Genomic DNA, 55,194 nt, shown 5'->3' on the forward strand with positions numbered 1-55,194 from the left:
TTCGGCAACAGCGTTCGCCGCACTAGCTTCGGTCCCTATCCCAGAGCGGTTGCGGGCTTCACCCGCTCCCGTCTCGGGAAAGGCCAGCTCAAGCTGGATTTTCCGCCGCATGGCCAATGCGAGAACTCCGTCCTACTCGTCCTTCCAACCGTTCGGGCCTTCGCCGCCGAGCTAGCCCGGCGGCTACTATGCCCTCTGCTGACTTCTGCGCCGCGATCGGCGCGCCTCACGGCGGGCCCAGTCCGGATTTCCGGACACTGCGCAGATCTCCCGAGGTAAGAGCGACCGCCTTCCCCGCATCCCCGCCGGATTTACCACCCCAGCCCTTGATGACCATGGACTTCGCGGTCATGTGCCCGCTCGTCCGGCCGGGTAGGCCTCATCTCCGGTTCTTGTCCATCGGGTCGCGGCTTTGCTCCACGCTTCCTTCAGACCTCGCCTCGCGACGACGCCCTTGCGCTTCGCTATCCCTTCGCCGCCATCAGACTGGGAAGAGGACTTACACCTCCAAGCTGTCACTCATGCTCGGCACACACAAAAACGGCCCCTTCCGAGGCCGTCTTGCTTGGTGCGGTTGTTCCGCTGGGAGTAGTTTTCCCTCAGGTGAGCGGCGACAGCTGGATCTCGACGCGACGGTTCTGCGCACGGCCAGCGGCCGTCGCGTTCGATGCAACTGGGCGCGTCTTGCCGAAGCCGGTGACGGCGAAGCGGCGGGAATCGACACCCTGGCCCGACAGGTAATTGGCGACGGCCAGCGCACGACGCTGCGACAGGTCGAAATTGTGCTCGTCGCCGCCGGTCGAGTCGGTGTGACCGAAGACGTCGACGGTGGTCTGGCGGAACTTGTTCAGCACCAGCGCCACCGAGTTCAGCACCGGGTAGAAGCCCGGCTTCACCGCATCCTGATCGACGTTGAAAGTGATGTCGGACGGCATGTTGAGGATGATCTGGTCGCCGCTGCGGGTGACGCTTACGCCGGTGCCTTGCAGCTGGCGTCGCAGCTCCGCCTCGTTCTGGTCCATCGTCGCGCCAATCGCGCCGCCGGCAAGCGCGCCGATACCCGCGCCGATCAGCGCGTTGCGGCGGTCATTGCCGCCGGCCAGCAGACCGAGGCTGGCGCCAGCCAGGGCGCCGAGGCCGGCGCCGGCCGCGGTGTTGGAGATCTTCTGGTCGCCGGTATACGGATCGGTGGTAGTGCAGGCGCTAACGAGCACAGCCGTCGCCACGACGACGAGCACGGTCTTCTTCATAAGATGGTCCCTCTCCAAATCGCGGCCATTGCGGCCGCGCCAAATCAGCCCTTCCGCACGCGTTGTACCATGAATTGCGGCAAAAAGCGGAACGGCAAAAATGCTACCAGAGGTTCTTGCCGTCGATCACCACCACTTCGACCTTATCCAGATCGAAATCGTCGAACAGACGAGAGTTGACGCTGATTTTCGGGTTGTCGAAGTCCGGCTGACCGGTCGACCAATCAGGCGTTTCGGTGAAGGTGCCGCAGCCGCAGATGGCGCAGAAGCCATGTTTGATGGTTTTCGAGCCCCAGCGGTAGAAGGAGACGTTTTCAGGCGGACTGGTGAGCTTGAATTGCGATGGAGCGTAATAAGCCCAAAGCGACCCCCGCTTGGAGCAAAATGAGCATGTGCATTGCGTGATTGTCTGAGGCGCTTCCGAAACCTCGAATGTCGTCGCCTTGCAGTGGCAGCTTCCCTTGATAGCCATGAACGTCGCCTCTTCGTTGTCTGCCGCCCCGTCTCGCGCAATTCCCGACGGAAGACCGCTGCGCACTTTTACTGGAATTGCTTCAGCGGCAAGGCAACATAAAGAAGTGGTCCTGACAACCGTCTGTCAGCGGCTTGCGAGCGCGATGCTGTCGGGGGTCGATGGCTCACGCGCTTTTGAGCACCGTCGATCCACTGGCCCCTAGTAGGACGGCGGCGGCACGAACAGGCAGATGGTCTTGCCGGCATCGAGCCCGGCCTGGTGTGCGCACCAGTGATATTCGCCATCGGGCGAATTCTTGACGCGTTTGTCGCTGTAGGCGACCACCTCGCCCGTGCCCTTGATCACGTAGCCTTCCGGCCGTTCGCCGATCGATGTCTGCGGCACCTCCTTGCAATCGTAGTTGGCGCAGCAGGCAAAGGGATAGCTCCAGCCTTGTGGAAGCGCCGCCGTGGGTTTGGCGTCATGCGCGCCAGCGGTCGCGGTCAGCATGGCCACCCCGACGGCAGCGGACAGGGGAAACAACAATCGCCCGGCCGACCGAACGGCTTGGGCCGATCTTGACTTGGCAACAGACATCGAAGGTTCCTTTCGAGCATCAAGCGTTAGCTTGCCCGTTCCCGGAACGTGTCTTCCCAGTGGCCGGATCGTCAGTCGCAGATATGCCGCGTCCGGCCATAAATGCTTCTATCCCCGCAGCCCGAATGCTGGGCTGATTCCTTGGCCTGCGCAAGAAGTGGGAGCGCCCCGTTGGATCGCACCGGGCTTCAGCATCGGCCGCAGAGAAGGTGCGCCGACTTGGTTACGAGAGGTAAAGCGACAACCCGGCGACCAGGGTGCCTAACAACGAACTTCCGGCAAAACGGGTTCCAACCCCTCAGCCGGTGACATGTTCACGATATTGCGGCAGGTCGTCTGTAATTGTGAACCATTTCGCCTTGGAACCGACGAAGATGTGTGCGCTCGGGCGAATGGCTGGATCGTCCGTCAATGTCCCCATGGCGACATGGACATACGCGCCCTCACGCACCAAAGAATAGAGCAGCGAGCCACATTGCCCGCAATGCGCGTCGTGGCCGCCGGCATCGCCATAGATCAGCAGCTTGTCGTCGCCTGCGGTGAGGCGGAACTTGTCGCGCTCGATGCCGGCAAAAGGCTTGAAGGCCGACCCTGTGGTGCGGCGGCAGTTCGAGCAATGGCAATTCGCAGCATAGGCGAAAGCGTCGGCCACCTCGTAGCGGACCTGGCCGCAGAAGCACTTTCCTGTCAATGTGCGGGTCACAGGCTCCTCCATCGCTGTGGCGCACAGCGCGTTCGGATCCAGATCAGGCCGCCATTTGCAGGCCGGCCTCACCTGAATATGCACATACCCTAGTCGAGGTCCGCCACCGCCTCACCGGCGCCGCCCTCGATACGATGCGACAGCGAGGCCTCCATGAATTCGTCGAGGTCGCCGTCGAGCACGCTCGACGGGCTGGTATTTTCGACACCGGTGCGCAGATCCTTCACCAACTGATAGGGCTGCAGCACGTAGGAGCGGATCTGGTGACCCCAGCCGATGTCACTCTTCGATGCCTCGGTGGCGTTCGCCACGGCCTCGCGCTTCTTCAGCTCTTCCTCGTAGAGCCTGGAGCGCAGCATCTCCCAGGCCTTGGCCCGGTTCTTGTGCTGCGAGCGCTCGGCCTGGCAGGCAACCGCGATGCCGGTCGCGAGATGGGTGATGCGGACCGCCGAGTCGGTCGTGTTGACGTGCTGGCCGCCGGAGCCCGAGGACCGGTAGGTGTCGATGCGCACGTCCGATTCGGAGACATTGATCTCGATCGTGTCGTCGATGACCGGATAGACCCAGACGCTGGCGAAGGAGGTGTGGCGGCGCGCATTGCTGTCATAGGGCGAGATGCGCACCAGGCGGTGGACGCCGGATTCCGTCTTCAGCCAGCCATAGGCGTTGTGGCCCTTGATCAGCACCGTGGCCGACTTGATGCCGGCCTCTTCGCCTTCATGGACTTCCAGCACCTCGACCTTGAAGCGCCGCCGCTCGGCCCAGCGCGTATACATGCGCAACAGCATCGAGGCCCAATCCTGGCTCTCCGTGCCGCCGGCGCCGGCGTGGATTTCGAGATAGGTGTCGTTGGCGTCCGCCTCGCCCGAGAGCAGCGTCTCCACCTGGCGGGCCTTCGCTTCGCCCTGCATGGAGCGCAGCGCAGCTTCGGCTTCGGCGACGACGCCTTCGTCGCCCTCCTCCTCGCCAAGCTCGATCAGACCGATATTGTCCTCGAGCGCCTGGGTCAGCCCTTTGACCGCCCCGATGCCTTCCTCGAGGCTTTGGCGTTCCCGCATCAGCTTCTGCGCTTCCACGGGGTCGTTCCAGAGGCTGGAATCCTCCGCGCGCGAGTTCAGGTATTCAAGCCGCTTGATGGCCTGATCCCAGTCAAAGATGCCTCCTCAGCAGGGTTATCGCCTGCCTGATCTCGTCGACAATGTTCTGCGTTTCCGCGCGCATGGGCCTTCGTTCTGTCCTGTTCTTCTCGTTCTTTTCGGAATCGGCGCGATACATAGGCACGCCACCGCCGCCTGTAAAGCGAAATGGGCGGCGCTAACCTGCCGCCACGTTCGAAGACCTGGCATTCTCAGTAGAGACCGCCGCCGCCGTCCTGGATGGCTTGGTTGGCCTGCGGCGACAGCGCGCCGCCGGCGCCGTTGGAGCCGTCCGCGCCCATGCCGATGACCCAATAGCTGTCGGCCGGGCCGGTGCCGGGCTTGAATGCTTCGACGATGGTGTTGGGATCGCCTTCGGCGGCACGCATGCCGGTCTTGCGGTTGATGGCGATCAGCTTCATGCCTTCCGGAACCTGGAAGTCGACATTGGGCGTGCCGTCCAATGCCACGCGCATGAAATCCTTGAAGATCGGCGCGGCCAGACCGCCACCGGTGGCGCCCTTGCCAAGGCCGCGCGGCGTGTCGTAGCCCATATAGAGACCGACGACGAGGTTCGGCGTGAAGCCGATGAACCAGGCATCCTTCTCGTCATTGGTCGTGCCGGTCTTGCCGGCGATGTGGCGGCCGAGCTCGGCGATGGTGGCGCCGGTGCCGCGCTGCACCACGCCCTCCATCATCGAGGTGATCTGGTAGGCGGTCATCGGGTCGAGCACCTGCTCGGAATTGTCGACCAGTTCAGGCTCGGGCTGGTTCTTCCATTCGGTGGCGTTGCAGCCCTCGCAGCCGCGCTCGTCCTGCTTGAACACGGTCTTGCCGTAGCGGTCCTGGATGCGGTCGATCAGCGACGGTTTGATCGACTTGCCGCCATTGGCCATGATCGAATAGGCCGATACCATGCGCATGACCGTCGTTTCGCCGGAGCCCAGCGCCATCGGCAGGTAGGGCGCCAGATGGTCGTAGACGCCGAAGCGTTCGGCATACTCGACGACCAGCTTCATACCCATGTCGTTGGCGAGCCGCACCGTCATCAGGTTGCGCGATTTCTCGATGCCCGAGCGCAAGGTGGCGGGGCCGGCGACCGTGCCGTCATAGTTCTTCGGCGTCCAGGTCGTGTTGCCGCTCTGGATGGTGATCGGGCCGTCCATGATCACCGATGCCGGAGTGTAGCCGTTGTCGAGCGCCGCCGAGTAGACGATCGGCTTGAACGAGGAGCCTGGCTGGCGCATCGCCTGCGTGGCGCGGTTGAATTCGGACTGCGCGTAGGAGAAGCCGCCGACCATGGCCAGCACACGGCCCGTGTGCGGGTCCATGGCGACGAGACCGCCTTGGACCTCCGGCGCCTGGCGGAGCGTGTAGGCATTGTCGGAGCCATCGTTCTTCTGAACGAAGATGACGTCGCCGGGCTCCAGCACCTCCGACGGAGATTTAGCCCTGACGGACTTGCCGTTGACGAAATGGCGCATGGCAAAGCCCATGTCGTCCTTGCTGACGGTGCCCTCGACGCGCTCCTTGACGAGGTCGCCCGAAACCTGGCGCTTGGGTTGAAGTCCGATCGTCAGGCCGTCGGCCGAACTGTCGAGCACGACGGCGAGCGTCCACTCCGGCACGTCCTCCAGGCCCTTGACGTTGCCGAGCGGCACGCCCCAGTCGCCGGAAACATCGATATGGGCCACCGGTCCGCGATAGCCGCGCAGCATGTCGTATTTCAACAAACCGTTCTGCATTGCCTTACGGGCAATGAGCTGGATTTTCGGATCGAGCGTCGTGCGGACCGACAATCCACCCTCATAGAGCGCGTTCTCGCCATAGCGGGCGATGATCTGGCGGCGGACTTCCTCGGTGAAATACTCGCCCGCGAACAGGTAGGAGCCGTTGCGGCGCGGCGTCACGCCGAGCGGCTCGGCCTTGGCCTTCTCGCCCTCGTCATGGCTGACGTAACCGTTCGCAACCATCTGGTCGATGACCCAGTTGCGGCGCTCGAGCGCGCGGTCGGCATGCTTGAAGGGATGATAGTTGTTGGGTCCCTTGGGCAGCGAAGCGAGGTAGGCGGCTTCCGCCACGGTAAGCTCGTTGACCGACTTGTCGAAATAGGTGAGCGCGGCACCGGCGACGCCATAGGCGCCGAAGCCGAAGAAAATCTCGTTGAGATAGAGTTCGAGGATACGGTCCTTCGAATAGGCCTGCTCGATACGGAAGGCCAGGATCATCTCCTTGACCTTGCGCTCGTAGGTCTGGTCGGCGGTGAGCAGGAAGTTCTTCGCCACCTGCTGCGTGATCGTCGAGGCGCCGACCTGGCGCCTGCCGGAGCCGAAATTCTGCAGGTTGACGATGATGGCGCGGCCAAGGCCGGTGATGTCGATGCCCGGGTGGTTGTAGAAGTTCTTGTCCTCGGCCGACATGAAGGCGGCCTTGACGCGGTCCGGTATCGCCTGGATCGGCAGATAGAGGCGACGCTCGCGCGCATACTCGGCCATCAGCGAGCCGTCCGAGGCATGGATGCGCGTCGTCACCGGCGGCTCGTATTTGGCCAGAACTTCGTAGTCGGGCAGATCCTTCGTCAGATGGCTGATGTAGATGGCCAGGCCGGCAGCGACCAGCAACGCCAGCGTCGTGCCGATGCCGAAGAAATAGCCGATGAGACGAATCATGCCCGCTCCAGTCCGAGGTTCGGGATTTTCCTAGACGAAGCCGACAGTCGCGCAAGCTTCCCGGGGCGGTTCCCAATCCGCAATGAAAAACCCATGTCGCCACCATGTGGACAAAATACGGCAGCGCGAAATTTCAGGACTCGGTTAGGGAATAATAACGCTACGTGTTGTTGCCGTGCAACGCCGCTTGTGGTTGTGGTACGGCTTATAGGTTGCGGGGGGCTGCAAGCCCCTCAGCCGCCAGTCGCGGTTCCAGCCTTCGCCGCGGCAAACAGGGCAACGGCGTTGGTTATGCTTTGCGCCGCCTTGCCGCGCCAGTCGGCGCTGAGCAGCTGCGCCTCGTCCTTACTGTTGGAGAGATAACCAAGCTCGACCAGCACCGAGGGAACGTCGGGCGCCTTCAACACCTTGAAGCCTGCCGAACGCTGCGGATTGTTGATCAGGCCGACGCTGGTCGACAATTGGCCGACCAGAGTATGGGCAAAGCTCATCGAGAAGCCGTGAGTCTCGCGACGGATCAGATCGATCAGGATGTCGGTGACTTCCTTGTTGTCGTCTTCGATCTTCATGCCGGCGAACTGGTCGGACAGGTTTTCGCGGTCCGCGAGCGCCTGGGCCTCGGGGTCTGAGGCCTTGTCCGACAACGTATAGACCGTGGCGCCCCGGAGGCCCTTGAGGGCAATCGTGTCGGCATGGATGGAAATCAAAAGGTCGGCTTCGTGCTGGCGGGCGATGCGCACGCGCTCGTCGAGCGGCAGGTACACGTCGCTGTCCCGCGTCATGTACACATCATATTTGCCGACCGCGGTCAGCTTGTCGCGCAATTCGGCGGCGAAGGCGAGCGTGACGTTCTTCTCGACCGTGCCGCCGGCGCTTTCCGCGCCGCCGTCGACGCCGCCATGGCCCGGATCAATGACCACGGTGAAGCGGTGACCGGGCGCGGAGACCGGCCCGGTGCCGACCCGGCCGCCCTTGTCGGTGGAAACCGTCGAACCGGTCGTCAGCGACTGGTTGGCAAGGGCTTCGTCGAATTCCCGTTCCGACGCGGCGGATATGTCGATTGCGATGCGATAGCCGCTGCCGTCGTCGTTCTTCAACACATCAAGCTTGTCGACGGCGAACGGGCCCTTGCCGGTGAGGATGAGCCGCGAGCCCTGACCCTGGTCGCCGTAGCGAACGGCGCGCACCAGCCCGCGCGGCTTCACGTCCTTGGCGTCGAGGGCGAATCGCGTGCGCGGCAGATCGACGACAATGCGGTTGGGGCCGCGCAGCAGGAACCATTTCACGTCCGGTTCGCGGTCGAAGGTCATGACGATGCGCATCTTGGTGGCGTCGCCGGCCATCCTGTAGCCGGTTGCGCCAATCGGTCCCTCGGCGCGCGAGGCGGCAGTCAGGCCAAGCAGCGCCGCTAACAGGAAAAGCGTCCCTGCCATGAGCCGGAGATAGCCGGCGGCGCCACGCCCCTTGTCTGCGGTGCCTGCCAGTCCCATCTCTGCTCCAGTCGCTCCCGATTTGGCGCCTTGCGCCAGGTCGTTTCGTAGAAGGGCCTGTCTGGCAGCCAACTCGATTAACGATTGGTATCCAGAGAAGGTTAACCAAGCCTTTTCATCCAATGGGTGGAGTGCACCTTCCCCCACGGAAGCGCTTTTGCCGGCATCCGAAATCAGGGTTGCCTTCCACCCCGCCAAATCATAAAAGCGACATTGGATCACTGCAATCCTGGAACCGCCCGCCTTGGCAGTTTCCCGCTAGGGCTAAGATGTGAAGGCACTTCCGGGTTTCAGGTGATCGCGACGATTTTCGCAGGCGTGCCCTCGTGGCGGGGAATCGCTTGCGTGAGAAAACGGCCGGGATGTCCCGCGCCGGCTCAATGTGAGCAAACAAGCTGGTCCGGCTTAGCCCGGGCTTTGGTTCAAAAAGGTTCTGCTGGGTGCCGATGGCTTCAAGCGCAATCATGGAAAGGTCCGCATCGAACCGCGCCATTGTGGCTGCGGGCGGCACCGCCATCGCGTTGAAGCAGCGGCCGGCGGACAATCATTTATCCGGCATCCTCACAAATCCAGGCACACAGCGGCGGGGTCTGCCTCGCCAGCTGCGGCTGATGGCTGCCGGGAGGAAACGAAATAATGCCCAACAAGATGCTGATAGACGCCTCCCACCCGGAGGAAACACGCGTTGTTGTCGTTCGCGGTAACCGCATCGAAGAATTCGACTTTGAATCCCAGGACAAGAAGCAGCTCAAAGGAAATATCTATCTCGCCCGCGTAACCCGGGTCGAACCTTCCCTGCAGGCAGCCTTTGTCGAATATGGCGGCAACCGTCACGGTTTTCTCGCCTTCAGTGAAATTCACCCCGACTACTACCAGATCCCGGTCGCCGACCGTCAGGCCCTGCTGCGCGCCGAAGCGCAGGAGGCCGAGGACGAAGACGACGAGGAGGCCGAGAGCGGCGAGGAACAGCAGGCGCGCGATCGCGGCAGCCGGCGCAGCCGCCGGCGCGGCGGCAGGAATCGCGACCGCGGCGAGCAGAAGCGCGGCACCGATGCTGCCGGCTCCGAGGAAAATAGCGAAAGCGCCGAGGAGATCGCAGCGTCGAACGATGCCGGCAATGAGCCCGGCGATGCAGCCGATGCCCCGACAGAAGCAGCCGAAGCTGTCTCCGAAACGGTCGAGGCCATGACCGAGGCCACCGGCGCACCGGAGAACAGGGTTCTTGAGGCCGGCAGCGACACTGTCGAGGGCGATGCTGCCGAACACGAGGATGACCGGCCCGCCGAAGGCGGCCCCACCTCGATCGCCGCCAGCATCGAAGCGGATGTGATTTCCGAGGCGGTGCCGCAGGCCGACCACGCGGAGCAGAATAGCGAAGCCGCCCCCAGCGACGATGATCGCGGCATGCTGGAAGAGGTGCAATCCGCGCATTCGGACGAGCACGAGATCGAATCGGTCGGCGCCGAGGATGCGCTGGAGGAAGTCCGCAACCGCCGGAAGCCGGTCCGCCGCCAGTACAAGATCCAGGAGGTCATCAAGCGCCGCCAGATCTTGCTGGTCCAGGTCGTCAAGGAAGAGCGCGGCAACAAGGGCGCGGCGCTGACCACCTACCTGTCGCTCGCCGGCCGCTATTCGGTGCTGATGCCGAACACCGCGCGTGGCGGCGGCATCTCGCGCAAGATCACCAACGCCCAGGACCGCAAGCGTCTGAAGGAGGTCGTGGCCGATCTCGAGGTGCCGCAGGGCATGGGCGTCATCCTGCGCACCGCCGGTGAAAGCCGCACCAAGGCCGAGATCAAGCGCGACTACGAATATCTGATGCGGCTTTGGGAAAACGTCCGCAATCTGACACTGCAGTCAACGGCCCCTGCCCTTGTCTATGAGGAAGGCAGCCTGATCAAGCGCTCGGTGCGCGACCTCTACAACAAGGACATCGACGAGATCCTGGTCTCCGGCGAAGACGGCTATCGCGAGGCCAAAGACTTCATGCGTATGCTTATGCCGAGCCACGCCAAGGTGGTTCAGCCCTATCGCGACACGACCCCGATCTTCGTGCGCAACGGCATCGAGGCGCAGCTCGACCGCATGCTGCAGCCGCAGGTGACGCTGAAGAGCGGCGGCTACATCATCATCAACCAGACCGAGGCGCTGGTTTCGATCGACGTCAACTCCGGCCGCTCCACCAAGGAGCATTCGATCGAGGACACCGCGCTCCACACCAATCTGGAGGCCGCCGAGGAAGTCGCGCGGCAGCTCAGGCTGCGCGACCTTGCCGGCCTGATCGTCATCGACTTCATCGACATGGAGGAGAACCGCAACAACCGCGCCGTCGAGAAGCGCCTGAAAGATCACCTCAAGAACGATCGGGCCCGCATCCAGGTCGGCCGCATCTCGCATTTCGGCCTGATGGAGATGTCGCGCCAGCGCATCCGCGCCAGCGTGCTGGAATCGACGATGAAGCCCTGCCCGCATTGTGGCGGCACCGGCCATGTGCGCTCCGACTCCTCGGTGGCGCTGATGGTGGTGCGGGCGATCGAGGAATTCCTGCTCAAGGACTCGCGCAGCCACATCACCGTGCGCACGCCGGCGGCGACCGCGCTTTATGTGCTCAACCACAAGCGCGCCAACCTGGTCGAGCTCGAGGCGCGTTTCGGTCTGACCATCACGCTCGAGGCCGACGAGACGCTCGGCGCGCAGCACTATGCGATCTTCCGCGGCGCGGTGGCGGAGAAGCCGGAAGGCTTTGTCGAGGTGCGCAGCCTGCCGACCTATGTCGAGCCGGAAGAGCCTGAGGACGAGATCGCCGTCGAGGAGGAAGAAGAGGTCTCGGTGCAGGCCGAACAGCCGCGCCATCCGCAGCAGGGACAGCAGTATCAGCAGAGGTCCGAAGACGGCGAAGGCGGCCGCAAGCGCCGCAAGCGCCGGCGGCGGCGCGGCGGCAAGGATCGCGACCGCGAGCATCAGGCGCAGGGCGATGTCGTTCCGGCGCCCGCCGCAGCAGACGTCGCCGCGGCGGCAGGCGAAGCAACGGCCGAGGCAAGGGCTGATGCTCCGGTCGATGCGGAAGCGACCATGGAAGCATCCGAAGAAGGTCAGGGCAAGAAGCGGCGTCGCGGCAAGCGCGGCGGCAAGCGCAACCGCCGAGAGGAAGGCGAAAGCGCTGCCGATGCCACCGTCGGCGAGCTGACCGATGACATCGAAATTGGTGAAGCGGAAGTCGAGGCCCCCGAAGGCGCGCCGCCGGTAGCAGCAGCCGAGGAGCAGGCCGCGCCCTCGCCCATCAATGACAACGCTGCGGAGACGGAGAAGCCGAAGAAGCAGCGCCGCGGATCGCGAGCGAAGAAGGCGGTCGAGGCAGCCGTCTCCGAGACTGCGCCCGAGCCGGCCGCGGAGCCTTCCGCTGCGCCTACGGTCGCTGAACCGGAACCGGCAGCCGAGGCTTCCGCAACCGCCGAAGCCGAGGCGCCCGTCAATGCCCACCCGACGCGGCGCAAGCCGCAGTCGATCGACGCGCCGGTCGTTCCCGTCGTTTCGTCCAATGTCAGCGACGAAGCCAAGGCCGAAGAAAAGCCGAAGCGCGCCGGCTGGTGGCAGCGGAAGGGCTTTTTCTAGACCTTTCAACCTGTTAGGGTGATCTGTTGACAATAAATCCCGCGCCACCCGGCGCGGGATTTTTTTTCAGGCGCTTCCGGCTGTGGGTATTCGAACCCTGCGGTTCAAGGCGCGAAGATCGACCAATTCATCATCCTGGCGAGCTTTTCCAGGGCGATGGAGCCGAGCTTGGAATTGCCGTTCTCGTTGAGGCCTGGCGACCAGACCGCAAGCGAGGCGACGCCCGGCACGATGCCAAGAATGCCGCCGCCGACACCGCTTTTTCCCGGAATGCCGACATGGAAGGCGAAGTCGCCGGAGCCGTCATAGTGGCCGCAGGTCAGCATCAGCGCGCCTATGCGGCGCGCCCGCTCGGTCGACACCACCGAATGCCCGGTCGCCGGATTCCTGCCGCCATTGGCGAGGAAACGGCCGGCCATGGCGAGCTGCCGGCAGCTCATGGCGATGGCGCAATGATGGAAGTAGACGCCCAGCGCCAGCTCTGGCTCGTGGTGGAGATTGCCGAAGGATTTCATGTAGTTGGCCAAAGCGAAGTTGCGGTAGCCGGTGGCCCGCTCGGACGCCGCGACCTCGCGGTCGATGATGATCGTATCGTCGTCGGCAAGGAACTGGACGAAGCGCAGGATCTCGCCGATCGCCTCGCGCGGCTGATGGCCGGCAAGCAGGATGTCGGAGACGACGATGGCGCCGGCGTTGATGAACGGGTTGCGCGGAATGCCGTTCTCATGCTCGAGCTGGACGATCGAGTTGAACGGGTTGCCGGACGGCTCGCGGCCGACACGCTGCCATAGCGCGTCGCCGACCTTGCCGAGCGCCAGCGTCAAGGTGAACACCTTGGAGACGCTCTGGATGGAAAATGGTTGATCGGCGTCACCGGCAAGAATGACACGGCCATCATTGGTCGCGGCGGCAATGCCGAATTTCTTCGGATCGACCTTGCCGAGCTGCGGGATATAGGTGGCGACATCGCCGCGATCGGTACGCCCCGCCATTTCGGCGGCCACTTCGGCCAGCGCCTGTTCGAGTTCCGGCATGGCGTCTATTTCAGCCAGCGTTCGATGCGGGCCAGCGCCTCGACCATATCGTCATGGCTGCCGGCGTAGGAAAAGCGCATGGTGCGATGGCCCTGGAGCGGGTCGAAGTCGCGGCCGGGCGTGGCCGCCACGTGCGCTTCGGCCAGCATCTTGCGCGCGAAGGCCATGCTGTCGTTGGTGTGCCGGGTTACGTCGCAGAAGGCGTAGAAGGCGCCGTCCATGGGTGCGGCGAGCGCGAAGCCAAGCTCCGGCAGGCGCTTCATCAGGAGGTCGCGGTTCCAGGCATAGCGCGCCTTCACCTTCTCCAGCTCCTCGGTTGCCTTGAAGGCCTCGATCGCCGCGATCTGCGACAGTTCCGGCGGCGAGATGTAGAGGCTCTGGGCGATGCGCTCGACCGGCCGCACCAGTTCCTCCGGCAGCACCATCCAGCCGATGCGCCAGCCGGTCATGCAGTAGTATTTGGAGAAGGAGTTGATAACCGTCACGCCGGCACTATAGGACAAGGCGCTGACATCCGGCGCCGCATAGGCCAGCCCGTGGTAGATTTCATCGGAAATCACCGCGATACCAAGCTCCTCCGCCGTCTTTACCAGCGCGGAAAGCTCCTCGGCCGGAATGACCGCGCCGGTCGGGTTGGCGGGGCTGGCGAACAGCACGCCCTTCAGCGGCCTTTCGCGATGCGCGGCCTTCAGGTGATCGGCGTGCAGATAGGCATCGGAACCGAGCTCGATCTCGACGATCTCGATGCCGAGAGCGGCCATGATGTTGCGGTATGCTGGATAGCCGGGCGCGGCGATGGCGACGCGGTCGCCAGGGTCGAACATCGCCAGGAATGCAAGGTTAAAGGCGGCGGATGAGCCGGTGGTGACGGCGACGCGGGCAGGCGCGACATCGATCCCGTAATGCTCGCCATAGTGGTCGGCGATCGCCTTGCGAAGCTCAGCCAGGCCGAGAGCATCGGTGTAGCCGATGCGACCGTGCTTGAGCGCGACGGCGGCGGCTTCCCTGACGCCGGCCGGCGCCGGGTCAGACGGCTGGCCGACCGCCATCGACACAACGGAAACGCCGGCCGCCTTCAGCCGGTTGGCCTCGGCCAGAATATCCATGGCATGGAACGGCTCGACCTCGCCGCGGCGTGAAAGCGAAACGACCATTTGACCTCTCGTCCAGCCTGCCTTTTTGTTGGAGCAATTCGGGGCGGGAAACCGCTCGGAATTGCCGCGGTTCGGCGGCAGCGCCGCACAAATGCCTGATTGATGTGGGGATCACAAGCGCGCAGGAAGTTATCGGCGCCGACTTTTCATCCTTCGCCCGCTCGTCTACCAGTGGACCAGTCATGTTGAGCCGACCCGACCAATGATTGCCAGATCGACAATAGGGCGAACCGCGCGCGGATTCGCGACACTTCTGCTTGCTGCCGCAGTCGCGGTATCGACTTCGGTGAACGCCTTCGCGCAGGGCGTGCCGGTGGTGCGCGATGCCGAAATCGAGGCGCTGGTGCGCGACTATGCCCGGCCGATCTTCAAGGCGGCCGGCCTAGCCAATGACGGCATCGACATCGTTCTCGTTAACGATCAGAGCTTCAACGCCTTCGTCACCGGCCGGCGCCTGTTCATCAATACCGGCGCGCTGGTGACGGCCGAAACGCCGAACGAGATCATCGGCGTCATCGCGCACGAGGCCGGCCATATTGCCGGCGGCCACCAGCAGAAGCTGCGCGACCAGCTCGACCGCGCCAAGACCATGGCCATCATCGCCACGCTGCTCGGCGCCGGCGCGATCGTTGCGGGTGCCACGACCAACAGCCGCGGCCTTGCCGGCGCCGGCATGGGCGTCGCCGCCGGCGGCGGCGAGATGGCACAGCGCAGTATCCTTGCCTATCAGCGCGGCGAGGAGATCACCGCCGACCGCTCGGCGATCACCTATCTCAACGCCACCGGCCAGTCCGGCATGGGCATGCTGAAGACCTTCGGCCGCTTCCAGAGCGCGCTGTCGCTGTCGGGCACCCAGCTCGACCCCTACCGGATCAGCCATCCGATGCCGCAGGAGCGCATCGCCAACCTCGAAGTGCTGGTCAAGGCGAGCCCGTACGTCAACCAGGTCGACCCGCCGGCGCTGCAGCAGCGGCACGACATGATGCGCATCAAGATCGCCGCCTATATGCAGGGTCAGGCGGCGGTGTCGCGGCTGATGCGCAAGAACCCGACCAGCCTCGCCTCGCGCTACGGCGACGCGCAGCAGACCTATCTCTACGGCAACCCGGCCGCCGCGCTCGCCAAGACGGCGGCGCTGATCAAGGAACAGCCGAAGAACCCTTATTTCCAGGAACTGCGCGGCGACATCCTGATGAAGGTCAACAAACCCAAGGATGCCGCGGATGCCTATGCCAAGGCCGTCAGTCTCGACCCGGCGCGGTCCGGCCTGCTGCTGGTCTCGCTCGGCCAGGCGCTTATGGCGGTTGGTACGCCCGATTCGCTGAAGAGGGCGGTGACCCAGCTCAACAACGGGATCGGGCGCGACAAGGAAAACGCCGAAGCCTATCGCTATCTGGCGCAGGCCTATGGCGAACTAGGTGAAATCCCGGCCGCCGACCTCGCGACGGCGGAAGGCCATTTCTATTCGGCCGACTACAAGGACGCGAAAATTTTCGCCATGCGCGCTCAACAGAAGTTAAAGCGCGGCGAGCCCGGCTGGCTTCGCGCGCAGGATATCATAAACTACACGCCATCTAACAAACTCAAATGAACCTCCCGGCCGTGCGCGGCGACTAGGTTGGACCGGGACAGGCAGAAGGAATTGATCATGAACAAGGCAATCCTGCTCGGCAGCGCCGGCGTGGCGGTAGCGCTCGGTATGCTGGCATTCGGCTTCGTGGCAGGAAGCCCGCAGGCCGCGAAGGCCGACACGACGCAATCCATCCAGGCGGCCTCTGCCGACAGCAAGGTCGACCGCAAGGAGGTCGAGGGCATCATCCGCGACTATCTCCTGAAGAATCCCGAGGTTCTGCTCGAGGTTCAGGACGCGTTGGAGGCCAAGCAGAAGGAAGAGCAGAGGCTCGCGGCGCTCGGCGTCATCAAGAACGCGAAGGACGAGATCTTCAACTCCACGTTCGACGGTGTCGTCGGCAACCCGAAGGGCAAGGTCACCATCGTCGAGTTCTACGACTACAATTGCGGCTTCTGCAAACGCGCCATCGAAGACATGAAGGCGCTGACCAAGGCCGATCCGGACCTGCGCTTCGTGCTCAAGGAATTCCCGATCCTCAGCCCGGATTCGCAAAAGGCCAGCGTCGTTTCGATGGCCTTCCATCTGATGATGCCGGAGAAATACGGTGCCTTCCACACCGCGCTGCTCGGCGGCCAGGTCCGCGCCACCGAAGCGACGGCCATGAAGGTCGCGCTTTCGCTCGGCGCCGACGAGGCAAAGCTGCGAGAGAAGATGAAGGATCCGAGCATCAACGAAGCGCTCTCGCGGACCTACGACCTCGCCACGAAGCTGTCGATCACCGGCACGCCGTCCTATGTGGTCGGCAACGAAGTCGTCTTCGGCGCGCTTGGACAGCAGGTTCTGGCGGAAAAGATCGAGCAGGCCAAGAGCGCGCTCTGAGCGGTCGCGGGCTGCGCCAACAGGCGGTTTTCCGCCTGTTGTGGACAGCGAAAGAACGCATTTGCGCTCTTTTCGCGGGCGGCTATGCCCATTATAGAGGTCCGGCGCGCCGGCTTGGGGCCGGCGTTGAACAAGGTCGGCATTTTGAAAACGATATTCGTCCTCAACGGTCCCAACCTCAATGCACTCGGCAAGCGCGAGCCGGGGATCTATGGCGGCAAGACGCTTGCCGCGATCGCCGAGGATTGCAAGGCCGCCGGCGCGGCGCTCGGGCTCGATATCGATTTTCGCCAGTCCAATCATGAGGGCGACCTGGTCGACTGGATCCATGAAGCCGGCGACAAGGCCGCAGGCATCGTCATTAATCCTGGCGCCTACAGCCATACTTCGATTGCCATCCACGACGCCATCCGCGCCGTCGCGCCGCTGCCCGTCGCTGAAGTCCATCTTTCCAACATCCATGCGCGGGAACCCTTCCGCCACGTCTCCATGGTCGCGCCGGTTGCTGTCGGCATGATCTGCGGGTTCGGGCCGCTGGGCTACACGCTCGCGCTGCAAGCGCTGGCGGCACGCCTGTGACCGGCTCCCAAACAGAAGGCTCGAATATGTCGATAAAGAAGAACGGTGTTGACCAGCAGCTGATCCGCGATCTGGCGGGCATACTGAACGACACCAACCTGACCGAGATCGAGGTCGAGCTCGGCGACCTGAAGGTGCGCGTTTCGCGCCAGGCGCAGGCCGTCCATGCGGTGGCCGCTCCGCTTCCGGTCCCTGCCCCGATGGCGGCCGCCCCGGCCCAGCCGGCAGCGGCGGCGATGCCCGCGGCCGCGGCAGATCCCTCCAAGAACGCCGTGCCTTCGCCGATGGTCGGCACAGCCTATCTGGCGCCCTCGCCTGACGCCAAGCCGTTCGTGGAGATCGGCCAGAAGGTCAAGGAAGGTCAGACGCTGCTCATCATCGAAGCGATGAAGACGATGAACCAGATTCCCTCGCCGCGCACCGGAACGGTGACGGCGATCCTGATCGAGGACGCCCAGCCGGTCGAATACGGCATGCCGCTCGTGGTCATCGAGTAGAGCCGGGAACAGCGGAGAGATGTTCCAGAAGATCCTCATCGCCAATCGCGGCGAAATCGCCCTTCGGGTGCTGCGCGCCTGCAAGGAGCTCGGCATCCAGACCGTGGTGGTCCATTCGACGGCCGACTCCGACGCCATGCATGTGCGGCTTGCCGACGAGAGCGTCTGCATCGGCCCACCGCCGTCGCGCGAAAGCTATCTCAACATCCACCAGATCGTCGCCGCCTGCGAGATCACCGGCGCCGACGCGGTGCATCCGGGCTACGGCTTCCTGTCGGAGAACGCCAAGTTCGCCGACATCCTGGCCGCCCACAACATCACCTTCATCGGCCCGTCGGGCGACCATATCCGAATCATGGGCGACAAGATCGAGGCCAAGCGCACGGCAAAGCGCCTCGGCATCCCGGTCGTGCCGGGTTCCGACGGCGCGGTCAGCGACGAGAAGGAAGCAAAACGCATCGCCGCGGAGATCGGCTATCCGGTGATCATCAAGGCGTCAGCCGGCGGCGGCGGCCGCGGCATGAAGGTGGCGCGCGCGGAAGCCGACCTCGAAGTGGCGCTGCATACGGCAAAGTCGGAAGCGGGCGCCGCCTTCGGCGACGACGCCGTCTATATCGAGAAATTTCTGGAAAAACCGCGCCATATCGAAGTGCAGGTGTTCGGCGACGGCGCCGGCCATGGCGTGCATTTCGGCGAGCGCGACTGCTCGCTGCAGCGCCGCCACCAGAAGGTGTGGGAGGAAGCGAACTCTCCCGCCCTCAACACCGAGGAGCGCTCGCGCATCGGCGGCATCTGCGCCAGGGCTATCGCCGATCTCGGCTATTCCGGCGCCGGCACCATCGAATTCCTCTACGAGAACGGCGAGTTCTATTTCATCGAGATGAACACCCGCCTGCAGGTCGAGCATCCGGTGACGGAAGCAATCACCGGCATCGATTTGGTGCATGAGCAGATCCGCGTCGCCTCGGGCGCCGGGCTGTCGGTCAGGCAGGAAGACATCAAGTTCACCGGCCACGCCATCGAGTGCCGCATCAACGCCGAGGACCCGCGCACCTTCACGCCGTCGCCAGGCACGATCACGCATTTCCACACGCCCGGCGGTCTCGGCATTCGCGTCGACTCCGGCGTCTATTCCGGCTACAGGATCCCGCCCTATTACGACAGCCTGATCGGCAAGCTGATCGTGCACGGGCGCAACCGGGTCGAATGCATGATGCGGCTGAGGCGCGCGCTCGACGAATTCGTCGTCGACGGCATCAAGACGACGCTGCCGCTGTTCCGCGACCTGGTCGGCAATGCCGATATCGCCAATGGCGACTATGACATCCACTGGCTCGAGAAATATTTGGCCAAGGAGGATTCAAGCGCGGCGCGCTGAAGCGGATTCCGGCGACGCGCTTTGTGCACTTTTGGGCGACATTCATGAGGGTCTTGCAGTTATAATGCTGGAATGACTCGTCCCTACGCGCCCGGCTATCGCATCCCGACCGACCTTCTGCTGAAGGCTTATGCCTCTGGTGTGTTCCCGATGGCCGAGAGCGCGAATGACCCGGAAGTGTTCTGGGTACGGCCGGAAACGCGCGGCATCATCCCGCTCGACGGTTTCCACACCCCGCGCAGCCTGAAAAAGACGATCCGCAAGCACCCCTTCGATATCCGCTACGATTTCGACTTCGAGGCGACCATCGACGGCTGCGCTGAGAAGCGCGACGAGCGCCGCTCGACCTGGATCAACGCGCCGATCCGCGAAGCCTATGTCGAGCTCAACCGGCTGGGCCACTGCCATTCGGTCGAAGCGTGGCGCGAAGGCCGGTTGGTCGGCGGGCTCTATGGCGTATCGCTCGGGCGCGTGTTCTTCGGCGAAAGCATGTTCGCCAGGGAAACCGACGCCTCGAAGACCTGCCTCTATTATCTCGTCGAGCGGCTGAACGAGCGCCGCTTCGCGCTCCTCGACACACAGTTCACCACCGAGCACCTCAAGCGCTTCGGTGCCATCGACGTGCCGCGCAGCCGCTACGAGAAGATGCTGGCCGAGGCCCTGAAGGGCGAGGCGACGTTTTATCCCTGACGTCAGGGGGGTCAGTCGTCGCTCGATGTCTCGATCGGCGTCTGAGCATGGAACATCATCTTCCAGCCGTCGGCGCGATGGACATAGCCAGTGCTGACGAGAGCTGCATAAGGCTGGCCGTTTTCCCGCGTGGCGCGGGCCTCGTAGGTCAGCATGACGATATCGCTGCCGGGTTCCACCATGCCTTTCAGCTTGATGACGAGGTCGCGCCAGCGATTGGGCTTGCTCGCGGTCTTGGCCAGTTCGGCGTTGGTCATCGCCTGCGCCATCCCTGGGAAGGCTACCAGACATTCTGTGTCGGCATTGGCCGCGAAATAATCGGAATCGCCCGTCCAGAACCCTTTCTCGAGATCGAGCAGTTCTTGCTTGTTGACGGTGATTGGCCACGTCGTGCTCATCGCGGAATCCTCCTGAGCCTGTCGCCCGATTGGAACGGGCAACAGGCGGGCAGGTTCCGAAACGATCAGTTGGTATCCGTGGTGTTGGTCTCGCCCGTGTTGGTGTCGCCAGTGTTCGGGGCCGCGCCGGTGGAGTCGGGCGCAGTTTCGGCCGGTTGCTCCTGCGCCGGCGCCTTCGGCTTGGCGGCATTCGTCTTCGGCTTGGCCGTATCGGCCTTTGTGGCGGTCGGCGGCGGCACGTCCGACTTCTGCTTGCAGCCTTTCAGCCAAATGTCATAGACGGCGTGCTCGACGGCGTTGAGGCCGGGGCTTTCGGCGAACATCCAGCCGGTGAAGATGCGGCGGATCTTGCGGTCCAGCGTGATCTCGTCGACCTCGACGAAGGAATCGGTCTTCGGCTGCTCGGTCTCGGGCCGCGAATAGCAGACGCGCGGCGTCACCTGCAGAGCGCCGAACTGCACCGTCTCGTCGATATAGACGTCGAAGGTGATGATGCGGCCGGTGATCTTGTCGATGCCGGCAAACTCGGCGACCGGGTTGGTGATGCGCTCGGAGACTGGCGGCGCCGCCGGCGTCTGCGGGGCAGCGAGCACCGCCGTCGAAGCGGCCAGAACGGAAGCTGCCGCGAACAATCCCGTCGAGAGTCGACTCATGCAAGGATACCGGTGGTTGCGCCCGGGTGATTCTCTCAATCGCCCAAGGCTAGTCATGGCTGCGATATCAGCAAGCAGCTAAACGCCAATTGTGGCGACAAAGGACCGAAGAGCGCGTTTACGAACCGGGCGTCCAGGCGTCGTAGTCGCCGGTCACCTGCGGGCGGTGCTGGTTGGTCAGGATGGAACCCTGCGGGCGATAGGCGCCGGGCGTCCCGGTCAGGTTCGGCCGGTGCGGCTTCTGCCACTCTCGAGCCTTATAGCTTTCGCTCGAAGGCGGCGTGTCGACGCGGTGATGCATCCAGCCATGCCAGCCCGGCGGGATCTTCGAGGCCTCGGAATAGTCGCGATAGATGACCCAGCGGCGGGTGCGGCCTTCCGAATCGATGCCGCCTTCGTAATAGACGTTGCCGGCCTCGTCCTCGCCGACCTTCTTGCCGAAGCGCCAGGTGTGGAAGCGTGTGCCCAGCGTCTGGCTGTTCCACCAGGTGAAAAACTGCAGCAGGAAAGTCTTCATCCAGATCCTCGTGGCGGCAGCGGCCGCGCCGTTTCCTGCTTATGGCGTCAGGTCATCGCGAAGGCAAGGGCTTTGCCGCGCCCGGCGATGTAAATGCTTCGTGCGCTAAATCGATACACGCGCGGAGATGTCGCCACCTCGGCTTGCCAAGCGCCGCCTGTGTTCCTAAAGCTCGCACGCCCGCAAGGCGGGCGCCCGGCCCGCGCCGGTTGAGGGAGGTGAGGATTGGCCCCAGAACGGTCCACCGGCAATCGGATCGGCGCCGAAGACATTCGCCGGCGCAAGGGCGGCGTGCCGATCGTCTGCCTCACCGCCTATACTTATCCGATAGCACGCATGCTCGATCCACATGTCGACTTGCTTCTGGTCGGCGACAGCGTCGCCATGGTGCTGCATGGCCACGCCACGACGCTCGGTGCCTCGCTCGACATGATGATCACACATGGGCAAGCGGTGATGCGCGGCTCGACCAGGGCTTGTGTCGTCGTCGACATGCCGGCGGGCAGCTACGAGGCCTCGGCGGCGGAGGCCGTTGTCTCGGCCAGACGCATTGTCGGCGAAACCGGCTGCCAGGCGGTGAAGCTCGAGGGCGGCGTCGACATGGCCGCGCAGATCGCGGCAATCGTCGCCGAGGGCATCCCTGTGATGGGCCATATCGGTCTGCAGCCGCAGTCCGTGGAGAAGGACGGCGGCTACAAGATCAAGGGCCGGACCAGGGATAACATTGCCGCGCTTTTTCGCGACGCCGAAGCGGTCGAAAAAGCCGGCGCCTTCTCGGTCGTCATCGAAGGCACGGTGGAGGCGGTGGCCTCCGACCTCACGCGCCATGTCTCGATTCCGACCATCGGCATCGGCGCCAGCGGCGACTGCGACGGCCAGATCCTGGTCATCGACGACATGATCGGCATGACCGTCGATCGCGTTCCGAAATTCGTCAAGGAATACGCAAAGCTGCGCGATACCATTTCGGATGCGGCGTCGCGTTACGCCGCCGAGGTGCGCAGCCGCGCATTTCCGGGACCGGACCACGTCTTCTCGGCGGCATCGGGCAAGGACAAAGCATGAGCGGGCCAATCATTGTCGACAGCGTTGCGGCCCTTCGCGCACAGATCCGCGAATGGCGACAGACCGGCCTCAGGGTCGCCATGGTGCCGACCATGGGCGCCCTCCATGACGGCCACATCTCGCTGGTCAGGACCGCGCTCGAGCGCGCCGAGCGTTGCCTCGTCTCGATCTTCGTCAATCCGGCGCAGTTTGCGCCGACCGAGGACCTGGACAAATATCCGCGCCAACTGGCCCGCGATCTCGACAGGCTGCGGGAGGCAGGCGCACATCTCGCCTTCACGCCGACCGTCGCGGAAATGTATCCGGCCGGCTTTGCCACCAAAATCTCGGTCGGCGGCCCCTCCTCCGGTCTGGAAACAGATTTCAGGCCGGCCTTCTTCGACGGCGTCGCCACGGTGGTGACCAAGCTTTTCCTGCAGGCGGCGCCCGATTGCGCGGTGTTTGGCGAGAAGGACTACCAGCAGCTTTGCGTCGTCAGGCAACTCTGCCGCGATCTCAACCTCCCGGTCGAGATCATCGACGCGCCGACGGTGCGCGACTCGCACGGCCTCGCCATGTCGTCGCGCAACGCCTATCTCAGCGAGGCCGAGCTCGACGTGGCGCGCAAGCTGAATGCGGTTCTGCGCCAAACCGCGGCGGAACTCGCCTCGGGGGCCAATGAGACCAGTTCCACGAGCGCTGCCACGGATGCGCTCGTGAGGGCAGGCTTTCGAAAGGTCGATTACGTCGCCGCGCGCGAGGCGGTCACGCTCGCCCCGTGGCGGCGCGACCGCGACGGCCGGCTGCTCGCGGCGGTCTGGCTCGGCACGACCAGGCTGATCGACAACGTGGAGATTCCCCGCGCCTAATCGCGTTCTTTCGATCGATCACTCCTCCGACGGCATGTGCAGATACATCGACTGGATGCCGACGCGGCCCGGCCCGGTGAAACGGTTGACGACGAAGTTGACATTGGCGCCGAAGAAGCCGCTGGAGAGACGATCGATCCGGGTCTCCATCTTGACCGAGGCATCCTTGAACAGCCAGCCGCCGGGCTCGACATCGATGGTCTCGCCGGCGGCAAGCACCTTCTCGAAGACATTGCCGTAACCGTGCAGCCAGACGATGCCGTCGCCGGTTTCGCCGCGGAAGCGATCGATGAAGAAGCCGCTCTGGCCGAAGAGCATCGTCGCCAGTCCGCGCACGCGCTCGAAGGTATAGTCGACGCTGGCAGTGGCGGCGAGAAACTGGTGTTCGCGCACCTGGATCTCCTCGCCGCGGTGAAGGTGGATCGGCACGATATGGCCCGGGCCGTCGCGGCTGAAGGCAATGACGCCCGGGCCCGATGCCTCGGTGACGAAGACCTGCATGCCGGCCATCATGCGCTTCAGCGCGCCGCGCAGCGATTTCAGCCCGATGGTGACGGTCGAATGCTTCCAGAGCAGGATGTGGTGCTCGAAATAGACCGGCATCCTGCTCACGTCGACCGAAAGCACGGGCACCAGTTCTCCGGCGACGTGATAGGTCACGCCGCCGAAAGTCTCATCCGACACCTCGGTCGGCATCAGTTCCGGCAAGCTTTGCATGGAAGTCCCCCTCGGCGAGCGGCGCACCTGCCTTGTGGCGAGTGCTTGCGCCGCGGGGACAGCCTTGATCGCGCCGATCGGCGCAATCAAATCAAAACCGCGCGATGTTTGGCTACCCTCGGGGCTACCCCAGCCGCTTCTCAAGGATGAGCGCGGGTATTCCCGAACCGCCGCCGCAATCGGCGGTCCTGCCGGCAGGCCGGAAGCCGTTCGCCTCGTAGAAGGCGACCGCCGGAGCATTCGCCTCTTCCACCTCCAGGCGCAGCGTGCGCGCTTCCGGGAAGCTGGCCTCGATCTCGTCGAGCAGCGACTGGCCGACCCCCTGCCGCTGACAATCCGGATGCACGTAGAGCTGGTTCAGCAGAACGATCTTCGGGTCCGTGGTGGCGGAAGCGAAAGCCATGCCGCCGATGCGCTTGCCGTCGTCGGCCACCAGGAATTCCGAACTGGGGCGCGTCAGCCGCGATCTCAGCGAGGCGATCGAATGCCAGTCGTCGGAGATTTCGGTGACTCGGCCAGCGCCGTAGATGGCATCGTAGGTTGCGTGCCAGGTCTCGACGAGCAACGCACGGACGGCGGCGAGATCGCGTTCGCTCGCCGTCCGCACGAACATGCTAGCCCTCGATGCCGAGCTTGGCCTTGACCAGCTCGTTGACCGCCTGCGGGTTTGCCTTGCCGCCGGTCGCCTTCATCACCTGGCCAACGAACCAGCCGGCCATGGTCGGCTTGGCGCGCGCCTGCTCGGCCTTGTCCGGGTTTGCGGCGATAACCTCGTCGACCGCCTTCTCGATGGCGCCGGTGTCGGTGACCTGCTTCATGCCGCGGCTCTCGACGAGCTGGCGCGGATCGCCGCCCTCGTTCCAGACGATCTCGAACAGATCCTTGGCGATCTTGCCGGAGATCGTGCCTTCCTTGATCAGGTCGATGACGGCACCGAGCTGATCGGGAGAAACTGGAGCATTTTCAATATCTTTGCCCGCCTTGTTGAGCGCTCCCAACAGGTCGTTGATGACCCAGTTGGCGGCAAGCTTGCCGTCGCGTCCGGCCGCCACCTTCTCGAAATAGTCGGCGATCGGCTTTTCCGACACCAGCACCGAGGCGTCATAGGTCGACAGGCCCAGCGAGCCGATCAGCCGCGCCTTCTTGTCGTCGGGCAGTTCCGGCAGATGCTGCGCCAAATCATCGACATAGGCCTGGTCGAATTCCAGCGGCAGAAGGTCCGGATCCGGGAAGTAGCGGTAGTCATGCGCCTCCTCCTTGGAGCGCATCGAGCGCGTCTCGCCCTTGATCGGGTCGAACAGGCGCGTCTCCTGCTCGATCGCGCCGCCGTCTTCCAGGATGGCGATCTGCCGGCGTGCCTCGGACTCGATGGCCTGGCCGATGAAGCGGATCGAGTTGACGTTCTTGATCTCGCAGCGCGTGCCGAAGGCGCCGCCCGGACGGCGCACCGAGACGTTGACGTCGGCGCGCAGGGAGCCCTCGTCCATGTTGCCGTCGCAGGTGCCGAGATAGCGCATGATGGTGCGCAGCTTGCTGACATAGGCCTTGGCCTCGTCGGCAGAGCGCATGTCAGGCTTGGAGACTATCTCCATCAGCGCCACGCCGGAGCGGTTGAGGTCGACATGGGACATGGTCGGATGCTGGTCGTGCATCGACTTGCCGGCATCCTGTTCCAGATGCAGGCGCTCGATGCCGACCTCGATGTCCTCGAACTCGCCCTGCCGGTCCGGACCGACCGAGACAATCACCTTGCCCTCGCCGACGATCGGCTGCTTGTACTGCGAGATCTGGTAGCCCTGCGGCAGATCCGGATAGAAGTAGTTCTTCCGGTCGAAGACCGACTTGTGGTTGATCGTGGCCTTCAGCCCGAGCCCGGTGCGGATCGCCTGCTTGACGCATTCCTCGTTGATCACCGGCAGCATGCCGGGCATCGCCGCATCGACCAGGCTGACATTGGCGTTGGGCGACGCGCCGAAAGAGGTCGAGGCACCGGAGAAGAGCTTTGCCTCGGACGTCACTTGCGCATGCACTTCGAGCCCGATGATGATTTCCCAGTCGCCGGTGGCGCCGGAGATCAGGCGTTTCGGGTCGGGCGTGCGGGTATCGATGATGCTCATGGCAATCCAGATGCTGGTTGGTCGAATTCCCACGCTCCGGCGGCGCAGGATGTCAACCGTTCGCTAGATCAATCGGCTCGGGCTGGCAAGGGAGTCCATCTGTTGACCGAGATCAATGCATGTGCCTGCCGCCTTGGACGAGATTGCCGGAAAAGGCAGGAGCGTGACCGAAATGAATTTTCTGGACTATCTGCTTCCGATCGACGTCAAGACCTCGCTGATGGGGCGAATGATGCAGAAGATGGGCGTTGAGCGGCAACTCAAAATCATTCCGGACCAAGTCGCCGTCATCAATCGAGCCGTCGACCGCTGCCGTTCCTGCGGGCATCAGGCCGAATGCTCGACCTGGCTCGACAGCCACGAACAAGCCGACGCCCCGCCGGAATATTGTCGCAACGCCGACCTCATCGCGCGCCTCCAGCACGCGGCCGGCCATCGCTAGGAAGAACGAGCAGGCGGGCTGCGGCTATGCCGTAGCGATATAGGCCCGGATCTCCTCGGCCTCGCGCTCCACATCCTCGATGCGGCGCTTGACCACGTCGCCGATCGACACGATCCCGTCGAGCATGCCGTTCTTCTCCACCGGCAGATGGCGGAAGCGACCCTTCGTCATGATCTCCATGACCTCGTTGACCGTGTGGTTCTCGTTGCAGATCTTGACCTTCGGCGTCATGGCCGAACGCACCGGAATATCGAGCGCGGCCGCGCCCTCCCTGGCCAACACCCGCACGATGTCGCGCTCGGAGAGGATGCCGACGATCTTGCGGTCGCCGTTGGTGATGACAAGCGCGCCGACCCTGTGCTCGGTCAGAATCCGGATGGCTTCGCTCAGCTTTTCGTTGGGCCCGAGCGTGAACACGTCATGGCCCTTGTTTTCAAGAATTGCCTTAACCGTCATGGCGTCCTCCTCAGCCTTGCTCGCCGGCTCCTGCCGTACCGGTCCCAGCGCCCTACGGAAGACGCTGGGCTGCCTAAAGCGCGTCGCGGCGCGCTTTAGGTTCTGTATTTTGATGCATGTCGTTCTCCCAAAACCGCTAGGCACTTTTGGGCGACACGCATGGCAACATCGTGCGCCGTGATTGGTTGCATTTCAAGTATGATGCCGGGCTACTCGGCAGGCATGGGGCGGTCGAAAAAGCGCAGGCCGAAAAAGCCGGCGACAAAACCGCCGATATGGGCTTCCCAGGCGATCTGGCCATCGATACCCGGCGCGAAGCCGAGCAGGCCGGTGGCGAGGTTGATCACCATCCATACGCCGAGAAATGTCATGACGCCGCGCGAGCGCAGCACGATCGCGATCGGCAACGGCTGGCCGGCGAAGGCCGCCCTGCCGGACGAGCGGTCGATGCGGAAGCCGTAGCGCGCCGCCGCCCCCATCATGCCCGAGATCGCGCCCGAAGCGCCGACCAGCGGCATCTCGCCGAGCGGGTGGAGCGCCCAGAACAAGGCCACGGATGCGAGTCCCGTTGCCGCGAAGAACAGGGCGAAACGCAGCGCACCGAAACGGTTTGCCAGCGGCGAGCCGAAAGCCGCAAGCCACACCATGTTGATCAGCAGATGCGCCGCGCCGCCATGCAGGAAGGCATAGGTGAAAGGGCTAGAAAAGGCATAAAAATCAAGGTCGTAGCGGCCGGAATAGCGAATCGGGACGAAGGCCGTGCGAACGAGCAGGGCAAAGTCCTGGTCGTCGGTGAGCAAATAAACCCGCACCAGATGGACGGTGACGCAAATCCCGATCACCGCCAGCACCACCGGCGGCAGGTTGAAGACCGGCTCGCGGCGCGGCTCAGGTGCCTCGTCCGGCTGCGGTTCAGTTTCTGTGGGGCTTTCCGGTTCTCTCATGCGCCCTTGCGGTTTGCTGAAGACTCGAGTTTCGCGCGAGCATGTAGTTCACGCTCGATCGAATCACAAACCGCGAATCGCCACAGCCCCGAATCGGATAGGCGCGAATCAAAAAGAAAGCCGTCCAGGGTTCCCCTGAACGGCCGGTCGAGTCCCCTGCTCCCCGTAAACTCGTGACTGAAGTGCTGCCGATCGTTGCGAAACGACCGTTTTGGAGTGGTTTTCGATGTGCCACAGCCCCTGCCGACGCGCAATGTAAACCACTTGTTAACCTTAACGACCCCGACCCGTGCACAAACGTTAACGATACTGGCACGCATCCTGCTCCGCACCGCATGAAGGTCATCGGAGGGCGCCCTGTCTGTTCGCCGATGGGACAACAAAAAAGACAGATTGCGCGGAGCGGAATGCAAATGAATCAGAACGGATCAATCACGCTGTTCCAATATTGGAACCAGCTGCGTGATGGCCGCCCTGCCCCGAAACGCTCGGAAGTCGAGCCGGCGGACATCAAGACGCTTTTGGCGGACACGTTCATCCTGGAGCGCGATACTCGCGGCGAAGCCGTATTCCGGCTGGCCGGCACAAGGCTCTGCGCCTGTTACGGGCGCGAGCTCAAGGGCTTCTCCTTCCCTTCGCTCTGGCGCGAGAGGGACCAGCGGCTGGTGTCGCGGCTGATCCACGGCGTCTTCGACCAGAAATCGGTGCTGCTGATGAACTATGAGGGCTTCAGCCGGAACGGCCGTGCCAACAAGTTCGAACTGTTGGCGCTGCCGCTCGACGGCGGCGTCGAGAACCCGCGCTGCCTCGGCATCATCAGCGCCGTGGAAAGACCGTTCTGGCTGGGCGCCGATCCGCTCGGCGATGCGCTCATCGATGCGATCCGGGTCATCGATCCCGACAAGGAACCGATGTTCCTGAAGAACCGGCCCGCGATCGACGTTCCTTCGCTGGTGCCGACGGAATTCGACGCGCCGGAGACCATATCGGCACTCGGCCGCGTGCGCCGGATCCGGCACCTCGTTGTCTTCGACGGCGGGCGCAACGAGTGAGGTAAATTTCGGGGTAATTTTGCCCCGATCGGACCTGACTTTTTGCGCCCGAGCGGGCTCCGACCCGAAGCCATTTGCGGCCGATTTTTCCCCTTTGTTAACCTGGTTTGCTGTAGCTTTTCCGGTGAAATTCCTCGCATCGTCGCGCGGAATGCCAACGGGGTGTAGCCAGTCATGAGGTCAGCGGCGGAATACGCGCCGTCCCGAGCGGAGCGGCGCAATTTTCAGCGCGTCCGGGTCAAGATCTACGGGCGCTTCATGCTGGAGGATCGCACCGAGCATCCGTGCCAGGTGATCGACATGTCGCCCGGCAATGTCGCCCTGCGCACCGACCGCGTCGGCGCGCCGGGTGAAAAGGTCATCGCCTACATCGACCATATCGGCCGCATCGAAGGCATCGTGACGCGGACCTCGCAGGACGGTTTCGCAATGACCGTCATCGCTTCCGAACGCAAGAAGGACAAGCTTGCCGCGCAGCTTACCTGGCTTGCCAACAAGCATGAGCTGGACCTGCCGGAAGACCGCCGCCACGAGCGTGTCGCGCCGCGCAATCCGCTGAGCGTGCTGCAGCTCACCGACGGGCGCCAGTATCAGTGCCGCATCATCGACCTGTCGCTCTCCGGCGCGGCGATCGAGATCGATGTGAAGCCGGCGATCGGCGTGCAGGTCATGCTGGGAACGATGCGCGGCCAGGTGGTGCGCCATTTCGAGGACGGCGTCGCCATCGAATTCGCCGTCATTCAGCGGCCGGAAACATTGGACCAGGAATTCAACACGCCGCGGTCCTGACCGTCGCCACATTCGAAGCAAGGACCAGCCGGCCGTCAGCGGCCGGTTTTTTACTGACCGGGTCGGCGTCCTTTCGCAGCCAGGCGGCATGGCGAAACGCCAGGAAAAGCGGGGCAGCGCCGGACCAAATCTCACCATTTCCCAGATCGAAATAGTTCAAATTTTATATTTATTCTACGGGCGTTTTACTCAATAACTACTACGCGTTTTTGCGTCAAATAAATCCCAACGTGGCACAGTCTCCATCAAACGGGGAGACTACCACAATGAAAATGATGAGGGGCAAGCTGTTGCTCTTGGCAATGGCGATGCAGCTTTCCGCCTGGGGAGCGGCAAGCGCGGGACCGGTGTTCATGCATACGGGCGGACGGACCACCCAGCCGGTCGGCCACTATGAATTCTGTCAGCGCATTGCGGTCGAATGCAACGAGAAGACGCCGAAAGGGTCACCGGTCGAGCTGACGCGCAAGCTGTGGGCGACGATGATCACCATCAACAATGCGGTGAACACCCGCGTCAAACCGCGCACCGACATGGAGATCTACGGGGTCGAGGAATACTGGGCCTACCCCGACAACGGCTTTGGCGACTGCGAGGACTATGCGCTGGAGAAGCGACGCGAGCTGATGGTCGCCGGTGTCCCCGCCGGCGACCTGCTGATGACGGTGGTGCGCCAGCCGAACGGCGACGGCCATGCAGTGCTGACGGTGCGCACCAGCCTCGGCGAGTTCATCCTCGACAATCTCGAGCCGAAAGTGCTCGCCTGGAACGACACGGTCTACACCTACCTCAAACGCCAATCGACCGAGAATTCCGGCGTTTGGGTTTCGATCAACGACGGCCGCGAGGACGCGGTCGCCAGCGTCCGCTAGGGCGCAACCCAAAAACCCGGTCGAGTCCCCACCCTCCCCGTCCCCAACGACCGGGTTTTAGGAGCCGGCCCTGTCCCCGGGCCGGCTCCGCCTTTTCAGGCTGGAAGCGCCCACTTCGATCGCTCGCTGGCAGGCCTTCCTGATCGGGGCAGATGGGCGCAATATGGCTCGTTCATCGCGGATAGAAGGCGATGCTGGAAATCCCTGACGATCGCTGCGAGCGCCACCTGCTTTTCAAGGCCATAGACGACGCCTTCAAGGCGGGCGACTTCGAGGCACTCGGCAAGGCGCTGGGTGGCTCCGCGCGCTGGTTCGACGAGAGGATGCCGTTCGAGCTCGGCCTTGGCCATCCGCTGGAATACGCGATCTACTGGAGCCCGATCGCTCTCATCGCAACCTTGCTCGATGCCGGCTCGAACCCAAACTATGAGGATCATGCCGGTTTTCCTTCGATCATCGCGGCGCTGTCGACCGAGCGGCCGGACCGGCTGGAGATCGTCCGGATCCTTGTCGAGCATGGCGCCGATCCGAACATGCGCGGCGTGAACGACTGGACCCCACTGCACTATGCCGTGTCGCGGCGCGACGCCGAGGCGGTCCGCCTGCTGCTGGCATCGGGCGGGGATCCGTCGCTCCGAACCAGCATCGACGACTACGAGACAGCCCTCGAGGGCGCGGAGCAAGCCGGCTTTGAGGCGGGGGCGTCGCTGCTGCTCGACGCGCTATCCCGGCGCGGCTAAGTCGACGGCAAGCTGTGGCGCGCAGCGCCAGCCCCACATCGGTCTCAGGCCTCCGTCAATCCGGCCTTGAAGCGCTTGCCGTTGGCGACATAATGCGCGGCCGAGACGCGCAACCTGGCGATTGCCGCGTCGTCCAGCGCCCGTATCACCTTGGCGGGCGAGCCGACGATCAGCGAATTGTCCGGGAAGCTCTTGTTTTCCGTCACCAGGGCTCCGGCGCCGACAAGCGAATTCTTGCCTATCTTCGCGCCGTTGAGCACGATGGCGCCCATGCCGATCAGGCTGTTATCGCCGATCATGCAGCCATGCAGCAGGGCCCGATGACCAATCGTGCAGCCTTGCCCGATGGTGAGCGGAAAGCCAGGATCGGTGTGCATGACCGTATGTTCCTGCACATTCGTGTCGGCGCCGATAATGATCGGCTCGTTGTCGCCGCGGATGACGACGCCGAACCAGAAGCCGGCATTGCGGCCTATCCTGATATCGCCGATCAGCGTGGCGTCGGGCGCCACCCAATTGGTTTCGGCATCCTCGAACTGAGGCGCTTTCCCATCGATCGCATAGATCGGCATTTTTTTGTCTCCGATTCGTCTCAAGCCAAGAATTCGGCCGAGCCTAGGAGACCGGTCGCCCAAGACGCAATGGTGATCAGCACGACGCCGAGTGCCAGTGCCCAGGCCATAGCCGTGCAGCCGCACGAAAGCAGCGCCATCGTGCCGATGCGCCCCTCGCGCCTGGCGGCGAGCGCATCGTTGGTCAGCATGAACGGCCCGGCGCAGGCGGTCGCCGCAAGCGAACGCAGGATGTGGGCGGGCGATACATAGGGTTCGGCGAAGGCAAGTTGGCGGCCGCAGATAATCTCCATGGCCGAGCCAGCAAGGCCGCAGGCCGTCAGGCCGACTGCAAAAGCGTAGAGAGGGAGCAACACGGGATCCATCTTTACCAACCGTTTACCATGAGACCGCACAGTCGTGCCGACGCGCTGCAAGAGCCGTGCCGCGCGAGCTGTGCCACCTGAGGACAGGTGAGCGGATCGGGGATCGCGATGAGAGAGGCAGCAGCCGCCGAGGAATTCGAAGTCGTCGACTCGACCTTGATGAAGCGGGTGTTCTACGCCTTCGCAGCGCTGGCCCTGCTTTCAGTGGCAACCAGCGTCGGCGGCAAATGGCTGGGCCGGTCGATTGCCATGGCCGGCTACACCGACGACACGACGGTGCGCCATGCCGTCATCGGCAACAATGTGATCAGCGTGCCCGCCAACTTCATCCGTTTCGATCAGGCCAGGCGCGACAGCATCGCCTCACGCCTCGACCTTTATCTGCGCTATCCCGAAATGGACGGCTACAGCACCGCGGCGCGCGACGACTTCAACCACGCGACAGTCAAGAAGATCATCTTCCTGTCGTTCGAGCCGCGGATGATGTCGCGCGACATGAGCGGCCGCTTCACGCCGATCTACAGCGCCTTGATCGTCAAGCCCGGCAGGCCAGGTCCGGGCGGCACGACGCTTTATGGTTTCACGGAGAAATCGGGCTATCTCAACGAGGTGCTGGCGGTTGCCGACCGGCCGGGCAAGGACCCGTTCGTCGCCCGTTGCCTGAGCGGGCCGAGCGCCGAGGAATCACTGGCGCCCTGCGAGCGCGATATCCAGGTCGGCGATGATCTCAGCCTCACCTACCGTTTTCCGCGCGAGCTTCTCGGGAACTGGCAGGCGCTCGACGCCGCGATCGCCGCCAAGGTGGCCGGCATCCTGAAGACGGGACATTGAAACGCGGCGCCGTGCGCGCCGCCAACGGCTTGCGTGGCTCAACGCCTCGGCACGATGGCGCCAAGATACGGTCTGGCATCGTGCCGACAAGGCGCGCTATTGGTCATGCATGACGCCAGCCTATCTCGCTTTCGATTCCGCCAGCCGCCGACTTCGGCTCGACCCGCATGAGCCGGCCTTCGTGCAGAATCCGTATGAGGCCTATGCCTTTGTGCATGGCGCCTCGAACGCATTCTTCTGGGAAGACTACGGCTTCTGGTGCTTTGGCGGCTTCGACGACGTCAACCGCCTGCTGCGCGACCGCCGTTTCGGCCGCCAGAACCCGGCCAGCATTCCCGATAGCCGCGGCATCGGCGACGACCGCTCGCATCTGACCGCTTTCGACGCGATCGAGGCGAATTCCATGCTGGAGCTCGAGCCGCCGGTGCACACGAGGCTGCGGACGCTGGTCAATCGCGCCTTCGTCTCGCGCCAGGTCGAGCGGCTTCGGCCGCGCATCGAGGCCCTGGCGAATGAGCTGATCGACCGTTTTGCGCCGGGCGGCGTCGACCTTCTGCCCACCTACGCCTCGCCATTGCCCATCACCATCATCGCCGAAATGCTCGGCGTTCCGGTCGAGATGGGGCCGCAACTGCTCGACTGGTCGCATCAGATGGTCGCCATGTACATGCATGGCCGCACGCGTGAGACAGAGGAGACGGCGAACCGCGCAGCGCGTGATTTTTCGGACTTCCTGCGCGGCTATATCACGGAGCGGCGCAGGAAGCCCGGCGACGATCTGCTTTCGCTGCTGATCGAAGCCCAGGACAACGGCCAGAAACTCTCCGAGGACGAACTGGTTTCCTCGGCGATCCTTTTGCTCAACGCCGGCCATGAGGCGACCGTGCATCAGGCCGGCAATGCGGTGCGCACGATCCTGGCGCAGGGTGGCGATCCGCGCCGCTTCTTCGAAACGCCGGAAGCAAACGCCGCGACGGTCGAGGAATGCCTGCGCTATGATGCGCCGCTGCACATGTTCCTCCGTTATGCCTATGAGGAAATCGAAGTGGCGCCGGGCATTTTGGTCAAGCCCGGCGAGATGGTGGCGCTGCTGCTCGGCATGGCCAATCATGACCCCTTGGCGTTTGTCGAACCCGAGACGTTCAATCCGACCCGCACCGATCAGAAGAACGTCTCCTTCGGCGCCGGCATCCATTTCTGCATCGGCGCACCGCTGGCGCGGCTCGAGCTGCAGGTGTCGCTGAAAACACTGTTCGATCGGCTGCCAAGGCTGCGGCTGGCTGAGGAGCCACGCTTTCGCGACAGCTATCATTTCCATGGATTGGAGAGGCTTGCGGTCGCGTTTTGAGCTGAAGCCGTCCGAACTTCGTCATCCTTGGGCGAAAGCGACGCGAAGCGGAGCGAAGACCCAAGGATCCATGCCGTGACCTTGGCCGTATGGTGCAGCGGAGCAGAATTCTGCACCGTTGCGACGCCTTAACGTCACGGCAGGATCCTCGGGTCTGCGCTGCGTCGCTACGCTCCTTGCTCAGCCCGTGGATGACGAAATGATAAGCGACTCGACAGCCCGAACATGCCGAGGCACGGTAGCCGGAAGCCCGTTCAAAGCTTGATCACATATTCCTTGCGCGTCGTCTCGAGCACCTCCCAGGTGCCCTTGAAGCCCGGCCTCAGCACGAAACTGTCGCCGGCCTTGACCGTGCGCGCCTCGCCGCCGTCTTCGGCGATCACCGAGACCCCCGCCAGGATGTGGCAGAACTCCCATTCGTCGTAGACGATGCGCCACTTGCCGGGCGTCGCTTCCCAGATGCCGGCATAGAGGCCGCCATCGCGCTCCTCGATATTCCAGGTGCGGAATTTCGGATCGCCGGAGATGATGCGGTCCGGGGCCGGCGCGCCGGCCTCCGGTTCCACGCTTTCGATATTTACGGCAAGGAAGGCCGACATCAAATCAGACCTTGCTCAGCGCCTGTTCCAGATCGGCGACGATGTCATTGACGTCCTCGATGCCGACCGACAGCCGGACCGTATCCGGTCCTGCGCCGGCCTTGATCTTCTGCTCGTCGGAAAGCTGGCGGTGCGTGGTCGAGGCCGGATGGATGACCAGCGACTTGGTGTCTCCGACATTGGCAAGGTGCGAGAAGAGCTCCAGCGCCTCCACGAATTTCACGCCGGCCTCATAGCCGCCCTTGAGGCCGAAGGTGAACACGGCGCCGGCGCCCTGCGGCGAGTATTTCTTCTGCAGCGCATTGTTCTTGTCGCTCGGCAGTCCGGGATAGTTCACCCACGCGACTTTCGGATGGTTCGAAAGCCAGGCGGCGACGCTCACCGCGTTGTCGCAATGGCGCTGCATGCGCAGCGGCAGCGTTTCGAGGCCGGTAAGAATCAGGAAGGCGTTGAAGGGCGAGATCGCCGGGCCGAGGTCGCGCAGACCGAGCACGCGGGCGGCAATGGCGAAGGCGAAGTTGCCGAAGGTCTCGTGCAGGACGAGGCCGCCATATTCGGGGCGCGGCTCGGACAGCATCGGATATTTGCCCGACTTCGACCAGTCGAAAGTGCCGCCGTCGATGATGGCGCCGCCGATCGAATTGCCGTGGCCGCCGATGAACTTGGTCAGCGAATGCACCACGATGTCTGCGCCATGCTCGATCGGTCGCACCAGATAGGGCGAGGCCAGCGTGTTGTCGACGATCAACGGCAGGCCGTGCCTGCGGGCAATATCGCCGATCTTCTCGATGTCGACGAAGATGCCGCCCGGATTGGCGAGGCTCTCGATGAAGATCGCCTTGGTCTTGTCGTCGATCTGGCTTTCGAAGGTCGACGGGTCATTGGTGTCGGCCCAGCGCACCTCCCAGCCATAATTCTTGAAGGCATGGCCGAATTGGTTGATGGAGCCGCCATAAAGCTTTGTGGCAGATACGAAATTGTCACCCGGCTGCATCAGATTGTGGAAGACGATCACCTGCGCGGCGTGGCCGGAAGCGACGGCGAGCCCCGCGGTGCCGCCCTCGAGCGCCGCAAGGCGTTCTTCCAGAACCGCCTGCGTCGGGTTCATGATGCGGGTGTAGATGTTGCCGAAGGCCTTCAGCCCGAACAGCGAGGCGGCATGGTCGGCGTCATCGAAGACATAGGAGGTGGTCTGGTAGATCGGCGTGGCGCGCGCGCCCGTCGCCGGATCCGGCTTGGCGCCGGCATGAACGGCGAGCGTGTTGAAACCGGGCGTACGGGTCACGGAAACCTCCCTCTTGGTGATCCAGCGAAAATCGCCGGGCATTCTTGGCGAAGCCCGGCTGGGAATGCAAAGAAGAAAATACCTTTCGGCAAGCGATTTGCGGCGAACGTCGGGAAAAATCCATTTCTTCCCGGAATAATTTTGCGCGGTTGATAGCCCGCCTATTTCTGCCGGATGCCGAAACTCTGAAAACCCTGTCGCATCAAGGGTTTTTTCGACGACAGCACGCCGGAATTGACGCCGGTCCAGCCGATTTCGCCGGACAGCTTGCCGTATTCGATCTTCGGGCAGCGGTTCATCACCACCTTGATGCCGGCGGCCTCGGCACGCGCGGCCGCCTCGTCATGGCGCACGCCGAGCTGCATCCACAGCACCTTGGGCAGCGGATCGAGCTTCAGCACCTGGTCGATGATGCCCGGCACTGCCGCCGAGCCGCGAAAAATGTCGACCATGTCGACCGGATGCGGCAGGTCGGCCAGGCTGGCATAGACCGTCTGTCCAAGGATCTGCTTGCCGGCATGACCGGGATTGATCGGCAACACCGAAAAGCCCTTGGCCAGCAGGTATTTCAGCACGAAATAGCTCGGCCGCACGTCGTTTGGCGAGGCGCCGACCATCGCAATCGTCTTCACCGAGTTCAGGATGCCGGCGATGTAAGTGTTGTCATACGTGTCGTGATTCATGGATCGTCCTCATACAGCGCTTCGGCGAGAAAGGCAGCCGGATCGCTGCAGAAGTCGCGCATCATGCGAAAATGATCGGTGTCGTGAAAATCCGTCGGATCGAGGCCAAAGCGGCTGATGCGGAACAGCCGCGCATTCGGACAGGCCATCAGCAGCGGCGAATGCGTCGCCATGATCACCTGGGCGGTGCCGGAGCGCTCCATGCGCTGAAGCAGTTTCAGTAATTCGATCTGGCGCGTCGGCGAAAGCGCACTTTCGGGCTCGTCGAGGATGTATATGCCTTGCCGGCGGCACCGCTCCTCGAAGAAGCGGATGAAACCTTCGCCATGCGACCATGACAGGAAATCGGGTGGTGCCGCGCCAGCGTCAAGCGCAGCTCGATCGAGGTAGCGCGCGACTGAATAGAAGGACTCGGCGCGAAAGAACCAGCCCGCGGTAACCTTCGGCAGCCAATGGCCGCGCAAAGCCGCCGCGAGCGCTGCGCCGCTCTTGTCGATGGCGCCGGAGTGGTCGACAGGCATATAGCCTTTACCGCCGCCGGCCTCGTCATAGCCGGCCAGCGCGCCTATGGCCTCGAGCAGTGTCGATTTGCCGGTGCCGTTCTCGCCGACGATGATGGTGATGGCCGATGTAAATTCGAACTCGAATTCGCGATCCCGAAAGATCTGCAGGCTCCAAGGATATTTTTCCCAGTTCGCAACGCGCGACGGCTCAAGCAGGATGCGCTTGAGATAAGGCGCCTTCAGCCGCGTCAGTTGCTTGCGGGCAGCCAAATTACACCTTCAGATTGGAAAAGCGCGGCGGCATCCTGGGACCCGCTATTCGTCGGTCCATTCCGGCTTGCGCTTGCCGATAAAGGCGCCGATGCCTTCCTCGGCGTCGCGCGCCAGCATGTTTTTCACCATCACGCGGCCGGTATAGGCATAGGCGTCGGCCAGCCCCATCTCGGCCTGGGCGTAGAAGGCTTCCTTGCCGGTCTTGACCACCAAAGACGATTTGGAAGCAATGGTTTGCGCGTATTTGTTGACAACCTGATTCAAATATTCGCGCGGCACGATGCGGTTGATGAGGCCAAATTCCCTGGCCGTCGCCGCGTCGATCGTCTCGCCGGTGAGCAGCATTTCCATAGCCTGTTTGCGCGAGACGTTGCGCGACAGCGCCACCATCGGTGTCGAGCAGAAGAGGCCGATATTGACGCCCGGCGTGCAGAAGGTCGCCTCATGCGAGGCAATGGCGAGATCGCAGCTCGCGACAAGCTGCAGGCCGGCGGCGGTCGCCAGGCCATCGACCTCGGCGATCACCGGCTTCGGGTGACGCACGATTGTCTGCATCAGGTTCGCGCAGGCGGCGAAGGTCTGTTCGAAGAAGGCGCGACCGCGATCCGGTTCGGCGCGATGCGCCGTCATTTCCTTGAGGTCATGCCCGGCGCAGAACACCTTGCCGGACGCCGCCAGGATGATGACGCGCACGGACTTGTCGGCCTTCACACGATCGAACTCCGCCTGCAGGGCCGCCATTATCGCCAGAGAGAGCGCGTTGGCGGGCGGGCTGGCAAGCGTCAGGCGCAGCACACCCATGTCCTGGGTGGCAAGAACGGGGCCGTCGGCGACAGCCGGCTTGATGGCGACAACTTCAGCCACTTTCTAAACCTCTCGGGTCAGCGCTCGCGGTTCATGGAGCAACAGAACTAGCATGCTGCCGATTGAAGAACAGCTGCGAGACGTGTTTTCTCCGTGGCACCGTTTGGTCCAGGCGCCGCGCCTGGAACTTCCCCCGTATATAGGAATCGCGCATGGCCGCTCAAAGCAATCTCAAGCCGGTGCTGACAGCAGCGGAAGTCAATGCGCTGATGGCAAGCGTCTATCCGCAGCTCAACGACCAGTTCTCTTTCTACGAAGCGCTTGAAGTGTTTCCGGGCGGCTGCACGGTTCGGCTCAACGCCGACGAGCGGCATCTGCGCCCGGGCGGCACGGTCTCGGGTCCTTCACTGTTCACGCTGGCCGACATCGGCGGCTATGTCTGCGTGCTCAGCCACGCCGGGCCAGACGCGCTTTCGGTGACCACCAATCTCAACATCAACTTCATGCGCAAGGCCGAAGCCGGGCCGATCGACGGCCATTGCCGCATCCTCAAGCTCGGAAAGAGCCTGATGGTCTTCGACATCGACATCGTCGCCGGCCCGGACAGGCACACCGTGGCGCACGCGACCGGCACCTATTCGATCCCACCGAAGCGTTAGCTAAATTTATCTACCCGCCGACGACCCCATAATCTGCAAGACCGTCTCGCGGATAAGTTGGCGCAAGTTTGCAGGCTTGTCGAGGTGGCTGGCGATGAGCAGTCCGTCGCCGGCGACCGTCAGGATGTCGGCGGCGGTTTCCGGATCGGGATTGCCGTCGGCGGCGAGCAGACTGCACAGGAGGTCATGCTTCCAACTCCTGTGCTCGCCGATCGCCTGCCTCACCGGATGGCCCGGGTCCGGATATTCGGCGGCCGCATTGAGAAACGGGCAGCCGCGATAGCCAGGTTGAGCGGCGGCATCCGCAACAAGGTCGAAGATAGCCAGGATCATGGCCCGAGCCGGCCGCTTTCCGATCCTGTCGATCGCGGCCCGCCCTAGCCGGCTTTGGTTCTGGACATAGGCACGGACGAGCTCGTCCTTGGCCGGAAAGTACTTGTAGAACGTGGCCTTCGCCACGCCGGCCTCCGCGATGATCCGATCTATGCCGACTGTGTGCACGCCCTCGGCATAGAAGAGCGTCGTCGCCGTATCCAGAATGCGGTTGCGCGCGGAACTCTCGCGGCCGGTGTCAGTGATGTCAGCAGTGTGGTCCGCCATCCCGAATATCCTTTGACGTGTCCCGTTTTCCGGCATACAGACAGGTCTGTCTAGTAGACAGAATTGTCTACTTCAAACGAGAGGTGCCGAAATGGGATCAGTTATCAGGGAAATGATCGTCGATGCATCGCCGCAGAGCGTCTGGCAGACCGTCGGCAACTTTGCCGAGGGACCCAGGCTGACAACGCCGGACATCTTCGTGGATTGCCGGCTGGTCGAACCCGACTTGCGGCAAATGACCTTTGACAACGGCAAGGTCGTGCACCAGAGGTTGATTGCCCGCGACGAGCAGGCGCGACGGATCGTCTGGGCATGGGAAGGCGAAGTGGTGAGGCACGACAATACCTCCATGCAGGTCTTTGCGGAGAACGATGGGCGCAGCAGGCTGGTTTGGATCCATGACACCGCGCCGGACGAGCTCTGCGGCTGGCTTGCCACTGCGATGGACCAGCTCGCGCCCGAAATCCGCCGCTCGCTCGAAGCCGCCAACTGACGGCCGGACGCATCGCAGGGCGTTCCGGTCATCGGCCGGAGCGCCTCTATGGGGTAAAATAATACCTTTGTTACAACCGATTGTTTTTGCATCACTTTGTGCGCCAAAGGACTTTTCGATCGCCTTGACGCGCCTGGCGCCCTCGCCTATAAGCCCTCGCGAAGCAGCGGCCCGCAACGGCCGCCGTTTTGTTATTGGCGAATGGCCTGGCGCCCTCGCCAATCCAAGCAACAAGAAACGCCTTTCCTTGTCCTCGTGGACGAGGAAGGTCAACCTGAGAGCAAAACCATGACTACCTTTTCGCAGAAGCCTGCGGATGTGGTGAAGAAGTGGGTGCTGATCGACGCCGAGGGTCTCGTCGTCGGCCGCCTCGCCACTGTTATCGCCAACCATCTGCGCGGCAAGCACAAGCCCACCTTCACCCCGCATGTCGATGATGGCGACAACGTCATCGTCATCAATGCCGACAAGGTGGTGTTCACCGGCAAGAAGTACACCGATAAGGTCTATTACTGGCACACCGGCCATCCCGGCGGCATCAAGGAGCGCACCGCGCGCCAGCTGCTCGAGGGCCGCTTCCCCGAGCGCGTCGTCGAGAAGGCCGTCGAGCGCATGATCCCGCGCGGCCCGCTTGGCCGCCGCCAGATGAAGAATCTCCGCGTCTATGCAGGCGCCGAACATCCGCACGCCGCTCAGCAGCCCGTCACGCTCGACGTGGCCAAGCTGAACCCCAAGAACAAGAGGGCCTCGTAATGGCTGAGCTTTCCTCGCTCGCAGAACTCGGGACTGTCACTGCCGCCGCGCAGCCGGCCGCGCCCGTCCATGTCCAGAAGCTCGACAAGTCGGGCCGCGCCTATGCCACCGGCAAGCGCAAGAACGCCATCGCGCGCGTCTGGGTGAAGCCGGGCTCCGGCAAGATCACCGTCAATGACAAGGAATTCGCGAGCTATTTCGCGCGTCCGGTGCTGCAGATGATCCTCAACCAGCCGATCGTCGCTGCGAACCGCGCCGGCCAGTACGACATCGTCGCCACCGTCATCGGCGGCGGGCTCTCCGGCCAGGCGGGCGCCGTGCGTCACGGCATTTCCAAGGCGCTGACCTATTACGAGCCGGCGCTGCGCTCGGTACTCAAGAAGGGTGGCTTCCTGACCCGCGACAGCCGCGTCGTCGAGCGCAAGAAGTACGGCAAGGCAAAAGCCCGCCGCAGCTTCCAGTTCTCGAAGCGTTAAGCTTCTATACCTGCAAGCTTTCGAAAGGCCGCCTCCGGGCGGCCTTTTGTTTTTCAAGCGGCTTGTCCGCGCCCGGCCGGCGTCTTGATGTAGTCGATGAAGGCGCGCAGCGGCGCGGGCACAAGGCGCCGTCCGGGATAGTAGAGGAACGGTCCGGAGAATTGCTGCCACCAGGGCTCGAGAACCGGTTCCAGCGCACCGTTCTCGAAATATGGGCGAAGCCAGTCCTCGAACAGGTTGACGATGCCGGTGCCGGCTATCGCCGCGTCGACAGCGAGATCGACAGCGCCGCCCAAGGTGACGAGCAGCGGCCCGGATGGATCGACTCGAACCACCTCGCCGTCACGCTCGAATTCCCATGGCGCCACGGCGCGCCCCGAAAAACGGCCGCGCAGGCAGGCATGGTTAAGCAGATCGCGCGGGTGTTGCGGCCAGCCATGCCTTTCGAGATAGGCCGGCGAAGCGGCCGTTGCGAAGCGCTGCACGCGCGGTCCGATCGGTACCGCGATCATGTCCTGCTCCAGCCGCTCGTCGTAGCGGATGCCTGCGTCGCAACCGGCCGCTTGCAGGTCGGCAAAACTCTCCTCGGCAATCACCTCCAGTCGGATCGCGGGATAGGCGGCGAGGAACCCGGGAACGATCTTCGGCAGCACTAAACGCGAGGCACTGGCCGGCACGTTGAGCCGTAAGGTGCCGGCCGGCCTGTCGCGAAAGCCGTTCACCACGTCGAGCGCTGCCTCGACCTCACCGGGCCGAGCCGCGCCAGCAATCCAGCACCAGCATTGGTGAGGGCGACGCTGCGCGTGGTGCGGTTGAACAGCCGCACACCTAGCTGGGTTTCGAGGCGCCGGATCGCTTCGCTGAGCGCCGACGCGCTGCCCGCCGTTGCGCGCGCTCCCTCGCGGAAACCGCCGGCGCGCGCTACCGCCAGGAATGCCTGGAGATCGTTCAGGTCAGCCATTGTTCGCGATTCCGTACAAGTTGTCCCGACTATAGGCGGTTATCGAGACAACGAATATGACCTATTTCCCTCCTCGACAGACGAGGAGAAGCGACCATGTCCAGCACATACAAATCCGGCACATACAAGCTCGGCGACCGCCCGGTCCGGCGCCTCGGCTACGGCGCCATGCAGCTCGCGGGCAAGGGCGTGTTCGGTCCGCCGAAGGACCATGACGCAGCAATCGCCGTGCTGCGCGAAGCGGTGGCGAATGGCGTCAACCACATCGACACCAGCGACTATTATGGCCCGCATGTCACCAACCGGCTGATCCGTGAGGCGCTGGCGCCCTACCGTGACGATCTCGTCATCGTCACCAAGATCGGCGCCCGCCGCGGCAACGATGCGCCCTGGCTGCCGGCCTATTCGCCCGAGGAACTCACGCAAGCCGTGCACGACAATCTAGCCAATCTCGGGCTCGACGTGCTCGACGTGGTCAATTTGCGCATCATGTTCGACACCCACGGCCCGGCGGAAGGTTCGATCGAAGCGCCGCTCGCGGCGCTTGCCGAGTTGCAGCGCCAGGGCCTTGTGCGCCATATCGGCTTGAGCAACGTCACCCGTGCGCAGATCGCGGAAGGCCGCCGCATCTGCGAGATCGTCTGCGTGCAAAACCAGTACAACCTCGCTCACAGGCAAGACGACGCGCTGATCGACGAGCTTGCCCGCGACGGCATCGCCTATGTGCCGTTCTTCCCGCTCGGCGGCTTCAGTCCATTGCAGTCCTCGACCTTGTCGGGTGTCGCTGAACGGCTTGGCGCCACGCCGATGCAGGTCGCGCTCGCATGGCTCTTGCAACGCTCGCCCAACATCCTGCTGATCCCGGGCACGTCGTCGGCTGAGCATCTCCAAGAGAACCTGGCGGCGGCGGAACTGGAGCTGCCGCCGGGGGATGTGCTGAGCGAGTTGGACGGAGTCGCGAAAGCGGCGTGATTAGCTGATCTCCCCCCTTTGTGGACCCTTGTTGGGGGAGATGGCCGGCAGGCCAGAGCGGGCACGAAGGAGCACCAATCTCTGGGGTATCTCTCGCGACCGTAATCGCAAATGTGGGATCAACGGACTGAAAGGCCGGCGGGATAGCGTCCCCCTCTGCCCTGCCGGGCATCTCCCTCACAAGGGGGAGATTACTCGCTCCAGCGCCGGCTCTTAGTTGATGCTCGCCGTATGCGCCGGCTCCACCGGCCGTGCCTCGTCGGCATACGGCACCCGATATCCATTCGCCGCCAGCCATTCGATCGCGGCCTTCGGTTCGTCGGTCTGGATGATGGTGGCACCACGGTCGACCCAGAAGCCCCAGGCCTCGCGCGGCAGGTTGGCGGCGACCGCCAGCGCGTCGCCGCGGCCGCCGGCGAGGAAACCGCCCGGCTTGTTGACGATGGCGTACGTATCGGCCCAGAGGTGCCAGTTGCCCCGCACCGCTTCTGCCCGCATGCGGGTGCTGAACAGCGGGCCGCCGGTCTCGGTCAGCGTCTCTGCGCCGTTTCGCCAATTGATCAGCTCTACCGCGCGCAGAGAAAATGCCCGGCCTACTTCCTTGGCAAAGGCGGCGTCATGCACGGCGTCGTCGGCAAGGATCGGCATGAACTGGAAACCGCCGCCGGCTTGGCCGAGCCCAGCCCTGGCCGCGTCGATGCGCTGCCGGTTCCACAGGTTTTCCTTGACGATCACCTGATCGGCCATGCCGAGATCGCGCGCCACCGCGATCATGCCCGGCAGGTCCGCAACCTCCAGCTTGTTGTCGAGGTTGATCAGGATCCTGTCCTTGGTCGCCGTCAGCATCTCGCGCAGCGTCGACACGGTCTCGTCGGTGACGGCGCCGGTGCCCTCGATCACCAATCGGCATTTCTTCAGCTCGGCCAGAGTGAAGCTGTCCACCTCCCCCTTGCAGGTGGTGGTGCGGTCGAGCCAGCTGTCATGCATGATGACGAACGCGCCGTCCTTAGAGCGCCTGACATCGACCTCGACGATCTCGGCGCCTATCGCGATCGAAGCTTCGACTGCGGCAAGCGAATTCTCGGCATAGAGCGTCTTGCCGGCCTGCATGCTGCCGGCGCGATGCGCGGCGATCATGACATGGTCGCGCCACTGGTTGGCGTGTTCGAAGCGGTCGAGGATTTGGGCAGCCCGTGTTTCGCCGGCTACACTTTGGCCAGGGATGGCTGCAAGCGTGGCGGACAGAAGAAGGCTCAGCCAGAGTGTTCGCATCAGTGAATCGCTCCGTTCCGGGTCGGGACCCGGTTAGGCGATGTCCATGACAGGGCGGTGAACGAAGCCGGCTAGCTGTTTGGTTAAATCCGCCTGGCGAGGCGACGAAACCAAGCCAGCGCCGGCATTTCGAAGAACCGCCAGGTGAGCCAGGAAACGACGATGACGGCGATCAGCATCGCCGTCAAAGCCGCGAAGCCGATCCATGGCGAGCCAGCGCCGAAGCCGGTCACCTGGTCGCCGCGCAGCGTGATGTCGCCGACAATATCGATACCGAGCCTGCGCTCGATCAGGCCGCCGGCATTGATCATGCGCGCCTGGACGAAAATGTGGACCATGTAGATCGAATAGGAGAGCGAGCCGAGCGGCAGCATCGGCCGGCTGCGCAACAGCATACTGATCAAGCCGCCCTCATGGGCGAAGAGGTGAAGCGCCAGTGCGAAGACGACGGGTGCCGTGATGCCGGCGCCGTTGGTTCCGGCGACGGAAACGAAGATTCCGATCGCCGCTATCATGGCGAGCTCGGCCAGCGTCCAGGCGATGCGCCCTGCCCCGCCGGCCATCGCCTGTCGCGCCTCTGCAATGGAATCGTGCTGAAACCAGGCAAGCAGCGCGCCGAGCGAGAAGCCGTAAAGGCAGCGGATGAAGCCGAAATCGAAGGACACGTCCATATGACGGGTCGAGAAGGCCAGCAGAAAGAAAGGCGCCGTCACAACCGCGGCGATGAACCATATCCAGGCGCGGCGGCCGGTCGCGAACACCACGCCGGCAAAAAGCAGATAGGTGAAGAATTCGGCCGAGATGCTCCAGCTCGGCGCATTCCAGCTCAGATGATCCTCGACCCCCATGCCCTGCAGCAGCAGGAGGTTGGCAACGAGGCTCCTGAAATCGAAGCCGCCGGTGAAGGGCGCGGCGCCCGTTCCATGCAGGGCCGGCAGGGCGAGCCGCAGCGCCTCGAAGGCGACGAAGGCGGCAAGCATCAGGAGATGCAGCGGATAGATGCGTCCGAAGCGCACCAGGGCGAAACGGGCAAGCTCGTCCGGTTCACTGAACCGGCTGCCGTAGGAGCTGGCGATGACGAATCCGGAGAGCACAAAGAAGAAGTCGACGAAGAGATAGGAGCCGCCGACGAAGGCACTCTGCGAGATCATCGACGTCGTGGGGAAATGGAACAGCGCCACCAGGAGCGCGCAGATGCCGCGCCAGGAATCGAGCACCATGAAGCGCTCACCCGCCATCGTGCCGGTCCGGGCCGCAGCAGGAGCCGGAACGAGGTTGAGCAAGGCGGCCTGCGTCATGGTGAGACAAATCCTGTGTTGTCGTGGCACTCGCCGAGCGCCATTCCGTATCCGCAAGCTGTGACTGGCAAGTTGCGTGCCGCTTCTGTAGTTGTGGCTGCCCGATGACAACCGAGGACCCGTAATGGCGAACAAAGAGATCGACCACGCCTTCACCGCCCGTTCAAAGACGGGCGCGTCGCTCGAGCCGACCTATGCCGGCGCGCTGTCGTTCATGCGGCGCAAATACACCAAGGACGTCAAGGGCGCGGACGCGGTCGTATGGGGCATTCCCTTTGACGCCGCGGTTACCAACCGGCCGGGCGCCCGCTTCGGGCCGCAGGCGATCCGCCGCGCCTCGGCGATCCTCGACAACGATCCGCAATACCCGTTCTATCGCGACCTGTTCGAACGGCTCGCGGTGGTCGACTATGGCGATTGCCTGCTGGACAGCGGCAACCACCAGAAGACGCCGGCCACGATCGAGCGGGAGGCTGCCAAGATCCTGAGGTCGGGCGCCTTCCTTCTGACGCTCGGCGGCGACCACTTCGTCACCTGGCCGCTGCTCAAGGCGCATGCCGCGATCCACGGGCCGCTGGCGCTGGTGCAGTTCGACGCGCATCAGGATACTTGGCCGGACGACGGCAAGCGCATGGACCACGGTTCTTTCGTCGCCCGCGCGGTGCATGAAGGCATTATCGATCCCGACCGCTCGATCCAGATCGGCATCCGCACCCATGCGCCGGACACGTTCGGCATCAAGATCCTCTACGGGCATGAGGTCGAGGAAATGCGCGCCTCGGATATCGCCTATGCCATCGTCGACCGGACCGGCGGCAGGAAGACCTATCTCACCTTCGACATCGACTGCCTCGACCCGGCTTTCGCGCCCGGCACCGGCACGCCGGTGGCCGGCGGCCCATCCTCGGCCAAGATGCTCTCAACGCTGCGCCAGCTCGGCCAGGTCGATATCGTCGGCGCCGACGTGGTCGAGGTTGCGCCGGCCTACGATCATGCCGATATTACGGCGATCGCTGGATCGATCATTGCCATGCATTATTTAGGCCTGGTGGCCGAACGAAAGGCGCGGCTTGAGGACCTGAACAACGGCACTCATGCCGTGCTACACAATGCTAACGGAATATAGTCTTGAAATCGCAGGGAATTTTGTAACCAATGAAACCGAAAATCTTCATTGACGGCGAGCATGGCACAACAGGCCTTCAGATCCGGGCGCTGCTGGCCGACCGCGACGACCTGGAGATCATCTCCATCCCCGCGGAGCGCCGCAAGGAAGCCGCCGCCAGGGCCGAATTCCTCAACGCCGCCGATGTCGCGATCCTCTGCCTGCCGGACGCCGCCGCCAAGGAGAGCGTGTCGCTCATTGCGAACGACACGACAAAGGTGATCGACGCCTCGACCGCGCACCGCGTGGCCGAAGGCTGGGAATATGGCTTTGCCGAAATGGACAAGGACCAGGCACAGAAGATCGCCAACGCCAAGCGCGTCGCCAACCCCGGCTGCTGGCCGCAGGGCCCGATCGCGACGCTGCGTCCGCTGGTCTCGGCCGGCCTGCTGCCCGCCGATTTCCCGGTCACCGTCAACGGCATTTCCGGCTATTCCGGCGGCGGCCGCCCGATGATCGAGGATTATGTCGGCAAGGGCGAGGACGCGCCCGAATTCCTGCCCTACGGGCTGACACTGCAACACAAGCATGTGCCGGAGCTCAGGACCTATGCGAAGCTGTCGCACGACCCGATCATGCAGCCGGCGGTCGGCAATTTCGCGCAAGGCATGATCACGGTGGTGCCGCTGCAACTCGGTGGCCTTGACCGCGTGCCGACGGGCGCGGAGCTTCATGCGGCGATCGCCGACCATTACGCCTCGATTGGCGGCGGCGTGGTCGAGGTCGCGCCCTATACGCATATGGAGCGCCTGCCGGAGATCGACCCAGAGATCTATAACGGCACCAACCGGATGAAGGTCTATGTGTTCGCCAATGACGAGCGGGCGCAGGCGCTGCTGCTCGCCGTCTACGACAATCTCGGCAAGGGTGCGTCGGGTGCTGCCGTGCAGAACCTGGACCTGATGCTTGGCATCAAGCACTGAGCGAGCTATCGGTCGCTAAATATCCGGCTCAGCCCCTGACGGCGATCTCAGTCGGCAGTGGATAAGCACCCTTGGTGCCACGCCAGTGCGCAGCGGCGAAGCCGAGCACGACCATGGCAAAGCCCTGATGGGTCAGCGCCATATGCAGCGGCACTTGCATCAGGAGCGTGCCGATGCCGATCGAGGCCTGCACCAGCACCAGCAGGAACAGAAGCGTGGCGCGGCGGGCGTGGGTGGTGCCGGGCTGGCGCTGCCATGTCGCGATCATATGCCAGAGCGCCACCACAAAGAGCGTGTAGGCGCCGAGACGGTGCACGAACTGCACCGTCTTCGGATTCTCGAAGAAGTTCAGCCAGGCGGGTTTCAGCAGGAGGAGATCAGCCGGGATCACCTTGCCGTCCATCAGCGGCCAGGTGTTGTAGGAGAGACCGGCATGGAGGCCTGCGACCAGCCCGCCGAGATAGATCTGGATCAGCGCCAAAAACACGATGAAGCCGGCGAGCCGTTGCGTCGAGCGGCCGGCGGCCGGCTCCGAATGCGGCGCAAGGCCCCGCGCGACCACCATGGTGGCGGTGAAGATCAGCGCGGCGATCGTCAGATGCGTGGCCAGCCGGTACTGGCTGACCGAGACGCGGTCGACAAGACCCGAAGCCACCATCCACCAGCCGATCGCGCCTTGCAGGCCGCCGAGCAGAAGGATGCCGGCCAGTTTCGGTCCGAGGCCGCGCTCGATGCGGCGCGTCGCCAAGAAGAACAGAAGCGGCAAGGCGAAGACCACGCCGACGCTGCGCGCCAGGATGCGGTGCACCCATTCCCACCAGAAGATCGACTTGAACGCCTCGATGCTCATACCCTTGTTGAGCTCGGTGTATTGCGGGATCTGCTGGTAGCGCTGGAACTCTTCCTGCCATTCGGCATCGTTGAGCGGCGGGATGACGCCGTGGATCGGCTGCCACTCGGTGATCGACAGGCCGGAATCGGTGAGCCGGGTGGCACCGCCGACCAGCACCAGCGCAAACAGCACCAGAACCACGAAATACAGCCAGCCGCGCACCAGCGCCCGGTTGTAGAGATCGCGGGCGCGGGCGGCGTGTGGGGCCGTGGCGGTGATGGCGGCCATGAGAGGTTCCCGGCAGTTGAAACGCGCGATTGGTGGACCATGGCCGCCCGGCTGGCAAGACCGGACAGCGCGGCACGCCGTCGCGCCGGGCCGCGACGGTTGCGCCCGCTTGGCATTCGGCCTAAGCGAGACGGATCAACGGGACCGCGACATGCCCATTCGCCTGAAAAAGCTGATTGGAACCATCCTGCTGGTGGCGCTGGTCATCATCTACGCGCTGATTGCTTCGGCCATCGCGGTCACCAGACTTGCCGAATACGGCGCGACGGTGCATTTCCTGTTCTTCCTGTTCAGCGGCCTGCTCTGGGTGCTGCCGGCCATGGGCATCATCAAATGGCTGATCATCGAGCCGCCGCCAAAGCGCTGAAACGAATAGCTTTCTGTTTGTCGCAATTCCTGACGGAAAACCGCCGCGCACTTTTCCTGGAATTGCTTTCCTTGCCTGTCGCAATTCCGGACGGAAAACGGCTGCGCACTTTTCCTGGAATTGCTTTAGATCGTGACGACCATCTTGCCGGCGTTGGCGAGCGGCGTCGTCACGCCTGACAGCATCGTGCGGATATGGGCGACGCTCTGGTAGCGGCCGTTGACCGAGATGCGCGGCAGCGCATGCGGGAAATCGGAATGCTCGGCTCTCAGCACGCCGTGCCGGGTCGTCACCGCGGAGACATAGCCGGCATCGCGGGCAAGACCCACCTCGCGGCACCCGACCGCGCTGGCATAGCCGTAAGGATAAGCGAGATGGCGCGGCTCCTGCCCGAGCTTTTCCTTGAGAATTCGGCGGACGTCACCGATCTCGTGGCGCGCATCCGACTCGGAAAGCCGCTTGAGGTTGCGGTGATTGACGGTATGCGCGCCGATCGTCACCAGCGGATGCGCGGCCATCGCGCGGATCTCGTCCCAGCTCATCAGCGTGCCGGGGCCTCTGCCAAGCTCGATGCCGTTCGAGCGCGCCAGCGCGCGCAGGGCAACGCCCTGCTCTTCTTCGGGGACTTCAAGGGTCAACCAGGCATTCAGCCGAGCAACAGCCTGAATCTTTCTGCCGGGTGTCGAGCAATCGACGACCGTCTCCCCAGTCGCGGTCCTCAGGATAAGCCGCGAGCTGATGTCGACGATATCCTCGACGACGTCCCACCACAGGTCGACGGCGCCGTCGATCAGGCCTGGCGCAACATAGATGGTGATCGGCGCACTGTGCTTCTCCAGCACCGGCAGCGCCTCCGTCATGTTGTCGCGATAGGCGTCGTCGGCGGTGATGGTGGCGAACTGACCATGTTTGCCGCCCGCCTCTATGCGCTCGATGGCTTCGTCCAGACTGACGAAGGCATAGCCCCTTCCCTTCATGTCGGCGATCAGCCTGTCGAGGAAGGCGGGGGCGATGTTCAGGTGGCGATTGACGCTGTTCGGCCTCTCAGGCGTCGCGGTGACGCGATGCAGCATCAGGATGGCGCCGATGCCGCCGACAAACGGCTTCGCCAGCGGAGCGAGACCGGTGTAGCGGGCAACGTTCAAGGCCAGTTTCCGGATTGCCTCGCCCCCGTCGATCATTCCTTCACCTTTTTCGCTTAGGCTCATCCAAGCACGACTTGCGCCTATGCGAACCCCAGGTTGCAACCAATACGTCTTAAGGATTGAGGGATGGTTGACGCCGCCGCGTCATTTGACGGCAATCGGGTCGCCGCCAACGAAGCGCCGGCGCGCGCGATCGCCTCGAACCATGGACGGCTGGCGGCGACTGTAAGCGACGCAGCCGGCCTCGCCGGCTACGCGGAATTCTGTGCATCGGCGCTTTTTGCCCCGGCGCAGAGCGCGTCCTGGGTGCGCAACTGGGCGACCGAGACCAAGGCCGACATCGTCATCGCCACCCTGCGCGAAGGAAACTTGCCGGCGCTTTCGCTGGCCCTGGAAGTCGCCCGAGGCGGTCCGTTCCGCGTCGCCCGTTTCGCGGGTAGACGTCACGCCAACGGCAATTTCCCCGCTGCCGACGCTCGCCTGCTGCCCAGGATCGACCGCTCGGCAATCCGCTCCCTCCTCACGGCCATCGCCAAAGCGCGACCGGACATCGACCTGGTTTCGCTGGAAAGGCTGCTGCCCGATCTCGACGGCGTCGCCAATCCGCTCGCCGCGCTGCCCAATTTCACGAGTCCGAATCTTGCGCTCGCGGTCGATCTCGACGGAGGCTTCGACGCGCTGCTTTCCCGCGCCAGCGGCAAGCGCAAGCGCAAGAAGCACCGCTCGCAGACGCGCAAGTTCGAGGCCGTCGGCAGCTTCCGCCGCATCGAGGCGCGCACGCCTGAAGAGGTCGAAAGGCTGCTCGACGCCTTCTTCGACATGAAGGAGGTGCGCTTTGCCAAGATGGGAATCGCCAATGTCTTCGGCGATAAAGAGGTGCGCGCCTTCTTCCGGGCGCTGTTTGCCGATGCGCTTGCCAAGGAAAGGCCATCCTTCCTGCTGCATGGGCTGGAGGTGGCGGGGAAACTTCGCGCCGTCACCGGCTCAAGCCGCTCGGGCAAACGCCTGATCTGCGAGTTCGGCGCGATCGCCGAGGACGATCTCGCTTTCACCAGCCCCGGCGACTTCCTGTTCTTCGACAACATCCAGGATGCCTGCGAGCAAGGCTTCGATGTCTACGATTTCTCGGTCGGCGACGAGCCCTACAAGCGGCTCTGGTGCGACATCGAGGTCCAGCATTTCGAGGTGCTTGCGCCGCTGACGCTTAAGGGCCGCGCGCTGGCGACGGCGCTGCGGCAAGGCGCGCGGGCAAAGGCGTTCATCAAGAACAATCCGACGGTCTGGAAGCTGACCAAAATGTTGCGCCGGAAGGCTGCCGGACAGGCAGCGCCCGCCGTTGCCGAGGACGACAGTTAGCTGGCGGAGGGGTTGGCGGTCTCGTTCACGAGAACGTGGAGCGAGAACCAGCCATCGCTATCCGTCCAGACCTTGATAGGCTGCCAGCCCGCCTCACGGGCGAGCGCCCGGAAGGACTCCACGGTATATTTGTAGCTGTTCTCCGTATGGATCGTCTCGCCTTCCGCGAAATCAAACGAATGGCCGTCGATCGACACGCGCTGAGCTGCGCGGCTTACGAGATGCATCTCGATGCGTGAGCATTCGTGGTCGAAAAACGCCCGATGCTCGAATGAGTCGAGATCGAAGTCGCCGTCGAGTTCCCGGTTGATACGGGCAAGCAGGTTGAGGTTGAAACGGGCGGTCACGTCGGCAGCGTCGTTATAAGCGGCGTGGAGGGCAGCCTCGTTCTTGATAAGGTCAACCCCTATGACCATCACCGCGCCCGCGCCGAGGCTCCGTCCGGCCAGACGGAGGAATCCAGCAGCATCCGGCGGCTCGAAATTGCCGATCGTGGAGCCCGGAAAAAAGCCGATCCGCGGCACCGTCCGAAGGCTCGCCGGCAGGTCGAAGGCTCTGGTGAAGTCGGCGGCCACCGGCAGCACATTCAGGGATGGAAATTCGTGCCGCAAGGTTTCGGCCTGTTCCTCCAGGAACTCGGCGGCGATATCGACGGGCACGTAGGCTGAGAGCTCACTAGCCGCACGCAGGACGATGCGTGTCTTGGCACTCGAACCATTGCCGAATTCCACGAGCGCGCTGCCCGCCGGCAACAGCGCGGCGATCGCCTCGGCATTTTCGGTAAGGATGCCGCGCTCCACCCGGGTCGGGTAATATTCAGGGAGCTGCGTGATCTCCTCGAAAAGAAGCGAGCCGGCTGTGTCGTAAAAATATTTCGAGGGGATGCGCTTCGGTTTTGCCTCGAGGCCGGCCACGACATCGGTCACGAATTCCAAGGCCGCCTCGTCTTCCGTCGCGGCAGGGCGGGCCTTTCGTGCGGTGGTCGCTATCATTGCTGCACCCCGTCAGTGATAGTCGACGAGCCGCAGCCCGGTGAATTGCCAGCGTGCCGGCGGGTAGAAGAAGTTGCGGTAGCTGTGACGGGCATGGCCTTCGGGCGTGGCAAGCGAACTACCGCGCAGCACCATCTGATTGACCATGAACTTGCCGTTATATTCGCCGAGCGCGCCGGGCGCCGCGCGATAGTCGGGATAGGGCAGATAGGCGCTGCGCGTCCACTGCCACACCTGGCCGAAGGCATCGTCGAGCAGGCCGCTCCGCGCCGCCACTTCCCATTCCGCTTCGCTCGGGAGATGCTTGCCCGCCCAGCGCGCAAACGCGTCCGCTTCGTAATAGCTGACATGGCAGACTGGCAGGTTGGGATCGACGGGCTCGAGACCGGCGAACGTCAGGCTGAACCAGGCACCGTCGACCTCGCGCCAATAGAGAGGCGCTTTCCACCCTTCCGCCTGGACCGTCGTCCAGCCGTCCGAGAGCCAGAGCGTCGGCGTCTCATAGCCGCCATCGGCCATGAAGCGCATCCAGTCACCGTTCGTGACAAGCGAGCGGGCGATCCGCACCGGCCCGACGAGCACCCGATGCGCGGGACCTTCATTGTCGTAGGAGAAGCCGTCGCCATCATAGCCGATGGTTTGGACGCCTTCCGCGAGTTCGGCAAACGCGCCGCCCTCGCCCGCGGTTTCCGGCCAGCGCCGTTCGGAATCATATGTCGGCAGCACCGGATTTTGCGCGAAGGCATGCAGGATGTCGGTCAGCATCAATTCCTGATGCTGTTGCTCATGATGAAGCCCGACCTCCAGTATAGAACATATGGTTGCAAACAGCGCATTGTCGGCCTCGGTGATGAGAGCGCGGACAGCCGCATCGACATGCTGTCGGTAAGCCGTGACTGTCTCGACATCCGGACGGGTGATCAGTCCTCGTCTCGGCCGCTCGTGACGCGGCCCGGCGCTGACGTAATAGGAATTGAACAGGAACGGGAAGCGCTCGTCGAAAATGCGGTAGTCTGCCGCGTAGGGCACCAGCAGGAACTGCTCGAAGAACCAGGTGACATGGGCGCGATGCCATTTGATCGGACTTGCGTCGGGCATGGACTGAACGAGCTGGTCCTCGGCGGAGAGCGGCGCGGCGCGCCGTTCGGTCTCCGTCCGAACGGTCTCATAAGCCGCTATCCAGTCGGCGCGTGGTGCGGTCGCTGAAAGCTGGGAGATAGGCGCGGATGCACTTGGCGAGTCGGGTTGCTGCAGTACGCTAGATGTGGCGGCAGGCATCAAAACCTCCGGGTCAGGTAACACTCAGGCGGTTGGCAAGATTACACGTGCCTTCCGACAACATCTGCCGGGAGATAGGGCAGTGGCCACCATGCGCAACCGCCGCAGGACTATTTTAGGACGGCGGGCCGATCTGACGGCAATTCTCCTCACGATAGGGTGATCCGCGCTGACCGGCTCTACCTCGGAATCGGCTCTCAAATCCCGCGTTGTCCGCACTCGCCGGGATGCGAAAGCGGCGGCCAAGGGGCTCGGCCACGACGGTTCTTTCGCGTTGCCGGCCGAGTCGATCGTGTCGTTTCGGCGATCCAGGACGCCGGCTGGCGCCAGCCTTATGCAGCCGAGCGACGCCCCGGCAACGGATTTCCCGGCTCATGGCCGACCGGCGTTACCAGCGTTACATCCGGATAGCCGTTCTCGATCAGCTTCACCGCCGCCTGCGTCACCTCATCGTCGGCTTCGAGCATCGACAGGAACACTTCCGTGCCGTCGCCGACAAGGCGGCTGATGCCTTGCGCGTCGGCCGGACCGCATTCGACCACCACAAGATCGTAGGCGGTGGTCAGCGACTGCATGATGATCGGCAGCCTGTCCGCGGCCCGCATGGCGCGGACCGGATCGGCGGTGCCGACCGAAATCACATGCGCGTCCGAATAAAGATCGGGATGGATGACATCGCTGAACTGCGCCTCGGAGGCCAGGAGATTAGTGATGCCGGGAAACAGTCCGCTTTCCAGCATCGGGCGCGAAGCGGCGCCCGAGGCGGTGAGATCGAGCAGCAGCACGCGCAGGCCGG

Annotated in this window: 57 protein-coding genes and 1 pseudogene (1 of these 58 only partly in view); 25 read left to right on the plus strand and 33 right to left on the minus strand. The window is 63.6% G+C overall.

The annotated features are described in order from the left end of the window. Positions 1-599: 599 nt before the first annotated feature. The 7 genes from RFN28_RS21085 to RFN28_RS21115 form a co-directional block, all read right to left on the minus strand. On the minus strand, positions 600-1,250 hold the full coding sequence (locus RFN28_RS21085) for a YiaD family glycine zipper/OmpA-like lipoprotein (protein ID WP_059184805.1): 651 nt from the start codon (positions 1,248-1,250) through the stop codon (positions 600-602). Between the two features lie 103 nt (positions 1,251-1,353). Continuing rightward, a complete protein-coding gene (locus RFN28_RS21090; protein WP_320289245.1) occupies positions 1,354-1,722 on the minus strand; it encodes a GFA family protein in 369 nt (122 codons plus the stop codon). A gap of 201 nt (positions 1,723-1,923) precedes the next feature. Further along, on the minus strand, positions 1,924-2,301 hold the full coding sequence (locus tag RFN28_RS21095; protein WP_320289152.1) for a hypothetical protein: 378 nt from the start codon (positions 2,299-2,301) through the stop codon (positions 1,924-1,926). Between the two features lie 298 nt (positions 2,302-2,599). Beyond that, positions 2,600-3,004, minus strand: coding sequence for a GFA family protein (locus RFN28_RS21100; protein WP_320289153.1), 405 nt, complete (start codon positions 3,002-3,004; stop codon positions 2,600-2,602). A gap of 89 nt (positions 3,005-3,093) precedes the next feature. Continuing rightward, positions 3,094-4,225, minus strand: a protein-coding gene (gene prfB / locus RFN28_RS21105) for a peptide chain release factor 2 (protein WP_320289154.1) whose coding sequence is annotated in 2 segments (ribosomal slippage) — positions 3,094-4,158 and positions 4,160-4,225 — 1,131 coding nt in all. Because the reading frame shifts where the segments join, the coding sequence is not laid out codon by codon here. Positions 4,226-4,352: 127 nt separating this feature from the next. Continuing rightward, positions 4,353-6,809, minus strand: a complete 2,457-nt coding sequence (locus tag RFN28_RS21110; RefSeq protein ID WP_320289155.1) for a penicillin-binding protein 1A — start codon at positions 6,807-6,809, stop codon at positions 4,353-4,355. Positions 6,810-7,042: 233 nt separating this feature from the next. Continuing rightward, positions 7,043-8,299 (minus strand): N-acetylmuramoyl-L-alanine amidase, encoded by a 1,257-nt coding sequence (locus tag RFN28_RS21115; protein ID WP_320289156.1) that lies wholly within the window; start codon positions 8,297-8,299, stop codon positions 7,043-7,045. A gap of 636 nt (positions 8,300-8,935) precedes the next feature. Here RFN28_RS21115 and RFN28_RS21120 point away from each other — a divergent pair. Further along, complete coding sequence (locus tag RFN28_RS21120) at positions 8,936-11,911, plus strand: Rne/Rng family ribonuclease (RefSeq protein ID WP_320289157.1); 2,976 nt, start codon at positions 8,936-8,938, stop codon at positions 11,909-11,911. A 104-nt stretch (positions 11,912-12,015) separates the two neighbouring features. On the opposite strand, the gene RFN28_RS21125 is transcribed toward RFN28_RS21120, so the two are convergent. Further along, positions 12,016-12,945, minus strand: a complete 930-nt coding sequence (locus RFN28_RS21125; protein ID WP_320289158.1) for a glutaminase — start codon at positions 12,943-12,945, stop codon at positions 12,016-12,018. Positions 12,946-12,950: 5 nt separating this feature from the next. Further along, entirely contained in the window at positions 12,951-14,099 is a 1,149-nt protein-coding gene (locus RFN28_RS21130; protein WP_320289159.1) for a pyridoxal phosphate-dependent aminotransferase, read from the minus strand. Positions 14,100-14,301: 202 nt separating this feature from the next. Here RFN28_RS21130 and RFN28_RS21135 point away from each other — a divergent pair, with 202 nt between their 5' ends. From RFN28_RS21135 to aat, 6 genes are all read left to right on the plus strand, one after another. Continuing rightward, positions 14,302-15,690, plus strand: a complete 1,389-nt coding sequence (locus RFN28_RS21135) for a M48 family metalloprotease (RefSeq protein ID WP_320289160.1) — start codon at positions 14,302-14,304, stop codon at positions 15,688-15,690. A 57-nt stretch (positions 15,691-15,747) separates the two neighbouring features. Then, positions 15,748-16,551 carry a DsbA family protein gene (locus tag RFN28_RS21140; RefSeq protein ID WP_320289161.1) on the plus strand — a complete coding sequence of 268 codons (804 nt, stop codon included), beginning with the start codon at positions 15,748-15,750 and terminating at the stop codon, positions 16,549-16,551. A 144-nt stretch (positions 16,552-16,695) separates the two neighbouring features. Beyond that, positions 16,696-17,130 carry a type II 3-dehydroquinate dehydratase gene (aroQ, locus tag RFN28_RS21145; protein ID WP_320289162.1) on the plus strand — a complete coding sequence of 145 codons (435 nt, stop codon included), beginning with the start codon at positions 16,696-16,698 and terminating at the stop codon, positions 17,128-17,130. 26 nt (positions 17,131-17,156) lie between these two features. Then, complete coding sequence (gene accB / locus RFN28_RS21150; protein WP_320289163.1) at positions 17,157-17,627, plus strand: acetyl-CoA carboxylase biotin carboxyl carrier protein; 471 nt, start codon at positions 17,157-17,159, stop codon at positions 17,625-17,627. A gap of 19 nt (positions 17,628-17,646) precedes the next feature. After that, positions 17,647-19,005, plus strand: a complete 1,359-nt coding sequence (gene accC / locus RFN28_RS21155) for an acetyl-CoA carboxylase biotin carboxylase subunit (protein WP_320289164.1) — start codon at positions 17,647-17,649, stop codon at positions 19,003-19,005. 72 nt (positions 19,006-19,077) lie between these two features. Then, complete coding sequence (gene aat / locus RFN28_RS21160; RefSeq protein ID WP_320289165.1) at positions 19,078-19,695, plus strand: leucyl/phenylalanyl-tRNA--protein transferase; 618 nt, start codon at positions 19,078-19,080, stop codon at positions 19,693-19,695. Positions 19,696-19,706: 11 nt separating this feature from the next. Here the strand turns inward: aat and RFN28_RS21165 are convergent, their stop codons facing one another. The 3 genes from RFN28_RS21165 to RFN28_RS21175 form a co-directional block, all read right to left on the minus strand. Next, a complete protein-coding gene (locus RFN28_RS21165; RefSeq protein WP_320289166.1) occupies positions 19,707-20,093 on the minus strand; it encodes a hypothetical protein in 387 nt (128 codons plus the stop codon). Positions 20,094-20,158: 65 nt separating this feature from the next. Beyond that, positions 20,159-20,746 carry a DUF2155 domain-containing protein gene (locus RFN28_RS21170; RefSeq protein ID WP_320289167.1) on the minus strand — a complete coding sequence of 196 codons (588 nt, stop codon included), beginning with the start codon at positions 20,744-20,746 and terminating at the stop codon, positions 20,159-20,161. A 118-nt stretch (positions 20,747-20,864) separates the two neighbouring features. Then, positions 20,865-21,263, minus strand: coding sequence for an NADH:ubiquinone oxidoreductase subunit NDUFA12 (locus RFN28_RS21175; protein ID WP_126094167.1), 399 nt, complete (start codon positions 21,261-21,263; stop codon positions 20,865-20,867). Between the two features lie 225 nt (positions 21,264-21,488). Between RFN28_RS21175 and panB the strand changes: the two genes are divergently transcribed. Then, entirely contained in the window at positions 21,489-22,328 is an 840-nt protein-coding gene (panB, locus tag RFN28_RS21180; RefSeq protein ID WP_320289168.1) for a 3-methyl-2-oxobutanoate hydroxymethyltransferase, read from the plus strand. Next, positions 22,325-23,176: a pantoate--beta-alanine ligase gene (gene panC / locus RFN28_RS21185; RefSeq protein WP_320289169.1), complete on the plus strand. Its 852-nt coding sequence runs from the start codon at positions 22,325-22,327 to the stop codon at positions 23,174-23,176. Before panB ends, panC begins: the two co-directional genes overlap by 4 nt. An 18-nt stretch (positions 23,177-23,194) precedes the next feature. Here the strand turns inward: panC and RFN28_RS21190 are convergent, their stop codons facing one another. From RFN28_RS21190 to gatB, 3 genes are all read right to left on the minus strand, one after another. Continuing rightward, entirely contained in the window at positions 23,195-23,893 is a 699-nt protein-coding gene (locus RFN28_RS21190) for an AIM24 family protein (RefSeq protein ID WP_320289170.1), read from the minus strand. A gap of 124 nt (positions 23,894-24,017) precedes the next feature. Beyond that, the gene (locus tag RFN28_RS21195; RefSeq protein ID WP_320289171.1) at positions 24,018-24,506 is read right to left on the minus strand and encodes a GNAT family N-acetyltransferase; all 489 of its coding nucleotides are present in this window, start codon (positions 24,504-24,506) and stop codon (positions 24,018-24,020) included. A 1-nt stretch (position 24,507) separates the two neighbouring features. Further along, on the minus strand, positions 24,508-26,010 hold the full coding sequence (gene gatB / locus RFN28_RS21200) for an Asp-tRNA(Asn)/Glu-tRNA(Gln) amidotransferase subunit GatB (protein WP_320289172.1): 1,503 nt from the start codon (positions 26,008-26,010) through the stop codon (positions 24,508-24,510). A 133-nt stretch (positions 26,011-26,143) separates the two neighbouring features. On the opposite strand from gatB, the gene RFN28_RS21205 reads away from it, so the two are divergent. Further along, a complete protein-coding gene (locus tag RFN28_RS21205) occupies positions 26,144-26,452 on the plus strand; it encodes a DUF6455 family protein (protein WP_320289173.1) in 309 nt (102 codons plus the stop codon). Between the two features lie 24 nt (positions 26,453-26,476). Here the strand turns inward: RFN28_RS21205 and RFN28_RS21210 are convergent, their stop codons facing one another. Further along, entirely contained in the window at positions 26,477-26,908 is a 432-nt protein-coding gene (locus RFN28_RS21210) for a CBS domain-containing protein (RefSeq protein WP_320289174.1), read from the minus strand. A 209-nt stretch (positions 26,909-27,117) separates the two neighbouring features. Next, entirely contained in the window at positions 27,118-27,852 is a 735-nt protein-coding gene (locus RFN28_RS21215; RefSeq protein WP_320289175.1) for a rhomboid family intramembrane serine protease, read from the minus strand. 413 nt (positions 27,853-28,265) lie between these two features. On the opposite strand from RFN28_RS21215, the gene RFN28_RS21220 reads away from it, so the two are divergent. The 4 genes from RFN28_RS21220 to RFN28_RS21235 all read left to right on the plus strand — a co-directional run bounded on the left by RFN28_RS21220 (position 28,266) and on the right by RFN28_RS21235 (position 31,305). Continuing rightward, positions 28,266-28,904: a PAS domain-containing protein gene (locus RFN28_RS21220; RefSeq protein ID WP_320289176.1), complete on the plus strand. Its 639-nt coding sequence runs from the start codon at positions 28,266-28,268 to the stop codon at positions 28,902-28,904. A gap of 174 nt (positions 28,905-29,078) precedes the next feature. Continuing rightward, entirely contained in the window at positions 29,079-29,693 is a 615-nt protein-coding gene (locus tag RFN28_RS21225) for a PilZ domain-containing protein (RefSeq protein ID WP_320289177.1), read from the plus strand. 266 nt (positions 29,694-29,959) lie between these two features. Beyond that, positions 29,960-30,565: a transglutaminase-like cysteine peptidase gene (locus RFN28_RS21230; protein ID WP_320289178.1), complete on the plus strand. Its 606-nt coding sequence runs from the start codon at positions 29,960-29,962 to the stop codon at positions 30,563-30,565. Positions 30,566-30,756: 191 nt separating this feature from the next. Beyond that, a complete protein-coding gene (locus tag RFN28_RS21235; RefSeq protein ID WP_320289179.1) occupies positions 30,757-31,305 on the plus strand; it encodes an ankyrin repeat domain-containing protein in 549 nt (182 codons plus the stop codon). Between the two features lie 44 nt (positions 31,306-31,349). On the opposite strand, the gene RFN28_RS21240 is transcribed toward RFN28_RS21235, so the two are convergent. Beyond that, complete coding sequence (locus RFN28_RS21240) at positions 31,350-31,877, minus strand: gamma carbonic anhydrase family protein (protein WP_320289180.1); 528 nt, start codon at positions 31,875-31,877, stop codon at positions 31,350-31,352. Between the two features lie 20 nt (positions 31,878-31,897). Then, positions 31,898-32,233, minus strand: coding sequence for a DUF6949 family protein (locus tag RFN28_RS21245; RefSeq protein ID WP_430678533.1), 336 nt, complete (start codon positions 32,231-32,233; stop codon positions 31,898-31,900). Positions 32,234-32,350: 117 nt separating this feature from the next. Here RFN28_RS21245 and RFN28_RS21250 point away from each other — a divergent pair, with 117 nt between their 5' ends. Together RFN28_RS21250 and RFN28_RS21255 are read left to right on the plus strand one after the other, a co-directional pair. Beyond that, complete coding sequence (locus RFN28_RS21250; protein WP_320289182.1) at positions 32,351-33,073, plus strand: hypothetical protein; 723 nt, start codon at positions 32,351-32,353, stop codon at positions 33,071-33,073. 109 nt (positions 33,074-33,182) lie between these two features. After that, entirely contained in the window at positions 33,183-34,421 is a 1,239-nt protein-coding gene (locus tag RFN28_RS21255; protein ID WP_320289183.1) for a cytochrome P450, read from the plus strand. Between the two features lie 254 nt (positions 34,422-34,675). Here RFN28_RS21255 and RFN28_RS21260 read toward each other — a convergent pair whose 3' ends face one another. The 5 genes from RFN28_RS21260 to RFN28_RS21280 form a co-directional block, all read right to left on the minus strand. Next, positions 34,676-35,020: a cupin domain-containing protein gene (locus RFN28_RS21260; protein WP_320289184.1), complete on the minus strand. Its 345-nt coding sequence runs from the start codon at positions 35,018-35,020 to the stop codon at positions 34,676-34,678. A 4-nt stretch (positions 35,021-35,024) separates the two neighbouring features. Continuing rightward, positions 35,025-36,305 (minus strand): O-acetylhomoserine aminocarboxypropyltransferase, encoded by a 1,281-nt coding sequence (locus RFN28_RS21265; RefSeq protein ID WP_320289185.1) that lies wholly within the window; start codon positions 36,303-36,305, stop codon positions 35,025-35,027. Between the two features lie 161 nt (positions 36,306-36,466). Beyond that, complete coding sequence (locus RFN28_RS21270) at positions 36,467-36,988, minus strand: CoA-binding protein (RefSeq protein ID WP_320289186.1); 522 nt, start codon at positions 36,986-36,988, stop codon at positions 36,467-36,469. Then, complete coding sequence (locus RFN28_RS21275) at positions 36,985-37,761, minus strand: AAA family ATPase (protein ID WP_320289187.1); 777 nt, start codon at positions 37,759-37,761, stop codon at positions 36,985-36,987. Before RFN28_RS21275 ends, RFN28_RS21270 begins: the two co-directional genes overlap by 4 nt. Positions 37,762-37,806: 45 nt before the next feature. After that, complete coding sequence (locus tag RFN28_RS21280; protein WP_320289188.1) at positions 37,807-38,628, minus strand: enoyl-CoA hydratase; 822 nt, start codon at positions 38,626-38,628, stop codon at positions 37,807-37,809. Between the two features lie 152 nt (positions 38,629-38,780). Here RFN28_RS21280 and RFN28_RS21285 point away from each other — a divergent pair, with 152 nt between their 5' ends. Further along, positions 38,781-39,227, plus strand: coding sequence for a PaaI family thioesterase (locus tag RFN28_RS21285; protein ID WP_320289189.1), 447 nt, complete (start codon positions 38,781-38,783; stop codon positions 39,225-39,227). Positions 39,228-39,233: 6 nt separating this feature from the next. Here the strand turns inward: RFN28_RS21285 and RFN28_RS21290 are convergent, their stop codons facing one another. Next, positions 39,234-39,827: a TetR/AcrR family transcriptional regulator gene (locus RFN28_RS21290; RefSeq protein WP_320289190.1), complete on the minus strand. Its 594-nt coding sequence runs from the start codon at positions 39,825-39,827 to the stop codon at positions 39,234-39,236. A 91-nt stretch (positions 39,828-39,918) separates the two neighbouring features. Between RFN28_RS21290 and RFN28_RS21295 the strand changes: the two genes are divergently transcribed. The 3 genes from RFN28_RS21295 to rpsI all read left to right on the plus strand — a co-directional run bounded on the left by RFN28_RS21295 (position 39,919) and on the right by rpsI (position 41,549). Continuing rightward, positions 39,919-40,320, plus strand: coding sequence for an SRPBCC family protein (locus RFN28_RS21295; protein ID WP_320289191.1), 402 nt, complete (start codon positions 39,919-39,921; stop codon positions 40,318-40,320). Between the two features lie 288 nt (positions 40,321-40,608). Beyond that, on the plus strand, positions 40,609-41,073 hold the full coding sequence (rplM, locus tag RFN28_RS21300) for a 50S ribosomal protein L13 (protein WP_320289192.1): 465 nt from the start codon (positions 40,609-40,611) through the stop codon (positions 41,071-41,073). Then, positions 41,073-41,549 carry a 30S ribosomal protein S9 gene (rpsI, locus tag RFN28_RS21305; protein WP_292121170.1) on the plus strand — a complete coding sequence of 159 codons (477 nt, stop codon included), beginning with the start codon at positions 41,073-41,075 and terminating at the stop codon, positions 41,547-41,549. Before rplM ends, rpsI begins: the two co-directional genes overlap by 1 nt. A 53-nt stretch (positions 41,550-41,602) precedes the next feature. Here the strand turns inward: rpsI and RFN28_RS21310 are convergent. Further along, a pseudogene (locus tag RFN28_RS21310) lies at positions 41,603-42,510 on the minus strand (LysR family transcriptional regulator). Positions 42,511-42,606: 96 nt separating this feature from the next. On the opposite strand from RFN28_RS21310, the gene RFN28_RS21315 reads away from it, so the two are divergent. Further along, positions 42,607-43,482 carry an aldo/keto reductase family oxidoreductase gene (locus RFN28_RS21315; RefSeq protein ID WP_320289193.1) on the plus strand — a complete coding sequence of 292 codons (876 nt, stop codon included), beginning with the start codon at positions 42,607-42,609 and terminating at the stop codon, positions 43,480-43,482. Between the two features lie 213 nt (positions 43,483-43,695). On the opposite strand, the gene RFN28_RS21320 is transcribed toward RFN28_RS21315, so the two are convergent. Together RFN28_RS21320 and RFN28_RS21325 are read right to left on the minus strand one after the other, a co-directional pair. Then, positions 43,696-44,754: a glycerophosphodiester phosphodiesterase family protein gene (locus RFN28_RS21320; RefSeq protein ID WP_320289194.1), complete on the minus strand. Its 1,059-nt coding sequence runs from the start codon at positions 44,752-44,754 to the stop codon at positions 43,696-43,698. Positions 44,755-44,837: 83 nt separating this feature from the next. Beyond that, positions 44,838-46,052, minus strand: coding sequence for an acyltransferase family protein (locus tag RFN28_RS21325; protein WP_320289195.1), 1,215 nt, complete (start codon positions 46,050-46,052; stop codon positions 44,838-44,840). A 124-nt stretch (positions 46,053-46,176) separates the two neighbouring features. Here RFN28_RS21325 and speB point away from each other — a divergent pair, with 124 nt between their 5' ends. Together speB and argC are read left to right on the plus strand one after the other, a co-directional pair. Continuing rightward, a complete protein-coding gene (speB, locus tag RFN28_RS21330) occupies positions 46,177-47,178 on the plus strand; it encodes an agmatinase (protein ID WP_320289196.1) in 1,002 nt (333 codons plus the stop codon). 29 nt (positions 47,179-47,207) lie between these two features. After that, positions 47,208-48,140 carry an N-acetyl-gamma-glutamyl-phosphate reductase gene (argC, locus tag RFN28_RS21335; RefSeq protein WP_320289197.1) on the plus strand — a complete coding sequence of 311 codons (933 nt, stop codon included), beginning with the start codon at positions 47,208-47,210 and terminating at the stop codon, positions 48,138-48,140. 28 nt (positions 48,141-48,168) lie between these two features. On the opposite strand, the gene RFN28_RS21340 is transcribed toward argC, so the two are convergent. Continuing rightward, positions 48,169-49,260, minus strand: a complete 1,092-nt coding sequence (locus tag RFN28_RS21340; protein WP_320289198.1) for a COX15/CtaA family protein — start codon at positions 49,258-49,260, stop codon at positions 48,169-48,171. A gap of 151 nt (positions 49,261-49,411) precedes the next feature. Here RFN28_RS21340 and RFN28_RS21345 point away from each other — a divergent pair, with 151 nt between their 5' ends. Beyond that, positions 49,412-49,627: a DUF2842 domain-containing protein gene (locus tag RFN28_RS21345; protein ID WP_320289199.1), complete on the plus strand. Its 216-nt coding sequence runs from the start codon at positions 49,412-49,414 to the stop codon at positions 49,625-49,627. A gap of 125 nt (positions 49,628-49,752) precedes the next feature. On the opposite strand, the gene RFN28_RS21350 is transcribed toward RFN28_RS21345, so the two are convergent. After that, positions 49,753-50,808, minus strand: a complete 1,056-nt coding sequence (locus RFN28_RS21350) for a polysaccharide deacetylase family protein (protein WP_320289200.1) — start codon at positions 50,806-50,808, stop codon at positions 49,753-49,755. Positions 50,809-50,898: 90 nt separating this feature from the next. Here RFN28_RS21350 and RFN28_RS21355 point away from each other — a divergent pair, with 90 nt between their 5' ends. After that, positions 50,899-52,128 (plus strand): GNAT family N-acetyltransferase, encoded by a 1,230-nt coding sequence (locus tag RFN28_RS21355; protein ID WP_320289201.1) that lies wholly within the window; start codon positions 50,899-50,901, stop codon positions 52,126-52,128. Here RFN28_RS21355 and egtD read toward each other — a convergent pair. The 3 genes from egtD to RFN28_RS21370 all read right to left on the minus strand — a co-directional run. Continuing rightward, positions 52,125-53,120: an L-histidine N(alpha)-methyltransferase gene (gene egtD, locus RFN28_RS21360; protein WP_320289202.1), complete on the minus strand. Its 996-nt coding sequence runs from the start codon at positions 53,118-53,120 to the stop codon at positions 52,125-52,127. The genes RFN28_RS21355 and egtD overlap by 4 nt on opposite strands. 12 nt (positions 53,121-53,132) lie before the next feature. Next, complete coding sequence (gene egtB, locus RFN28_RS21365) at positions 53,133-54,398, minus strand: ergothioneine biosynthesis protein EgtB (RefSeq protein ID WP_320289203.1); 1,266 nt, start codon at positions 54,396-54,398, stop codon at positions 53,133-53,135. A gap of 332 nt (positions 54,399-54,730) precedes the next feature. Continuing rightward, positions 54,731-55,194 carry the 3' portion of a GumC family protein gene (locus RFN28_RS21370; protein ID WP_320289204.1) on the minus strand. Its footprint extends 1,717 nt past the window's final position, so only the last 464 of its 2,181 coding nucleotides appear in the window; the start codon falls outside the window, past its right edge; its stop codon occupies positions 54,731-54,733.

The organism is Mesorhizobium album, from assembly GCF_033977205.1.
Taxonomy (GTDB): domain Bacteria; phylum Pseudomonadota; class Alphaproteobacteria; order Rhizobiales; family Rhizobiaceae; genus Mesorhizobium; species Mesorhizobium album.

Coding starts and splice junctions, on each gene's coding strand:
- RFN28_RS21085 (WP_059184805.1), bottom strand. CDS start 1,250: ATGAAGAAGACCGTGCTCGTCGTCGTGGCGACGGCTGTGCTCGTTAGC.
- RFN28_RS21090 (WP_320289245.1), bottom strand. CDS start 1,722: ATGGCTATCAAGGGAAGCTGCCACTGCAAGGCGACGACATTCGAGGTT.
- RFN28_RS21095 (WP_320289152.1), bottom strand. CDS start 2,301: ATGTCTGTTGCCAAGTCAAGATCGGCCCAAGCCGTTCGGTCGGCCGGG.
- RFN28_RS21110 (WP_320289155.1), bottom strand. CDS start 6,809: ATGATTCGTCTCATCGGCTATTTCTTCGGCATCGGCACGACGCTGGCG.
- RFN28_RS21115 (WP_320289156.1), bottom strand. CDS start 8,299: ATGGGACTGGCAGGCACCGCAGACAAGGGGCGTGGCGCCGCCGGCTAT.
- RFN28_RS21120 (WP_320289157.1), top strand. CDS start 8,936: ATGCCCAACAAGATGCTGATAGACGCCTCCCACCCGGAGGAAACACGC.
- RFN28_RS21125 (WP_320289158.1), bottom strand. CDS start 12,945: ATGCCGGAACTCGAACAGGCGCTGGCCGAAGTGGCCGCCGAAATGGCG.
- RFN28_RS21130 (WP_320289159.1), bottom strand. CDS start 14,099: ATGGTCGTTTCGCTTTCACGCCGCGGCGAGGTCGAGCCGTTCCATGCC.
- RFN28_RS21135 (WP_320289160.1), top strand. CDS start 14,302: ATGATTGCCAGATCGACAATAGGGCGAACCGCGCGCGGATTCGCGACA.
- RFN28_RS21140 (WP_320289161.1), top strand. CDS start 15,748: ATGAACAAGGCAATCCTGCTCGGCAGCGCCGGCGTGGCGGTAGCGCTC.
- accB (WP_320289163.1), top strand. CDS start 17,157: ATGTCGATAAAGAAGAACGGTGTTGACCAGCAGCTGATCCGCGATCTG.
- accC (WP_320289164.1), top strand. CDS start 17,647: ATGTTCCAGAAGATCCTCATCGCCAATCGCGGCGAAATCGCCCTTCGG.
- aat (WP_320289165.1), top strand. CDS start 19,078: ATGACTCGTCCCTACGCGCCCGGCTATCGCATCCCGACCGACCTTCTG.
- RFN28_RS21165 (WP_320289166.1), bottom strand. CDS start 20,093: ATGAGCACGACGTGGCCAATCACCGTCAACAAGCAAGAACTGCTCGAT.
- RFN28_RS21170 (WP_320289167.1), bottom strand. CDS start 20,746: ATGAGTCGACTCTCGACGGGATTGTTCGCGGCAGCTTCCGTTCTGGCC.
- RFN28_RS21175 (WP_126094167.1), bottom strand. CDS start 21,263: ATGAAGACTTTCCTGCTGCAGTTTTTCACCTGGTGGAACAGCCAGACG.
- panC (WP_320289169.1), top strand. CDS start 22,325: ATGAGCGGGCCAATCATTGTCGACAGCGTTGCGGCCCTTCGCGCACAG.
- RFN28_RS21190 (WP_320289170.1), bottom strand. CDS start 23,893: ATGCAAAGCTTGCCGGAACTGATGCCGACCGAGGTGTCGGATGAGACT.
- RFN28_RS21195 (WP_320289171.1), bottom strand. CDS start 24,506: ATGTTCGTGCGGACGGCGAGCGAACGCGATCTCGCCGCCGTCCGTGCG.
- gatB (WP_320289172.1), bottom strand. CDS start 26,010: ATGAGCATCATCGATACCCGCACGCCCGACCCGAAACGCCTGATCTCC.
- RFN28_RS21210 (WP_320289174.1), bottom strand. CDS start 26,908: ATGACGGTTAAGGCAATTCTTGAAAACAAGGGCCATGACGTGTTCACG.
- RFN28_RS21215 (WP_320289175.1), bottom strand. CDS start 27,852: ATGAGAGAACCGGAAAGCCCCACAGAAACTGAACCGCAGCCGGACGAG.
- RFN28_RS21220 (WP_320289176.1), top strand. CDS start 28,266: ATGAATCAGAACGGATCAATCACGCTGTTCCAATATTGGAACCAGCTG.
- RFN28_RS21225 (WP_320289177.1), top strand. CDS start 29,079: ATGAGGTCAGCGGCGGAATACGCGCCGTCCCGAGCGGAGCGGCGCAAT.
- RFN28_RS21230 (WP_320289178.1), top strand. CDS start 29,960: ATGAAAATGATGAGGGGCAAGCTGTTGCTCTTGGCAATGGCGATGCAG.
- RFN28_RS21235 (WP_320289179.1), top strand. CDS start 30,757: ATGCTGGAAATCCCTGACGATCGCTGCGAGCGCCACCTGCTTTTCAAG.
- RFN28_RS21240 (WP_320289180.1), bottom strand. CDS start 31,877: ATGCCGATCTATGCGATCGATGGGAAAGCGCCTCAGTTCGAGGATGCC.
- RFN28_RS21250 (WP_320289182.1), top strand. CDS start 32,351: ATGAGAGAGGCAGCAGCCGCCGAGGAATTCGAAGTCGTCGACTCGACC.
- RFN28_RS21255 (WP_320289183.1), top strand. CDS start 33,183: ATGACGCCAGCCTATCTCGCTTTCGATTCCGCCAGCCGCCGACTTCGG.
- RFN28_RS21260 (WP_320289184.1), bottom strand. CDS start 35,020: ATGTCGGCCTTCCTTGCCGTAAATATCGAAAGCGTGGAACCGGAGGCC.
- RFN28_RS21270 (WP_320289186.1), bottom strand. CDS start 36,988: ATGAATCACGACACGTATGACAACACTTACATCGCCGGCATCCTGAAC.
- RFN28_RS21285 (WP_320289189.1), top strand. CDS start 38,781: ATGGCCGCTCAAAGCAATCTCAAGCCGGTGCTGACAGCAGCGGAAGTC.
- RFN28_RS21290 (WP_320289190.1), bottom strand. CDS start 39,827: ATGGCGGACCACACTGCTGACATCACTGACACCGGCCGCGAGAGTTCC.
- RFN28_RS21295 (WP_320289191.1), top strand. CDS start 39,919: ATGGGATCAGTTATCAGGGAAATGATCGTCGATGCATCGCCGCAGAGC.
- rplM (WP_320289192.1), top strand. CDS start 40,609: ATGACTACCTTTTCGCAGAAGCCTGCGGATGTGGTGAAGAAGTGGGTG.
- rpsI (WP_292121170.1), top strand. CDS start 41,073: ATGGCTGAGCTTTCCTCGCTCGCAGAACTCGGGACTGTCACTGCCGCC.
- RFN28_RS21315 (WP_320289193.1), top strand. CDS start 42,607: ATGTCCAGCACATACAAATCCGGCACATACAAGCTCGGCGACCGCCCG.
- RFN28_RS21320 (WP_320289194.1), bottom strand. CDS start 44,754: ATGCGAACACTCTGGCTGAGCCTTCTTCTGTCCGCCACGCTTGCAGCC.
- RFN28_RS21325 (WP_320289195.1), bottom strand. CDS start 46,052: ATGACGCAGGCCGCCTTGCTCAACCTCGTTCCGGCTCCTGCTGCGGCC.
- speB (WP_320289196.1), top strand. CDS start 46,177: ATGGCGAACAAAGAGATCGACCACGCCTTCACCGCCCGTTCAAAGACG.
- argC (WP_320289197.1), top strand. CDS start 47,208: ATGAAACCGAAAATCTTCATTGACGGCGAGCATGGCACAACAGGCCTT.
- RFN28_RS21340 (WP_320289198.1), bottom strand. CDS start 49,260: ATGGCCGCCATCACCGCCACGGCCCCACACGCCGCCCGCGCCCGCGAT.
- RFN28_RS21345 (WP_320289199.1), top strand. CDS start 49,412: ATGCCCATTCGCCTGAAAAAGCTGATTGGAACCATCCTGCTGGTGGCG.
- RFN28_RS21350 (WP_320289200.1), bottom strand. CDS start 50,808: ATGATCGACGGGGGCGAGGCAATCCGGAAACTGGCCTTGAACGTTGCC.
- RFN28_RS21355 (WP_320289201.1), top strand. CDS start 50,899: ATGGTTGACGCCGCCGCGTCATTTGACGGCAATCGGGTCGCCGCCAAC.
- egtD (WP_320289202.1), bottom strand. CDS start 53,120: ATGATAGCGACCACCGCACGAAAGGCCCGCCCTGCCGCGACGGAAGAC.
- egtB (WP_320289203.1), bottom strand. CDS start 54,398: ATGCCTGCCGCCACATCTAGCGTACTGCAGCAACCCGACTCGCCAAGT.